Annotated in this window: 54 protein-coding genes and 1 riboswitch (1 of these 55 running past the window's edge); of the genes, 32 read left to right on the top strand and 22 right to left on the bottom strand. The window is 61.5% G+C overall.

Going from position 1 to position 55,664, the window contains the following annotated elements; all coding sequences use genetic code 11:
- A protein-coding gene (gene smc / locus ACP15V_RS14895; RefSeq protein ID WP_424944512.1) for a chromosome segregation protein SMC crosses the window boundary here: on the bottom strand, positions 1-280 show its beginning. It extends 3,176 nt beyond the left edge of the window; the window shows 280 of its 3,456 coding nt (coding positions 1-280); its start codon is at positions 278-280; the stop codon falls past the left edge of the window.
- A 201-nt stretch (positions 281-481) separates the two neighbouring features.
- Positions 482-698, top strand: a riboswitch (cobalamin riboswitch).
- A gap of 36 nt (positions 699-734) precedes the next feature.
- Here smc and cobW point away from each other — a divergent pair.
- Positions 735-1,823, top strand: coding sequence for a cobalamin biosynthesis protein CobW (gene cobW, locus ACP15V_RS14890; protein WP_424944511.1), 1,089 nt, complete (start codon positions 735-737; stop codon positions 1,821-1,823).
- Entirely contained in the window at positions 1,820-2,284 is a 465-nt protein-coding gene (locus ACP15V_RS14885; protein WP_424944510.1) for a GNAT family N-acetyltransferase, read from the top strand. The genes cobW and ACP15V_RS14885 overlap by 4 nt, the downstream gene beginning before the upstream one ends.
- Before the next feature lie 6 nt (positions 2,285-2,290).
- On the opposite strand, the gene ACP15V_RS14880 is transcribed toward ACP15V_RS14885, so the two are convergent.
- Positions 2,291-2,467 carry a hypothetical protein gene (locus tag ACP15V_RS14880; protein ID WP_424944509.1) on the bottom strand — a complete coding sequence of 59 codons (177 nt, stop codon included), beginning with the start codon at positions 2,465-2,467 and terminating at the stop codon, positions 2,291-2,293.
- A 68-nt stretch (positions 2,468-2,535) separates the two neighbouring features.
- Between ACP15V_RS14880 and cobN the strand changes: the two genes are divergently transcribed.
- Positions 2,536-6,237, top strand: a complete 3,702-nt coding sequence (gene cobN, locus ACP15V_RS14875) for a cobaltochelatase subunit CobN (RefSeq protein WP_424944508.1) — start codon at positions 2,536-2,538, stop codon at positions 6,235-6,237.
- Positions 6,234-6,689 carry a GNAT family N-acetyltransferase gene (locus ACP15V_RS14870; protein ID WP_424944507.1) on the top strand — a complete coding sequence of 152 codons (456 nt, stop codon included), beginning with the start codon at positions 6,234-6,236 and terminating at the stop codon, positions 6,687-6,689. The genes cobN and ACP15V_RS14870 overlap by 4 nt, the downstream gene beginning before the upstream one ends.
- Positions 6,690-6,864: 175 nt before the next feature.
- Here ACP15V_RS14870 and ACP15V_RS14865 read toward each other — a convergent pair whose 3' ends face one another.
- Positions 6,865-7,203, bottom strand: coding sequence for a hypothetical protein (locus ACP15V_RS14865; protein WP_424944506.1), 339 nt, complete (start codon positions 7,201-7,203; stop codon positions 6,865-6,867).
- A gap of 299 nt (positions 7,204-7,502) precedes the next feature.
- Between ACP15V_RS14865 and ACP15V_RS14860 the strand changes: the two genes are divergently transcribed.
- The 4 genes from ACP15V_RS14860 (at position 7,503) to ACP15V_RS14845 (ending at position 10,287) form a co-directional block, all read left to right on the top strand.
- Complete coding sequence (locus tag ACP15V_RS14860; protein WP_424944505.1) at positions 7,503-8,708, top strand: TsoY family (seleno)protein; 1,206 nt, start codon at positions 7,503-7,505, stop codon at positions 8,706-8,708.
- Positions 8,709-8,825: 117 nt separating this feature from the next.
- The gene (locus tag ACP15V_RS14855) at positions 8,826-9,266 is read left to right on the top strand and encodes a GFA family protein (RefSeq protein ID WP_424944504.1); all 441 of its coding nucleotides are present in this window, start codon (positions 8,826-8,828) and stop codon (positions 9,264-9,266) included.
- Positions 9,267-9,275: 9 nt separating this feature from the next.
- Complete coding sequence (cobO, locus tag ACP15V_RS14850; RefSeq protein WP_424944503.1) at positions 9,276-9,905, top strand: cob(I)yrinic acid a,c-diamide adenosyltransferase; 630 nt, start codon at positions 9,276-9,278, stop codon at positions 9,903-9,905.
- A 52-nt stretch (positions 9,906-9,957) separates the two neighbouring features.
- Entirely contained in the window at positions 9,958-10,287 is a 330-nt protein-coding gene (locus ACP15V_RS14845; protein WP_424944502.1) for a YciI family protein, read from the top strand.
- A 156-nt stretch (positions 10,288-10,443) separates the two neighbouring features.
- Here ACP15V_RS14845 and ACP15V_RS14840 read toward each other — a convergent pair whose 3' ends face one another.
- Both ACP15V_RS14840 and ACP15V_RS14835 read right to left on the bottom strand, forming a co-directional pair.
- On the bottom strand, positions 10,444-10,974 hold the full coding sequence (locus tag ACP15V_RS14840; protein ID WP_424944501.1) for an NADPH-dependent FMN reductase: 531 nt from the start codon (positions 10,972-10,974) through the stop codon (positions 10,444-10,446).
- 75 nt (positions 10,975-11,049) lie between these two features.
- The gene (locus tag ACP15V_RS14835; RefSeq protein ID WP_424944500.1) at positions 11,050-11,451 is read right to left on the bottom strand and encodes a VOC family protein; all 402 of its coding nucleotides are present in this window, start codon (positions 11,449-11,451) and stop codon (positions 11,050-11,052) included.
- A gap of 45 nt (positions 11,452-11,496) precedes the next feature.
- Here ACP15V_RS14835 and ACP15V_RS14830 point away from each other — a divergent pair, with 45 nt between their 5' ends.
- The gene (locus tag ACP15V_RS14830; RefSeq protein ID WP_424944499.1) at positions 11,497-12,327 is read left to right on the top strand and encodes an FAS1-like dehydratase domain-containing protein; all 831 of its coding nucleotides are present in this window, start codon (positions 11,497-11,499) and stop codon (positions 12,325-12,327) included.
- 12 nt (positions 12,328-12,339) lie between these two features.
- Here ACP15V_RS14830 and ACP15V_RS14825 read toward each other — a convergent pair whose 3' ends face one another.
- Positions 12,340-13,380 carry an NAD(P)/FAD-dependent oxidoreductase gene (locus ACP15V_RS14825; protein ID WP_424944498.1) on the bottom strand — a complete coding sequence of 347 codons (1,041 nt, stop codon included), beginning with the start codon at positions 13,378-13,380 and terminating at the stop codon, positions 12,340-12,342.
- Positions 13,381-13,432: 52 nt separating this feature from the next.
- Here ACP15V_RS14825 and mnmD point away from each other — a divergent pair, with 52 nt between their 5' ends.
- Together mnmD and ACP15V_RS14815 are read left to right on the top strand one after the other, a co-directional pair.
- Positions 13,433-14,110 carry a tRNA (5-methylaminomethyl-2-thiouridine)(34)-methyltransferase MnmD gene (gene mnmD / locus ACP15V_RS14820; RefSeq protein ID WP_424944497.1) on the top strand — a complete coding sequence of 226 codons (678 nt, stop codon included), beginning with the start codon at positions 13,433-13,435 and terminating at the stop codon, positions 14,108-14,110.
- A gap of 46 nt (positions 14,111-14,156) precedes the next feature.
- On the top strand, positions 14,157-15,017 hold the full coding sequence (locus ACP15V_RS14815) for a DMT family transporter (RefSeq protein WP_424944496.1): 861 nt from the start codon (positions 14,157-14,159) through the stop codon (positions 15,015-15,017).
- A 140-nt stretch (positions 15,018-15,157) separates the two neighbouring features.
- Here the strand turns inward: ACP15V_RS14815 and ACP15V_RS14810 are convergent, their stop codons facing one another.
- Positions 15,158-17,089 carry a lytic transglycosylase domain-containing protein gene (locus ACP15V_RS14810; RefSeq protein ID WP_424944495.1) on the bottom strand — a complete coding sequence of 644 codons (1,932 nt, stop codon included), beginning with the start codon at positions 17,087-17,089 and terminating at the stop codon, positions 15,158-15,160.
- Positions 17,090-17,262: 173 nt separating this feature from the next.
- Between ACP15V_RS14810 and dapA the strand changes: the two genes are divergently transcribed.
- The 3 genes from dapA (at position 17,263) to smpB (ending at position 19,273) form a co-directional block, all read left to right on the top strand.
- Positions 17,263-18,138 (top strand): 4-hydroxy-tetrahydrodipicolinate synthase, encoded by an 876-nt coding sequence (gene dapA / locus ACP15V_RS14805; RefSeq protein WP_424944494.1) that lies wholly within the window; start codon positions 17,263-17,265, stop codon positions 18,136-18,138.
- 137 nt (positions 18,139-18,275) lie between these two features.
- Entirely contained in the window at positions 18,276-18,755 is a 480-nt protein-coding gene (tsaA, locus tag ACP15V_RS14800) for a tRNA (N6-threonylcarbamoyladenosine(37)-N6)-methyltransferase TrmO (RefSeq protein WP_424944493.1), read from the top strand.
- Positions 18,756-18,787: 32 nt separating this feature from the next.
- Positions 18,788-19,273 (top strand): SsrA-binding protein SmpB, encoded by a 486-nt coding sequence (gene smpB / locus ACP15V_RS14795; protein ID WP_424944492.1) that lies wholly within the window; start codon positions 18,788-18,790, stop codon positions 19,271-19,273.
- Between the two features lie 177 nt (positions 19,274-19,450).
- Here the strand turns inward: smpB and ACP15V_RS14790 are convergent, their stop codons facing one another.
- Complete coding sequence (locus ACP15V_RS14790) at positions 19,451-20,518, bottom strand: helix-turn-helix domain-containing protein (protein ID WP_424944491.1); 1,068 nt, start codon at positions 20,516-20,518, stop codon at positions 19,451-19,453.
- An 81-nt stretch (positions 20,519-20,599) separates the two neighbouring features.
- Here ACP15V_RS14790 and ACP15V_RS14785 point away from each other — a divergent pair, with 81 nt between their 5' ends.
- Positions 20,600-21,613 (top strand): alpha/beta hydrolase family protein, encoded by a 1,014-nt coding sequence (locus ACP15V_RS14785; RefSeq protein WP_424944490.1) that lies wholly within the window; start codon positions 20,600-20,602, stop codon positions 21,611-21,613.
- A gap of 228 nt (positions 21,614-21,841) precedes the next feature.
- On the opposite strand, the gene ACP15V_RS14780 is transcribed toward ACP15V_RS14785, so the two are convergent.
- From ACP15V_RS14780 to ACP15V_RS14770, 3 genes are all read right to left on the bottom strand, one after another.
- Complete coding sequence (locus ACP15V_RS14780; RefSeq protein WP_424944489.1) at positions 21,842-23,641, bottom strand: bifunctional molybdopterin-guanine dinucleotide biosynthesis adaptor protein MobB/molybdopterin molybdotransferase MoeA; 1,800 nt, start codon at positions 23,639-23,641, stop codon at positions 21,842-21,844.
- A gap of 1 nt (position 23,642) precedes the next feature.
- A complete protein-coding gene (mobA, locus tag ACP15V_RS14775) occupies positions 23,643-24,275 on the bottom strand; it encodes a molybdenum cofactor guanylyltransferase MobA (protein ID WP_424944488.1) in 633 nt (210 codons plus the stop codon).
- A gap of 82 nt (positions 24,276-24,357) precedes the next feature.
- A complete protein-coding gene (locus ACP15V_RS14770; RefSeq protein ID WP_424944487.1) occupies positions 24,358-25,239 on the bottom strand; it encodes a formate dehydrogenase accessory sulfurtransferase FdhD in 882 nt (293 codons plus the stop codon).
- Between the two features lie 85 nt (positions 25,240-25,324).
- Between ACP15V_RS14770 and ACP15V_RS14765 the strand changes: the two genes are divergently transcribed.
- Positions 25,325-26,053: an AzlC family ABC transporter permease gene (locus ACP15V_RS14765; RefSeq protein WP_424944486.1), complete on the top strand. Its 729-nt coding sequence runs from the start codon at positions 25,325-25,327 to the stop codon at positions 26,051-26,053.
- On the top strand, positions 26,050-26,379 hold the full coding sequence (locus tag ACP15V_RS14760) for an AzlD domain-containing protein (protein WP_424944485.1): 330 nt from the start codon (positions 26,050-26,052) through the stop codon (positions 26,377-26,379). The genes ACP15V_RS14765 and ACP15V_RS14760 overlap by 4 nt, the downstream gene beginning before the upstream one ends.
- Positions 26,380-26,388: 9 nt before the next feature.
- Here the strand turns inward: ACP15V_RS14760 and ACP15V_RS14755 are convergent, their stop codons facing one another.
- From ACP15V_RS14755 to ACP15V_RS14745, 3 genes are all read right to left on the bottom strand, one after another.
- Positions 26,389-27,324 carry a LysR substrate-binding domain-containing protein gene (locus tag ACP15V_RS14755; RefSeq protein ID WP_424944484.1) on the bottom strand — a complete coding sequence of 312 codons (936 nt, stop codon included), beginning with the start codon at positions 27,322-27,324 and terminating at the stop codon, positions 26,389-26,391.
- 346 nt (positions 27,325-27,670) lie between these two features.
- The gene (locus ACP15V_RS14750; protein ID WP_424944483.1) at positions 27,671-28,291 is read right to left on the bottom strand and encodes a hypothetical protein; all 621 of its coding nucleotides are present in this window, start codon (positions 28,289-28,291) and stop codon (positions 27,671-27,673) included.
- Positions 28,292-28,325: 34 nt separating this feature from the next.
- A complete protein-coding gene (locus ACP15V_RS14745; RefSeq protein WP_424944482.1) occupies positions 28,326-28,460 on the bottom strand; it encodes an aa3-type cytochrome c oxidase subunit IV in 135 nt (44 codons plus the stop codon).
- Positions 28,461-28,662: 202 nt separating this feature from the next.
- Here ACP15V_RS14745 and ACP15V_RS14740 point away from each other — a divergent pair, with 202 nt between their 5' ends.
- Complete coding sequence (locus tag ACP15V_RS14740; RefSeq protein ID WP_424944481.1) at positions 28,663-29,622, top strand: NAD(P)-dependent oxidoreductase; 960 nt, start codon at positions 28,663-28,665, stop codon at positions 29,620-29,622.
- Positions 29,623-29,685: 63 nt separating this feature from the next.
- A complete protein-coding gene (gene chrA, locus ACP15V_RS14735) occupies positions 29,686-30,960 on the top strand; it encodes a chromate efflux transporter (protein WP_424944480.1) in 1,275 nt (424 codons plus the stop codon).
- A gap of 3 nt (positions 30,961-30,963) precedes the next feature.
- Here chrA and ACP15V_RS14730 read toward each other — a convergent pair whose 3' ends face one another.
- Entirely contained in the window at positions 30,964-31,437 is a 474-nt protein-coding gene (locus ACP15V_RS14730; RefSeq protein WP_424944479.1) for a DUF6173 family protein, read from the bottom strand.
- Positions 31,438-31,596: 159 nt separating this feature from the next.
- On the opposite strand from ACP15V_RS14730, the gene ACP15V_RS14725 reads away from it, so the two are divergent.
- Positions 31,597-32,133: a GNAT family N-acetyltransferase gene (locus ACP15V_RS14725; protein WP_424944478.1), complete on the top strand. Its 537-nt coding sequence runs from the start codon at positions 31,597-31,599 to the stop codon at positions 32,131-32,133.
- 15 nt (positions 32,134-32,148) lie between these two features.
- On the opposite strand, the gene ACP15V_RS14720 is transcribed toward ACP15V_RS14725, so the two are convergent.
- Both ACP15V_RS14720 and ACP15V_RS14715 read right to left on the bottom strand, forming a co-directional pair.
- On the bottom strand, positions 32,149-33,180 hold the full coding sequence (locus tag ACP15V_RS14720; RefSeq protein ID WP_424944477.1) for an MBL fold metallo-hydrolase: 1,032 nt from the start codon (positions 33,178-33,180) through the stop codon (positions 32,149-32,151).
- Positions 33,177-34,898 (bottom strand): acyl-CoA dehydrogenase, encoded by a 1,722-nt coding sequence (locus ACP15V_RS14715; protein WP_424944476.1) that lies wholly within the window; start codon positions 34,896-34,898, stop codon positions 33,177-33,179. The genes ACP15V_RS14720 and ACP15V_RS14715 overlap by 4 nt, the downstream gene beginning before the upstream one ends.
- 94 nt (positions 34,899-34,992) lie before the next feature.
- Here ACP15V_RS14715 and ACP15V_RS14710 point away from each other — a divergent pair, with 94 nt between their 5' ends.
- A complete protein-coding gene (locus ACP15V_RS14710; RefSeq protein ID WP_424944475.1) occupies positions 34,993-35,949 on the top strand; it encodes an L-threonylcarbamoyladenylate synthase in 957 nt (318 codons plus the stop codon).
- A gap of 126 nt (positions 35,950-36,075) precedes the next feature.
- On the opposite strand, the gene ACP15V_RS14705 is transcribed toward ACP15V_RS14710, so the two are convergent.
- On the bottom strand, positions 36,076-36,642 hold the full coding sequence (locus ACP15V_RS14705) for a YqgE/AlgH family protein (protein WP_424944474.1): 567 nt from the start codon (positions 36,640-36,642) through the stop codon (positions 36,076-36,078).
- A 130-nt stretch (positions 36,643-36,772) separates the two neighbouring features.
- Here ACP15V_RS14705 and ACP15V_RS14700 point away from each other — a divergent pair, with 130 nt between their 5' ends.
- The 4 genes from ACP15V_RS14700 (at position 36,773) to ACP15V_RS14685 (ending at position 41,483) form a co-directional block, all read left to right on the top strand.
- Positions 36,773-37,606: a protein-disulfide reductase DsbD domain-containing protein gene (locus ACP15V_RS14700; protein WP_424944473.1), complete on the top strand. Its 834-nt coding sequence runs from the start codon at positions 36,773-36,775 to the stop codon at positions 37,604-37,606.
- Between the two features lie 365 nt (positions 37,607-37,971).
- Entirely contained in the window at positions 37,972-38,703 is a 732-nt protein-coding gene (locus tag ACP15V_RS14695; RefSeq protein WP_424944579.1) for a TVP38/TMEM64 family protein, read from the top strand.
- Between the two features lie 2 nt (positions 38,704-38,705).
- The gene (locus ACP15V_RS14690; protein ID WP_424944472.1) at positions 38,706-40,073 is read left to right on the top strand and encodes a dihydrolipoyl dehydrogenase family protein; all 1,368 of its coding nucleotides are present in this window, start codon (positions 38,706-38,708) and stop codon (positions 40,071-40,073) included.
- A 21-nt stretch (positions 40,074-40,094) separates the two neighbouring features.
- Positions 40,095-41,483: a sensor histidine kinase gene (locus ACP15V_RS14685; RefSeq protein WP_424944471.1), complete on the top strand. Its 1,389-nt coding sequence runs from the start codon at positions 40,095-40,097 to the stop codon at positions 41,481-41,483.
- A gap of 22 nt (positions 41,484-41,505) precedes the next feature.
- Here the strand turns inward: ACP15V_RS14685 and ACP15V_RS14680 are convergent, their stop codons facing one another.
- The 4 genes from ACP15V_RS14680 to ACP15V_RS14665 all read right to left on the bottom strand — a co-directional run bounded on the left by ACP15V_RS14680 (position 41,506) and on the right by ACP15V_RS14665 (position 48,628).
- On the bottom strand, positions 41,506-42,768 hold the full coding sequence (locus ACP15V_RS14680; protein WP_424944470.1) for an ATP-grasp domain-containing protein: 1,263 nt from the start codon (positions 42,766-42,768) through the stop codon (positions 41,506-41,508).
- Positions 42,769-42,866: 98 nt separating this feature from the next.
- On the bottom strand, positions 42,867-43,676 hold the full coding sequence (locus ACP15V_RS14675) for an alpha/beta fold hydrolase (protein WP_424944469.1): 810 nt from the start codon (positions 43,674-43,676) through the stop codon (positions 42,867-42,869).
- Between the two features lie 63 nt (positions 43,677-43,739).
- A complete protein-coding gene (locus ACP15V_RS14670; RefSeq protein WP_424944468.1) occupies positions 43,740-46,952 on the bottom strand; it encodes a reductive dehalogenase in 3,213 nt (1,070 codons plus the stop codon).
- The gene (locus ACP15V_RS14665; protein WP_424944467.1) at positions 46,949-48,628 is read right to left on the bottom strand and encodes a sulfatase-like hydrolase/transferase; all 1,680 of its coding nucleotides are present in this window, start codon (positions 48,626-48,628) and stop codon (positions 46,949-46,951) included. The genes ACP15V_RS14670 and ACP15V_RS14665 overlap by 4 nt, the downstream gene beginning before the upstream one ends.
- A gap of 318 nt (positions 48,629-48,946) precedes the next feature.
- Between ACP15V_RS14665 and ACP15V_RS14660 the strand changes: the two genes are divergently transcribed.
- The 7 genes from ACP15V_RS14660 to cobM are packed head-to-tail and all read left to right on the top strand — an operon-like array spanning position 48,947 to position 55,651.
- Positions 48,947-49,201 carry a DUF6732 family protein gene (locus ACP15V_RS14660; protein ID WP_424944466.1) on the top strand — a complete coding sequence of 85 codons (255 nt, stop codon included), beginning with the start codon at positions 48,947-48,949 and terminating at the stop codon, positions 49,199-49,201.
- 5 nt (positions 49,202-49,206) lie between these two features.
- A complete protein-coding gene (locus ACP15V_RS14655) occupies positions 49,207-50,514 on the top strand; it encodes a sirohydrochlorin chelatase (RefSeq protein WP_424944465.1) in 1,308 nt (435 codons plus the stop codon).
- Positions 50,515-50,516: 2 nt separating this feature from the next.
- Positions 50,517-51,164 carry a precorrin-8X methylmutase gene (locus ACP15V_RS14650; RefSeq protein ID WP_424944464.1) on the top strand — a complete coding sequence of 216 codons (648 nt, stop codon included), beginning with the start codon at positions 50,517-50,519 and terminating at the stop codon, positions 51,162-51,164.
- Between the two features lie 11 nt (positions 51,165-51,175).
- Positions 51,176-52,375 (top strand): precorrin-6y C5,15-methyltransferase (decarboxylating) subunit CbiE, encoded by a 1,200-nt coding sequence (cbiE, locus tag ACP15V_RS14645; protein ID WP_424944578.1) that lies wholly within the window; start codon positions 51,176-51,178, stop codon positions 52,373-52,375.
- The gene (cobI, locus tag ACP15V_RS14640; RefSeq protein ID WP_424944463.1) at positions 52,372-53,073 is read left to right on the top strand and encodes a precorrin-2 C(20)-methyltransferase; all 702 of its coding nucleotides are present in this window, start codon (positions 52,372-52,374) and stop codon (positions 53,071-53,073) included. Before cbiE ends, cobI begins: the two co-directional genes overlap by 4 nt.
- On the top strand, positions 53,064-54,863 hold the full coding sequence (cobJ, locus tag ACP15V_RS14635) for a precorrin-3B C(17)-methyltransferase (protein WP_424944462.1): 1,800 nt from the start codon (positions 53,064-53,066) through the stop codon (positions 54,861-54,863). The genes cobI and cobJ overlap by 10 nt, the downstream gene beginning before the upstream one ends.
- Positions 54,860-55,651: a precorrin-4 C(11)-methyltransferase gene (gene cobM / locus ACP15V_RS14630; RefSeq protein ID WP_424944461.1), complete on the top strand. Its 792-nt coding sequence runs from the start codon at positions 54,860-54,862 to the stop codon at positions 55,649-55,651. Before cobJ ends, cobM begins: the two co-directional genes overlap by 4 nt.
- Positions 55,652-55,664: the final 13 nt, after the last annotated feature.

Genomic DNA, 55,664 nt, shown 5'->3' with positions numbered 1-55,664 from the left:
CCGAGGGGGCAAGCCGTTCGGAGTTGTCCAGAAGCAGGGAAACTTCGGCGAAATTGCGGGCGGGGCGGGTGGCGGCCCCGGCAAAGATCACGTCTTCCATGCCACCGCCGCGCATCGCGGTTGGGCGGTTTTCGCCCATCACCCAGCGAAGTGCTTCCAACAGGTTCGACTTGCCGCATCCGTTTGGTCCAACCACGCCTGTCAGCCCGTCAGCGATCACCAGATCGGTCGGGTCAACAAAGCTTTTGAAGCCATTCAGACGAAGTTTTGAAAACCGCAAGCGGCCTGCCTCTTTTTGATTCTCCGGTGAAACAAGTGTTCGCGAGCGATCTGACCCTGTCAATAACGATGCCCGAAATGTGGAGAATCCGGGCGGGTTATCCACAAGATATTGGTGGTTGTACCGGGTTTGGTGTGGAAATTCTGCCGTTTGTGCCCCGGCGCGCGTCGCAATCCATCTTGACGATATTGCCCCCCGCGCGGCAGAACGGGCGGATATGGTTCCCCGCGCGCACCTGATGCAAACGGGGAGAAAAGGGAATGCCGTGCGGGCGACCCAAGTCGGGGTCCAATGCGGCAGCCGCCCCCGCGACTGTAAGCGGAGCGCAGGCGTTCAAGTGCCACTGGCGACAAGCTGGGAAGGCGACGCCGAGCCGAGATCCGCAAGCCAGGAGACCTGCCATATGTGCCTTTTAATGACCCGTCGGGGAGGACGGGCAACGGAGTAGACAAAAATGCTGAGTAAAATCCCCGCCACGGTTGTGACCGGTTTCCTGGGCGCAGGGAAAACCACCCTGATCCGCCATATGCTCGACAACGCAAATGGCAAACGCATTGCGCTGATCATCAATGAATTTGGCGATCTGGGCGTGGATGGTGACATTCTGAAAGGTTGCGGGGATGAGACCTGCACCGAGGATGATATCATGGAGCTGTCGAACGGTTGCATCTGCTGCACCGTGGCCGAAGATTTCATTCCAACGCTGGAAAAACTGTTGGATCGCGAAACCCCGCCCGATCACATCGTCATTGAAACGTCCGGTCTGGCCCTGCCGCAACCCCTGGTGCGCGCGTTCCAATGGCCCGAGATTTCGACCCGCGTGACCGTGGATGGCGTTGTGACCGTGGTTGACGGCAAGGCCGTGTCCGACGGGCAGTTTGCGTCAAACCTGGATGCGGTCGAAGCGCAGCGCAAGATGGATGAAAACCTCGATCACGAAACGCCCCTGTCGGAGCTGTTCAAGGACCAGGTGACCTGCGCCGATATGATTGTGGTGAACAAATCCGACCTGCTGGGCGAGGATGAGGCCGATGCGCTGGTCGGCAAACTGCAGGGTGACAGCCGCGACGGCGTGCAGGTGGTGCGCTCGACCATGGGCGCGCTGCCGGTTGAGGTCTTGTTGGGGCAGGGCATGGGCGCCGAAGATGACATGGACGCCCGCCTGTCGCTGCACGAAAAAGGTCACCATGATCACGACCACGATCATGATCACGATGACGACCGCCACCACGAAGATCATCACCACCACGACCATGACCACGACGCGTTCGAAAGCTTTGTGGTGACGCGCGGCGAAGTGGCGGACCCGAAGGCCTTTGCCGAGAAGGTCGCCGATGTGATCCGGTCGAACAACATTCTGCGTCTGAAGGGGTTTGCCGCCGTCGAAGGCAAACCGATGCGCCTGACCCTGCAGGCGGTTGGGCCCCGCGTCGACACCTACTTCGACCAACCGTTCGGGGCCGCAAAACGCGAAACCCGCCTTGTTGTGATTGGCCAGTCGGGCCTGAACCGTGCCGCGATCGAAGAGGCGCTTTCGGCGTGACGACCGAAATTACCCTCCGAATTGAACCGGGCGATCCGCACCATCCAGAAGCGACGGCGCTGCTTAAGGCAAGCCATGCGCTGATGGAGGAGCTGTTCCCGCCGGAGGACAATTTCTTTCTGGAGATCGACGATCTGTGCGGGCCCGAGATTTCGTTCTTCGTCGCTCGTGAGGGCGCACGGATCCTGGGCACTGGCGCGGTGGCGGACAAGGGTGATTACGGCGAGGTGAAATCCATGTTCGTCGCGCCTGACGCCCGTGGCAAAGGGGTGGGCGAGGCGCTGTTGTCACAGCTCGAAGCGACCGCGCGCGCCAAGGGCCACAAGGCGTTGAAGCTTGAGACCGGCAATGTGCTGCACGCGGCCCATCGCCTGTACGAACGCGCAGGTTTCACCCGTTGCGGTGCGTTTGGCGACTACCCCGAGGCGAACAGCTCGATCTTCATGGAAAAACCGCTCTGAGGGCGATCAGCCATCCTTTTTGGTCGCACCCTGCGCCTTGGCTGCCGCTTTCATCCGGGCCAGAAGATCAGCCTTCTGGTCTTTGCGCTGATAGGGGTTTTTCTCGCTGCCACGTTCGTTATGTTCGCGGTGGCGGGGCGCACCCTTGGCGGATTTGGGCGCTCCGGCGGCTTTGTAATCCATGGCTGAACCTTTCTGATTTTCGGGTGTCTTGCCCGATCACGTGACATCATACAAGCAAGAGGCGGATCATGCATCTTCTCGCAGCGACACCGGGCGCAATTGATGACGGCAAAGAGGCCGTGGATCTGGGGCAGACGCCCGCCGATCTGGTGGTGATTTCCGCCGCCGACACCGAATTGGCCGGCCTGTCCGAAGCGCGATCCTCGATGGAGGCCCCGCCCAGCTTGCGCCTTGGCAATATGATGCACCTCACGCATCCCATGTCGGTCGATCTGCACATTGATGACTGCGCGTCCAAGTCCCGTCTGGTGATTGTCCGTGTGCTGGGCGGCGTGGGGTATTGGAAATACGGGGCCGAGCAGTATTCGGCGCGGCTGCGCGAGGCGGGGGTGCCGCTGGTGCTTTTGCCCGGCGACGACAAACCGGATGCCGAACTGCGTGCGCTGTCCACCGTGTCGGATGAGGATTACGATGCGCTTTGGGCCTATCTCGTGGAAGGCGGGCCGGAAAACTGCACGCTGTTTCTCGACTATGCCAAGGCGATGTTGGAGGACGGGGAAAAGCCCGAAGCCGCCAAGCCGCTGTTGCGTGCGGGGGTCTATTGGCCCGGTGCCGGCGTGTCGGACCTGTCGGCGGCGCAGGCCGCGTGGCGCGACGGCGCGCCTGTCGTGCCCATCGTCTTTTATCGCGCCTTGGTGCAGGGCGCGGGGCTCAACCCGATCAATCGACTGGTGAAATCCATTTTGCGGCAGGGGCTTAACCCGTTGCCGGTGTTTGTGGCCTCGCTGAAAGACCCAGTGTCGGTGGCGACGCTGGAAAGCTTGTTCACCCAGGCCGCGCCGGATGTGATCCTGAACTGCACGTCCTTCGCGGTGGGATCGCCCCATCAGGACGAGGCGCATAAGAACACCAACCCGCTCGCCGCGTCCTTCTGCAATGACGCGCCGATCTTTCAGGTGGTGCTCGCGGCGTCCGGAGAGGCGGCGTGGGAAGAAGGCCTGTCTGGCCTGTCCGCCCGTGACATCGCCATGAACGTGGCGCTGCCCGAAGTGGACGGCCGCATCCTGTCGCGGGCGATCAGCTTCAAGGGTGAGGCGTTTTTTGACGAGGCGACCGAATGCCCCATTGCCACCTACCGGGCGCGCGGGGATCGGGTGCAGTTCGTGGCCGAGCTTGCCGCCAGCTGGGCGCGTTTGCGCCGGGCCAAGGCGGGCGAGCGCAAAGTGGCGCTGATCATGGCGAACTATCCGAACAAGGACGGGCGGCTGGCCAATGGCGTCGGCTTGGACACCCCCGCCGCCGTGGTGCACACGCTGAAGCTTTTGACAAACGATGGTTATCGGGTCACAGATGACCCCGCCGACAGCGATGCGCTGATGCAGGCCGTGATGGCGGGGCCAACCAATTGGCTGGTGGACCGGGCCGAGCGCACAGGCGGCGTGACCCTGTCGATGGCCGACTATCAGATCAGCTATGGGCAACTGCCCTGGGCGTTGCGTGACGCGATCGAAACCCGTTGGGGCAAGCCGGAGCAAGATCCGTTTTTCACCCCCGGTTCCGTGGATTGCGGGCATTTTTCTCTGTCCGTGCTGGAATACGGCAATGTCGTGGTCGGGGTGCAGCCCGCGCGCGGCTATAACATCGACCCGACCGAAACCTATCACTCCCCCGATCTGGTCCCGCCGCACAACTACCTCGCCTTTTATTTCTGGCTGCGCCATCAGCATCGGGCGCACGCCATTGTGCATATGGGCAAACACGGCAACCTCGAATGGCTGCCGGGCAAATCGGTGGCCCTGTCGGAAAATTGCTGGCCCGAAGCCATTCTTGGTCCCGTCCCCCATGTCTATCCGTTCATCGTCAATGACCCCGGCGAAGGCACCCAGGCAAAGCGCCGGGCGCAGGCGGTGATCATCGACCATCTGACCCCACCGCTCACCCGCGCCGAAAGCTATGGCCCGCTGCGCGATCTTGAGGCGCTGGTGGATGAATATTACGAGGCGGCGGGTGTCGACCCGCGCCGGATCGACCATCTGAAGCGGGAGATCCTGTCGCTGACCACGGTGGCGGGGCTTGACAAGGATGCGGGCCTGACTGGCGAGGACGAAGAAAGCGATCTGGCCAAGCTCGACGCCTATCTCTGTGAGCTGAAAGAGGCGCAGATCCGTGACGGGTTGCATGTGTTTGGCCAGTCACCCGAGGGGCGGTTGGAACGTGACCTTGTGCAGGCGCTGGTTCGGGTGCCGCGCGGGCAGGGAGATGGCGGAGATCAGTCTCTAACAAGGGCGATTTCAGCCGATTTCGGGTTTTCCTTCGATCCGTTGGATTGTGACATGGCGGCGAAATGGGAGGGCGATTTTCCCGACGCGTTGGGCAAGCCGTGGCGCTCCAACGGCGACGCCGTAGAGCGGTTGGAGGAGTTTTCGGCGCGCTTGATAGACGGCGAAGTGGACGCCCCCGGCGTGGCCACCCAGGCCGTTCTCGACGAGATCAAATCCCGCGTTCTGCCCGCCGTGCGCGCCTGTGGTCCGGCCGAAGGGGAGGGGTTTCTCACCGCCCTCAGGGGGCAGTTCGTCGCCCCTGCGCCGTCCGGCGCCCCCACGCGGGGCCGTCTGGACACGCTTCCCACCGGGCGCAATTTCTTCTCGGTCGACAGCCGCGCGGTGCCGACGCCCACGGCCTGGGCGCTTGGTTGGAAATCGGCTAGCCTGCTGATTGACAAACATTTGCAAACCCATGGCGATTGGCCGCGCAGCATGCTGGTCACCGCCTGGGGCACGGCGAATATGCGCACCGGCGGCGATGACATCGCGCAGGCGATGGCGCTGATGGGGGTCAAGCCGAAATGGGACAGCGCGAACCGACGCGTGACCGGGTTCGAGGTGATCCCGGTGACCGCGTTGGGCCGTCCGCGTGTGGATGTAACCCTGCGCGTGTCGGGCTTTTTCCGCGATGCTTTCCCGCAGTTGATTGCGCTCTATGACAGCGCCGCGCGCGCCGTGCAGCAGATGGAGGAACCTGATGACATGAATCCCGCCGCAGCGCGGGTGCGGGCGGGCGAAAGCGTGCATCGGGTTTATGGATCAAAACCCGGCGCCTATGGGGCAGGGCTTCAGGCGATGATCGACGAGCGGCTTTGGGCCGACAAGGCAGATCTGGCTGAGGCTTACCTGGAATGGGGTGGCTATGCCTATGGCGCGGCCACCGAAGGCGAACGGGACCGCGAAGGGTTTGAACAGCGCCTCAGCCAAACCGAAGCGATTGTGCAAAACCAGGACAACCGCGAACATGACCTGTTGGACAGCGACGATTATTACCAATTCGAAGGCGGGGCCGCGGCGGCGGTTTCGACATTGCAAGGGCAGGACCGGGTGATTTATCACAACGACCATTCGCGCCCGGAACGCCCGGTCATCCGCACGCTGGAGGATGAGATTGGCCGGGTGGTACGTTCACGCGTGGTGAACCCGAAATGGATCGAGGGGGTGAAGCGGCACGGTTATAAAGGCGCCTTCGAAATTGCCGCCACCGTGGATTACATGTTTGCCTTCGCCGCCACCACCGGCGCCGTGCGCAGCCACCATTTTGACCTCGTTCATGCCGCCTTCATCGAAGATGATGACACGCGGGAGTTCATCGAAGAACACAACGCCCCCGCGCTGCAAGAGATCCTCGATCGCCTGAAAGAAGCGATGGATCGCGGGCTCTGGCAACCGCGTTCCAACTCAGCTCGCGCGTCATTGCAAGAGCTTGGGAATACGCCCGAATGACCGCCCGCCGCGCCACGGTTGACGATGCGCCGTGGGTGCTGGCGCTGATCCAACGCGCATTCGCCGCACATGATGGGCGCATTGATCCGCCAAGCTCGATGCATCGAATGTCAGTGGCGGATGTCGAAACCCAGATCGCAGAGCATGAGGTCTGGGGGATTGGACAGGCGGCCTGCCTCTTCGCGACCCCACAAGACGACGCGCTCTACCTCAGTAAACTCGCCGTACACCCCGAAAAACGCGGCCGGGGGTATGCCCGCCTGCTGCTGGACCACGCAGCGAAACGCGCCCGGGCGCAGGGGAAATCCTGTTTGCGTCTGCAAACCCGCATCGAATTGGTGGAAAATCACGCCGCCTTCCGGGCTTTGGGCTTCAATCAGGTCGGGACCACCCGCCACCCGGGCCATGATCGCACCACCTCTCTCATCTTTGAAAAAACGCTGATCGATTAAGGCAGCCTGACGAAGGCAACCCGACGGCACCTGCCCCTGTATTTTCTGGTCAGAAATATCCCGGGGTGAGCCGCAAAGCGGCGAGGGGCAGCGCCCCTTTCAGGCTCACAACGTGAGCTGCCGACAGCGGGCCGAAGCGTAAGTTGAGGCCCCCGTCGCCCCGCCCAAACTGCCCTTACTGCGGGCGCCCGCCAATCGGCGTGCACTCAACATTTTCCACTACGACCCTGTCATCGGAATGGGTCCAGCGGTCATGGATCTCGCAATCGAAATCCACAAGCAGGGGCGGCGTGGCGGGGGGCAGGTCGCGGCCACAGTTCAGTTGCGCGCGTTGAATGCCTTGATCGCCGCTGAGGGTCCCATCGCGGATCGGACATCCCGTCGCCATTTCGATCGCGATCTTGGCGCGGCGCAGGACCGAGGATTTGCTGGGCAGGGCTTCGGCATTGATCCGATAACTTTCCACCCAATCCTCGCGTCGATGGATTTTGAACCGCGCACCTTCTACTTCCATGTCGTACCTCCAGGTGTCGGCCGTTCGAAAATGTGGGCTGGGGCTGTCGCAGGCAGAGAGCGCGGCAAAAGCGACGAAGATAGGCAGCGATATGGACGTGATATTTGGCATGTTGAAATGCACCTTAGGGCAACCTGGCAGGAGGGGCTTGAAGCGGACCATGACCAGATTGCGCAATCTTGGTTAAGGGATGGTTAACCCGCCCTTTTCTTTTGCGACAGCTTGTCTCTTGTCAATCGCGCAAGCTTCACATATACATATTCGTAAAAATGAATATGAAAGCGAAAAGGATTCGCGCCATGCAACTCTCGCGCCCTGCAGACACCTACAACCCGCTCTATTTCCTCGCCTCGGTTGGGGCGGGGGGGCTGTCCGTCACCTTCTTCATGTACCTGATGTTCTGGGTGCCGCACCCGGGTCGCCCGGTGCCGATCTTCGAAGACCTGTTTGCGGTTATGCAATCGGGATCAATGGGGCTGAAACTCGCCGTCGTTGTCGCCTGGGTTGGCATTGCCGCGATGGTATTTCTGAACCTGAAATACCTTGTCTGGAACCTGAAGCAGTTTTCGGCCTTCAAGCAGACCGACGCCTATCAAACCCTGAAAAATTCCAACGCTGAAACCACCATTCTGGCGATGCCTTTGGCGCTGGCCATGTCGGTCAACGGCATGTTCGTGGCTGGGTTGGTGTTTGTGCCGGGCCTGTGGGTCATCGTGGAATACCTGTTCCCACTGGCGATGCTGGCCTTCCTTGCCATTGGCGTCCTCGCCCTTCGCATCATCGGCGATTTCCTGGGACGTGTGCTGACCAAAGGCGGCGTGTTTGATGTGACCGCCCATAACAGCTTTGCCCAGATGCTGCCTGCCTTTGCCCTGTCGATGGTGGCCGTCGGGTTTGCCGCCCCCGCCGCGATGAGCCACACCACCGCCGTCGTTGCCATTTCGCTGGTGGGGTCGACCTTCTTTGGCACCGCTGCCATCGTTTATGCGCTGGTCGCGCTGGTCACGGCCTTCAACTCGATGCTGCATTACGGCACGTCGAAGGAAAGCGCACCGACGCTGATGATCGTGATCCCGATCCTGACCGTGCTGGGCATCATGTTCATGCGCCAGACCCACGGGTTGCATGAAACTTTCGAGGTGCATTCCTCCGCCGCCGAATCCATGGTGTTCCTGGCCCGTCTGGTCACGATCCAGATCCTGTTCGCCGCCCTTGGTCTGGTGGTGCTGGCCCGCCAAGGGTATTGGAAAAGCTTTGTCTTCGGATCCGACACCTCGCCCGGGTCCTACGCGCTGGTCTGCCCCGGAGTGGCCCTGTCTGTGCTGACCCATTTCCTGCTCAATGCCGGCATGGTCAAGGCGGGTGTGGTCGACAAGTTCTCGCTGATCTACTGGGCGGTGAGTGCCATCGCAATTGCCCTGCAATTTGCCATGGTGGCGCTGGTGGTGCGGTTGAACAAACAGCATTTCGGGCGTGGCGCAGCCATCGTGCAACCTGCGGAATAAATCCAGATTGCAGCTTTCAGACGGGCGTCCAATGGGCGCCCGTTTTTACGTCACACCGCGCTTGCATCCCCCGCATCAAACCGCGACAGTGAGGGGCGAAGGATCAACGAGTTAAACATGCCATACCCCGAACCCAGTGAGACCGGCGAACACACGGGCGAACACACAGGCCATTGCCTCTGTGGGCGGGTGGAATTTGCCTATCACGGCACGCCCTTTCTGCAAGTTATCTGCCATTGCGACAGTTGCCGTCGCGCCTCGGGTGCGGCCACGGTGGGGTTTCTGGGGCTGAAAAATGATCAATGGCACTGGACGGGCGAAGCCCCCGCCAGTTTCGAAAGCTCGCCCGGCGTGAACCGATATTTCTGCCCGATCTGCGGCAGCGCTATCGGTTTTCAGGGCGATCACTACCCGGGCCAGTTTTATGCCCATGCCGCCGCCCTTTCGGATCCGTCGCATTTCACCCCGACAGCCCATGTGCATCATGATGAAATCCTGCCATGGGCCCGCCCCAATGACGACCTGCCCCGCCACCTGACCACCGCAGACCTGCTGTAAGGAAAAGACATGACCGACAAACCCGCCAAGCCCCCCGTTGACCCCGAACGCCACGCGATGAAAATGGCCAAGAAAAAGGCCGCACGTGACAAGATCATGGCCACCAAGACCGACAAAAAGGGCCTGGTGATTGTGCATACCGGCAAGGGCAAGGGCAAAAGCTCGGCCGCGTTTGGGATGATTTTCCGTTGCATTGCCCATGACATGAAATGCGCCGTGGTGCAGTTCATCAAGGGCGGCATGGATTGCGGCGAGCGCGATCTGATCAACGCCAGGTTTGGCGATATCTGCGAGTTCTACACCATGGGTGAAGGCTTTACCTGGGAAACCCAGGACAAGACGCGCGACACCGAAATGGCGCAGGCCGCGTGGGAGAAATCCAAGGAACTGATCCGCGACCCCGCCAATAAAATGGTGCTTTTGGATGAAATCAACATCGCAATCCGCTATGGTTATGTGGATGCAGCAGATGTGGTGGCGTTCCTTGAGACGGAAAAACCCGAGATGACCCATGTGGTCCTGACCGGGCGCAATGCCGCGGAAGAGCTCATTGAACTGGCGGATCTCGTGACCGAAATGGAGCTGGTGAAACACCCGTTCCGGTCGGGCATCAAGGCACAGATCGGGGTGGAATTCTGATCCCGAACCTGACTTTGGTCGATCCGCCCTATTTTGATTATGGGAGGATATTATGCCGAGATTTTACATGGCCTATCACGTGACCCGCGATGTCGAGGACCCCGCGGAACAGGCCGACCATCAGGCACGTTACCAGGCCTGGAGTGAAAAACACGCAGGTGCTCTGGTGGTGCCTGCGCAACCGCTTGGGCCACAATGGACCGTATCGTCGGCCGGGATCCACGAAGGGTTCGAAGGGTCGATGATGGGGTTTTCGGTGCTGGATGCGCCTGATTATGATGCCGCCATCGCAATCGCCAAAGAATGTCCATTCTGCGACATTGGCAACCTGCAAGTGGCGGAAATGATGATCATGCCCGGCACCGCGCCCGAGCAGGGCTGATCGCACCGGCACAGCGCAAAGGAAACGGGGCGGCGTCAGATCCGCCCCCTTTTTCTTGCTCAAAATACCTCCGCCGGAGGCACAGGCTCACAACGTGAGCCATCCCCAAGCCTGTCGACCGAAGGTCGTAATGGCGCGGGAGGCCCCCGCCTCTGTTCAGATCGCGTCGCGCAGCTTGGTCATCAGGCTGGTCAGGTTCGCCTCGTAACGTTCGCTGATCAACTGGCCTTCTTCGTCAAACTCCTTGCCGCTGCCGGCCACCGCAATTTCCGGGCCGATCACCAGGCGGGGCTGGAACGGGGTCATGGCGGCCACCAAAGACGCCTGTGCGCGTTCTCCGCCCGCCCGGCCCGCAGCGGCAGACATCAGGGCCACCGGTTTGCCTTCCCAAGGTTGCGGCCGCACCCGGCTGACCCAATCCAGCGCGTTCTTCAACACCCCTGTCAGCATCTTGTTGTATTCGGGGGTGGAAATGATCACCGCATCTGCTGCTTTGATCTGATTGACCAGGGTCATGACCGGGGCGGGGATCCCCTCGGCCTCTTCCAGATCGCCGTCATAAAGGGGAAGGTTCAGGTCGGCTTCGATGAACTCACACTCCCCAAACACCCGTGCTGCATTTCGCAACAACATCCGGTTGGTGGATCCTTTGCGCAGCGCGCCCGACAGTCCCAGCAAATGTACCATGGCAATCATCCCTCCTGTTCGCTGATCCGAACATGGCCACTTGGCGGGCAGGGTTCAAGACAGAGGGGGGGTGGCCTAATCATCCAGCGGATTCGATATTTCGATCAGGTTCCCGTCCGGGTCGCGCAGGTAAATCGACCGGATCGGCCCGGTTGCCCCCGTGCGCCGCACCGGCCCTTCCTCGATGGGGACCTCCAGAGCATCGAGATGCGGCTGCCATTCCTCCAGCCCGCGATCCGACAGGAAACACAAATCCGCCGTGCCAGGGCCGGGCTGCGCCGCTTTTGGGTCATAAGGCCCATCCGCCGGATGCAGATTGATCTTCTGCGCCCCGAAACACAGCGCCCACCTAGTGCTGCCATCCGCCGGGCAAAAGGACACCGCCCGCATCCCCATCACGTCCTCATAAAACCGGATCGTGGCTTGCAGGTCGCGCACCGTCAGGACAAGGTGGTCAAGCATGGACACTGTGGGCATGGGCGTCTCCGTCTCTGACCGCAGGCTGACAGGAGGGCAGAACGTATGCAAGACCCGACAGATGTCACGCCGGGAAACACGTTGGACGACGCACCGCATATACTGCGTGATGTGATGGATCCGGCCCGTGCGGCGGCGTTTTTCGCCGCCCTTGATCTTGGTCCCGCCCCTACCTCTGATGACCCCCTGCCGCCCTTCTTGCACCAGATTTATTTCTGGGACGCGCAGCCCCCTGCGAAGTTGGGCCGCGACGGGCATCCGCGTGTTGGCGGTCTGATCCCCGACATGGGTCTGCCCCGCCGCATGTGGGCGGGGGGGCGGCTGGCCTTTCACGCGCCGCTTCTGGCCGGGATCCCCGCCGAGAAACACAGTTTCGTCGAAGACACGCAGCATAAAGACGGCCGCACCGGCCCGCTTGGCTTTGTCACTTTGCGCCATGAGATCTGGCAGGACCACACGCTGAAGGTGACCGAATGGCAGGATCTGGTCTATCGGGAAGACCCGTCGCCCGATACGCCCCTCCCGACGCCACAACCCGCCCCGGTGGACGAAGAAACATCTGAGACGTGGCAGTTTCCCTCAACCCTGCTCTTTCGCTACTCCGCGCTGACTTTCAATGGCCACCGCATCCATTACGATCTGGATTATGCGCGCGATGTGGAAGGCTATGACGGGTTGGTGGTGCATGGGCCGTTGCTGGCGCAGCTTTTGATGCTCAAGGCAACGCGAGAGCTGGGCCCGCTGGCCGGGTTCCGCTTCCGCGCCATGTCTCCAGTTCTGCACAGCCAAGAGGCCACGCTGTGCCGCAAGGGGCAGGTCTTATGGGTGCGTGGCCATGACGGGCGGTTGTGTATGCTGGCCGAAGCGGAGCTTTAGGCGGGTGGCGCTTCAAAGGCTCGCCTCAACGCGGAACCGGTCCGGCACAGTGTCCGCCCCATCCAGCACCAGATCCGCCATGACCTCGGCCACTTTCGGGGCCATGCCAAAGCCGATCTTGAAGCCGCCATTTGCAATGAACTCGCCTTCGCGCCCCGGCCATTCCCCCAACATCGGTGCGCGAGATTTGGCGCGGGGGCGCAGGCCAGCCCAGCGTTCAATCACCGGGGCCGCGCGCAAGACGGGCATGACCTCACCGGCCTGACGCAGGATGTCCTCCAGCTGCTCGTCGGTCTGATCGGGGGACGTGTAGTCGCGTTCGGACGTGGACCCCACCGCCACCGTGCCATTGTCATGCGGCACAATCAGAACCGGCCCGGCTGCAATCTGCGCCATGCCACGGGCATCGAGCCCCAGCACAGCGGCCTGACCTTTCACCCCATTGCCCACCTGCTTTTCGCACTCCGCTGACAGGGCTCGCAATCCGGCCAGGCCGGTGGCCCAGATCACTTTCCCTTCTTTCGGTGCCTCGCCGATCACCACCTCTCCGCCCAACGCGCGAATGGCGCCCGCCAGCGCGTTACAGGCTGACCGTGGGTGAATGCGCGCGCTGAGCGTGTCGTGGATCACCAACCCGGTTTCCGTGCGCGGTGACCAATCGCCATCGGGGGCGTCCATCACCTCCCACACCGCTTTGCCCTGCCAGCAGTCCCGCGCAGTTCCTGCGCGTTCACGGGCCAGTTCCAACGCGCGCTCGGTGTCAATCGGTTGCAACCGTCCAACCCGGCCATAGCCGGTGGGCAGGCCCGAAAGCTCTGTCGCGCGTCCCCAGAACCCTTCGGCCATGATCAGGCTTTGAAACTGAAACTCCTTGATGTCGTTCCAGTTCTCCGGCGCGTGCGGCGCAAGCATCCCAACCACGCCGCCGGAACACCCCGCCGCAATACCGGTGCGCTCGACCACCCGGACCTTCGCGCCACGCAACGCGCAGGCAAACGCCACGCCCAGGCCAAACACACCGGCCCCCATCACGGTCACATCTACTGTTGCCAAAGCGGTGATCCTTCCCCATTTTCGCGGCACGTTCCCCCTCATAGGCGATCCGATGACACAGGACCAGACAGCAGATCTCACGTGGAAAGACGGGGCCATCCCCGTCGCGACCCGGTTTGACGACCCGTATTTCAGCCTGGAAAACGGGTTGGCGGAAACGCGGCATGTGTTTTTGGCGGGCAATGACCTGCCCGCGCGGTTTCGGCCCGGGTTCCATGTGGCGGAACTGGGGTTTGGCACCGGCCTCAATATGCTCGCAACCCTATTGGCGTGGCAGGCGGCGGACGCCCCGGAGGGCGTGCAGTTCACCTCGTTTGAAGCCTATCCGATGGCGGTGGAGGATGTGGCCCGGTCGCTGGAAGCGTTCCCCGACGCGCGTGCCGTGGCCGATCCGTTTTTAGCGGCCTGGGCCGAGGGGCAACGGGTGTTTGACGTGCATGGCCTGCGGGTCGAGGTGATCGAAGGCGACGCGCGCGACAGGCTCGCCACTTGGGAGGGAAAAGCGGATGCCTGGTTCCTCGACGGGTTTTCCCCCGCCAAGAACCCGGAACTGTGGGGCGAAGACCTGATGAAAGAGGTGGCCCGCCACACCGCCCCCAATGGCACGTTTGCGACATATACTGCCGCAGGTTTTGTGCGCCGCGCTCTAGACGCGGGCGGGTTTGACGTGGAACGTGTGCCAGGGTTTGGGCGCAAACGGCATATGAGCCGGGGTGTGCTGCGTCCCTGACCAAAGGCAACCAGAGATCGCGGCAACCAGACAAGGCGGGCAAGACATGGAACAAAACACCCGTTTGGGCATCTGGCTGATGATCGCCACCACCTTTGTCTTTGCCATGCAGGACGGGATCTCGCGCCATTTGGCGGGGGAGTACAATGTCTGGATGGTGGTGATGATCCGTTATTGGTTCTTTGCCGCGTTTGTGGTCTGGCTGACACGCCGGGCGGGCAGCCTGCGCCGCGCGCTGAAGCCCGCGAAACCGGTGCTGCAGGTCTTCCGGGGCGCGCTTTTGGCGCTGGAGATTTGCGTGACCGTGTTGGCCTTTACGCTGCTGGGGCTGGTGGAAAGCCACGCCGTCTTCGCCTGTTACCCGCTTTTGGTGGCGGCGCTTTCTGGGCCTGTTCTTGGCGAACGCGTGGGCTGGCGGCGCTGGGTGGCGATCGGTGTGGGGTTCATCGGGATCCTGATCATCCTGAAACCGGGTTTTGGGGTCTTTGCCCCCGCCGCCATCGTGCCCTTGATCGGGGCCGGGATGTTCGCGCTTTACGGGCTTTTGACCCGCTACGCCGCGCGGTTTGACAGCACACAGACCAGTTTCTTCTGGACCGGGATCACCGGGGCTGCGGTGATGACCGCGATTGGAAGCTGGTTTTGGGAGCCGATGAACCGCAGCGATTGGATCTGGATGGGGGTGTTGTGCCTGACCGGGGTGCTGGGGCATTGGCTGTTGATCAAATGCTACGAGGTCGCCGAAGCGAGCGCGGTGCAGCCCTTTGCCTATCTGCAACTGGTTTTTGTTTCGATCTTGGGTGTGGTCGTGTTTGGCGAAGTGATTGAACCCAATGTGGTCATCGGCGCCATTGTGGTTGTGGCGGCAGGCGTCTTTACCCTTCAACGCGCCCGCAAGACCGGGTAGGGGGCTTCGCTTCGCTTGGGAAGTGGCTTTGCCCGTAGAACCCCAAGACACCTCAATCAAGCAAAAGTAGGCGAGGCATCCCACTCATTTTCTGGTCAAAAATATCCCGGGGTGAGAGCGAAGCTCGAGGGGCAGCGCCCCTATCGCTTCAGCTCTTTCGACAGGCGCATGGGTTGAGTTTTGCCGGTCAGGCGGGCGCGATAGACGGGTAGGCTTTCGGTCACGCGCATCACGTAATTGCGGGTTTCGCGAAAGGGGATGTGTTCGATCCAGTCGATGATGTCAGTTGACGCCGCGCGAGGATCCCCAAACCGTTCTGACCAGCTGCGGGATCGGCCGGGCCCTGCGTTATAGCCGACCGCGATCAGCACCGGGTTGCCGTCAAAATCCTCGATCAGTTTCGCGAGATATTCCGACCCGAGCCTTGTGTTATAGGCCGGGTCTTCGGTGAGGCGAGCCTTGGAATATGAAATCTCCAACCGCTTTGCCATATCCTTCGCGGTGCCGGGCATGAGTTGCATCAAGCCGCGCGCGCCCACGCCCGAGACCACCACCGGGTCAAACTCGCTTTCGCGCCGGGCAATCGCCAGTTCCAGCGCACGCGGAACGCGTGGATTGCCACGGCCGATGTCTGGGGTCGGAAAGTAGGGACGGTGCAGCACCCAGCCTTGGCGTGCAGAATATTTCGCCAGCATCACCCGCAGGTGTGGTTCCTGCATCTTCTCGGCCCAGCCGGCAAGATGGCCAATTTCGTCGCGGGTCAGGCTTTCGGCCAGGTGCACGGTGAATCGTTCGGTCCAGTAAAGCTCGCCGGCCGCCTGCAACAGGCGGGCGGCCTGCATGACCGAGCTGTTCCAAAACCCCTGTTGGGCAAAATCGCGGTGGCGTTCGCGCCCGGTGAGGTCAGGGTCCATGCGGATGCCGGCCCGTTCGGCGGCCAGTTGGCCGTAGAAACTTGTCTGGTATTTGGCGCCAAAGGCATAGGCGTCTTTGGCTTCGGCGTCCTGCCCCAATGCGTCATGGGCACGGCCAATCCAGTATCCGGCGCGACCCAGAGAAATCGGCGTGAACACGCCGCTGCGGAAACGTTTGAAATGGGCCAGCGCGGTGGCCGGGTCGTTCAGCTTGCGCAGGGCGATATAGCCGGACAGCCATTCCAGATCATTGTGATTGTTGCCCTCGGCCAGCTGGTGTTGCGACGCCAGTTGATAGGCCAGCTTGTCCTTGCCATCGCGCATCGCCCAACGGGCCAGCACCCGGCGCCAACTGCCCCAGCGGTCAGGTTGTCCCAGCATCGCCAGTGACTTCGAGCGCTCCAACAGCAGGTCAGCTGCATCCTGATTGCGGCCTTTCCCCGCGCGCCACAGGAACCGCTCATAGGTAAGGCCCGGATCGTCCGCCAGTTCGGTTGGGATCGCTTCGATCAGGGCATCAACGCCGCCTTTTCCTCGGCGCAGCGCGATGCGCGCGCGGGCCAGGGCAGCCTGCCCCGAAGACAGAAGCGGCAACATACGTTCCGCATCCTTGCTGTTGCCACGCCACAGCATGTCATCGGTGCGCTTCCAGTGGTGATCTTTCAGGGTCTGACCATGGCGGGCCACGAAGGCCTCGTGTTCGTCCTGATCCATGGATAGGGTGGTCCAGGCAGAAATGAGCACCTCCGTCACGTCTGGCCGCCCCACCACCTTCAGGGCTTCGGCATATCGCAGCGCACCGCGCCCGGTTTGCGGGGGCTGTGCGGCGAAGAAATCAAGCACGGGTTGCGGGGGGCCGCCCCGCGGGATGTTGCGTTCGGTTTGTCGGCGCAAGAGCTTCAATCCCGGCCAGTCATAGCGCCGGGTCAGAAAGGCGCGGGCGTCGTCGAAGCTGCCTTCACCTTGTCGCAGTTGATACCAGGTGATGATATCGACTGCGATCTCACCCGCGTCACGTGCCTTGATATGGGCATCTTGCCACTTATCCGCGCGGGCCGCGGCAATTGCGGCCTTTAGGGCCTCGGTTTTTCCGGCGTCGGGGGTGACGGTTTCGGCCTGAATCGGTGACAGGCCCAGCCAAATAAACCCGGCCAACATCATCATTATGTGGTAAAATCGCGCAATCATGCCCAAAACCTAACCTTGGCCCGTATCAGATCAACACACATTCTTGGCATTTCGCCAGAACCCGGCTAGTTTCCGCCGCGTTTGCGGGGCGATTCATGTGACGGTCCCCGCCGGATTTGACGACAACAACAAAGGAGCGTGTCATGTTCAAAGGAAGTCTTCCTGCCCTGGTCACGCCGTTCAAGGACGGCGCAGTGGATTTTGACGCGCTCAAACGTCTGGTCAACTGGCAGATCGACGAAGGATCCAACGGGCTGGTGCCGGTGGGCACCACGGGCGAAAGCCCCACGTTGTCCCACGAAGAGCATGAGGCCGTGATCGAGGTGACGGTTGAGGCCGCCGCGGGCCGTGTGCCGGTGATTGCCGGTGCCGGGTCAAACAACACCGTTGAAACCCTGCGCTTCATGGAACATGCCGAGCGTGTGGGTGCGGCGGCTGGTCTGGTGGTGACGCCTTATTACAACAAGCCGACCCAGCGCGGGCTGATCCATCACTTCCGCACCGTGGCGGATGCGGTGGACCTGCCGATCGTGATCTACAATATCCCGGGGCGCTCGGTGGTCGATATGACCCCGGCCACCATGGGCGAGCTGGCCAAGCACAAAAACATCATCGGCGTGAAAGACGCCACCGGCGATCTGGCCCGCGTCTCCGCCCAGCGGATCACCTGCGGCAAAGATTTTGTCCAACTGTCGGGCGAAGACGCCACGGCCCACGGGTTCAACGCGCAAGGCGGGCAGGGGTGCATTTCCGTGACCGCCAACGTCGCCCCGCGCCTGTGTGCCGAGATGCAGGCCGCGACGCTGGATGGTGATTTTGGTCGGGCGCTGGAAATTGCCGACAAGCTGATGCCGCTGCATCAGGCGATCTTCATGGAGCCGGGCACCTGCGGGGCAAAATATGCGCTGTCGAAACTGGGCCTGTGCTCGGACGAAGTGCGCTCGCCGCTGGTGGGGCTGATGGATGAGACCAAATCCGCGCTGGACGCCGCGATGCGCCACGCGGGCCTGATCAACTGACCTGGTGAAGATACTGCGAAAAGGCGCTCCAACCGGGGCGCCTTTTTTTGTTTGGGGATGTGACCTAAGGCCAACCGTCGCCTGTTCCTCGCCCGCGTCTCATGCCAATGTGCAGGGAAAATTTTAGGAGAGCCCCCATGTCCGATATCCGCGACGGAGAAATTGCCCTGCCGTTTGACCCGGCAGATGAGCCCGGCCCCTCGGTGGCCTTCATTGGCCGCGTGCGCAGCCCGTGGGAAAAGGGTACGGCGCCGGGCAATATCTCTGGCGCGCGCGAGCGGGGTGGGGCGTTCGCCATTGAGCTGGACCCGCGCTACCTGCAGGGGCTGACGGGGCTGGAGGTCGGGCGCGACATTGTCGTGATGTATTGGATGGATCGCGGGCGGCGAGATTTGATTGTGCAAAACCCGCGCCACACCGATGGGACGCGCGGCGTGTTTTCCCTGCGCTCGCCGGTGCGGCCCAACCCGATTGCCTTGGCCACGGTCAGGATTACGTCTATCGAAGGCGCGCGGATTGGTATTGATGCAATTGACTGTTTCGATGGCACCCCGGTGGTGGATATCAAACCGTGGATTGCCAGCATTGATCAGCCACAGGACGGGCCCGAGGGCTAGACACTGCGCGCGCCAGCGCCTACATCCGCTTTATGGCTAAGAAAAAACCTGTAAAAGAAGATGGCAACTACAAGGTGATCGCTGAAAACCGCCGCGCGCGGTATGATTATGCGATCGAGGATGACATCGAATGCGGGATTGTCCTGCAAGGGTCCGAGGTGAAATCCCTCAGGACCGGTGGGTCAAACATTGCCGAAAGCTATGCGGCTGTTGAGGAAGGCGAGCTTTACCTGACCAACGCCTATATCGCGCCTTACAAACAGGCCATCACCTGGGGGCACCAAGAGCGGCGCAAGCGCAAGCTTCTGGCGTCGAAGCGCGAGATTGCCCGGATGTGGAAAGCCACCCAGCGCGAGGGGATGACCCTTGTGCCGATGGTCATGTATTTCAATCACAAGGGCCTGGTGAAGGTGAAAATCGGCATCGCCAAGGGTAAGAAAGCCCATGACAAACGCGCCACCGAAGCCAAGCGCGATTGGGGCCGCCAAAAACAACGCCTGCTGCGCCACGGCGAGTGATGGCTGTATCTTCTGCGGAAGACACGGATTTGAGGTGCGGTTGACCCAGGCCACGATTTGGCCCGTCTTGACCGATGCTGCGCTTCGCAAGAATGACTGCATTGGTGAGGTGCAGCCAAAAACGTGACAGATTCTCAGTCAGGTTTGCCAAGGGTTTGTATCCGGCCTGGCACCACCCTAAAGCGCGTTTTTCCTGGTCTCGATTGAGGTTACATTTGGGGACGGTTGCACCGCTTTCGGCCATTTGCTTGGGGCAACACCTGTCTCTCGCAGGAACTCCCGATTGAAATTGGATTTCGTGTTGAAGCCGCTTTCCAGCATCGCCTCGGTCACGCTCATGCCATTCTCGATCTGTTCGCAGGCATGACGGATGCGCCAGGAATTGATGTACCGGGATACATTTCTTCCGGTCGAGCGATTGACCGCCATGGACAGCCGCTTTTCTGGCAGGTGCAAACGGCGGGCAAGCCGTGCAAGCGTCAGATTGGGATCAAGGTGCATCGGCTCTCGCTTCAGGAAATCTTCCAGTTTCGCGATAATCTTGACATCTTCCTGACTGGTTTGCGGCGCGGGAGCAGGAGCAACCCGCCCCTCATCGCCTTCGGTGCCGGATGCAGAGGGGCTGCCGCTGAGCATTCCGACCAGGAGCAGCACAAGCGACGAGGACGCCGTGATCATCCAGCCGGTCCACCCTGCGTTCCCGGTGGCAAATGCCACGGCAATCAGAACATCGCTGACAGCCGAGGCTATCAGGGCCCATCCGAGGACCTGCCAAATCACTGCCGGAATATGCCCGGCATCCAAACGCGCCAGTGGCATATCAGATGCACCGCGCAACTGAAAAAGGATCGCGCACCCATAGCCTGCAAAAACAAGCGGTATGATGACATCGGTCGTTTCGGGCGCAAAAATCCGGCAGAATAGCGTGAACGCCGGAGCCGCAAGGTGGACAGCCATCGCACGCAGGGACAGACGGCTGACCAGCGCATCCTGAAACGTGACCCACGCCAGTGACGGAACGAGTGTGGCGCTGACCGGTAAGACAGGTCGCAGCCATTCAACGCCATACCCCCCAACAAATGTGACAAGCGAGGACTGCACAGCGCAGGCGACAAGGAACGTCACAAGGAGCGGCCGCCCCCTGGACAGGAAGGTGCGTATGGCAAGATAGCCAAGAACAAGGGCGACGAAGGCAGGGATCGGAAGCATGGGCATAGCGCGAGTATCGTCCGAAAACCGGATCATGACGACCTGAATCCCGAAAAAAGGACGCGAGGACGTCCGTTTTCTCGCATCCGTTGGGCAGCGTTCAAAACGGAGGTTCCCATGAAACGTCTTGCTCTTCTCTCAATTCTTGCGCTGTCCCATGTTGCACCTGCAGCGGCGGACATGCTTCCGGGCTATGACCGGTTCGACCTGATGGCTGATCACCGGGCCCGGCCCGTCGCTGCCTCGATCTGGTATCCAGCGGCGAACCCGACTTACCGGGCCCCGGTAGGGGATGGTCCGATCTTCGATCCCACCTTCGCCTTCGTTGGTCCTGCCGTTGCCGAGGGAGAGCACCCGCTTGTGCTGCTGTCGCATGGATCAGGGGGCAATTCAGATAGTCTCGGCTGGCTGACCAGCGGACTTGTGGCGCGGGGCGCCATCGTGCTGGCCGTCAATCACCCCGGATCCACCAGCGGGGACAGCTCTCCTCGCCGGTCCGTCGATCTTGAAGCGCGGGCGAATGATCTGTCAGCCGCGCTCGACATGCTGCTTTCGGACCCTGCTTTCGCGCCCTTCATCGATCAGGATCAAATCGGCGCCATCGGTTTTTCCTTGGGTGGTACGACCGCGCTTGGCCTTGCCGGTGTTCGCTTCGATGGCTCGGTTCAGGATGCGAACTGTACAACGGGACCCGATGCCGCTGACTGCGTGTTCTTCCGGCTCGGGGGGGTGCGGTTTGCAGACCATCCCGGATACGCGGCGGATACGCGGGATCCGCGTATCACAAAGGCCGTGGTCGTTGACCCTGGGTTCGGAGGCTCCGTCGTCCCCGATAGCCTTGAAAACGCGCTTGCTGGAATGACGCTCATCAACCTTGGCGATACAGATCGTTTAGCCGCAGCCGATGTTGGGCCGGACGGAAACAACCTCGCAAACCGGCTGCTTGATGCGACTTACATCGAGATTGCCCCAGCCAAACATTTCACTTTTTTGGGCACATGTAAGCCGCGTGCAGCGGAACTTCTTCAAGAGGAAGGTGATGATCCGATCTGCACCGATCCCGAAGGGGCAGACCGGGCCGCTGTTCACGGCCAACTCATTGACGCCATTGCTACAGGCTTAGGCCTCTAGCCCAATCGGCTTCCTGTCCATTGGGTACGTTTGCGGCCTCCGGTTTCAACGCCTGGAGGTCGCGCGGCGCGGCCAAAATGCAACCGTTTCTGTCGCAAACGAAAACGACCTTTTTTACCCCCTCATTTCCTGAAGAAGCCATTGGCATAGCCGCAGCGAAATGGCACGCTATCCGCATAGTCGTAGCAAAGACCATTTCTCAAGCGCGCAATGCCAAAGGGGTGAGGTTTAAACCAACCCAAACCCCGCATAAGGCAGGAAGCGCACCGGATCGCCAGGGGTGATGTCTTGCGCCTCATCGGGCAGTTCCACAAGGCCTGTGGCCCAGGCCAGCCCCGAAATGCGGCCCGATCCTTCGGATTTGAACGCTTCCACCCGGCCATCCTCTCCAATGCGGGCGCGCAGGTATTCGCGGCGGCCTGCTTTTTTCTTTTTCGAAAACGCGGCGGGCAGGGTCATGGGTGTGGGGTCCAGCCAATCGCCCCCGGCCAGTACCGAAAAGGCCGGGCGGGCGAAGATCAGCGTGGTGACAAGGGCCGCGACCGGGTTTCCGGGCAGGCCAAAGACGGGCGTGGCATGACCCGTTTTGTTGGGCCATTGTGCCAGCGCCAGCGGCCGCCCCGGTTTGATCGCAATGCGCCAATGATGCAGTGACCCGTTGTCCTTGAGCAGGGCCGAGACGTGATCCTCGTCCCCCGCCGACGCCCCGCCGGAGGTCAGGATCACATCGGCCTTCTTGGCCCCTTCATCAAAGGCCGCGCGCAACGCGTTGCGATCATCGGCCACATGGCCCAGATCAACGGGCGTATAGCCCCAGGTTTCTGCCAACGTCAGCAGCATCGGTCGATTGGCATCAAAGGTGCGCGCCACGTCCATCGTGCTGCCCGGTGCGGCAAGCTCGTCCCCGGTCGACAGCACGCCGACACGGAGCATTTTGCGGGTTTCAACCTCGGCCAGCCCCAAGGCAGACAACAGCGCGATATCCGGTGCGCGCAGCTTGTGGCCCATCGGCAGCGCCAGTTCTCCGGCATCCACATCCTCGCCTGCCGCGCGGGCATTGGCGCCGGGCTTGGGGGCAGAAGGGAAGCTGACAGTGCCGTCGCCCAGCGTCACATCTTCTTGCAGCACAACGGTATCTACCCCGTCGGGCAACAGCGCGCCGGTCAGGATGCGGATTGCGTGACCCGCGGGCACAGAGCCCTGATACGGCCCGCCCGCAGCGGCCCGCCCGTCCAGAAGGGGCAGGGTGATCGGGGTGCCTGCGGGAAGGCCTGCATGGGCAAATCCATAGCCATCCACAGCGGAATTGGCCCCCGGAGGATTGGCCCGCATCGCCATATGGTCTCGGGCCAGAATACGACCGCGCGCCTGATCGGTGGGGACGGTTTCTACGCCTGTCACCGGGGAAAGGCGATCTCGCAACGTGGTCAGCGCCTCGTCCACCGGGGTCCAATGCACGCCGGGGGGCAGGGCGAAACAGTCGTTTTTCAGGCCCGTGGTTTTCCCAATGGTTTGCGGTGTCGGACGTGGGGTGATACCGGTCTCTTCAGCGATGAAGTCGGCAATCGCCATGGTGTCATCCAGATCAAACAGCGGGCAGGGCAGGTTGGTGGGTGTGTGGTCGGCGGCCACGGCGCGCACGGTTGTGTTTTCGCGCGCGATCAACGGCTGGCCGGTCTCAGTGCGGCAGGCTTCGATCTTGGGATGGCCCGCCGATTTGAACCCTTCGACCAGCACAAGATCGCAAGGCTGCAGGCGTTTCAAAAGCGCGTCGAGATCAGGTTTGGGGGTGTCCCTAAGCTCGTGCAGCTGGGCAATGCGGGTGTCGCTGACCAGCAAAACCTCTTGCGCGCCCGCGATGCGGTGGCGATGGGTGTCCGTTCCGGGCTGTTCCAGATCCACGCCGTGATGGGTGTGTTTGATGGTCGAGACCACCAGCCCGCGCGCGGTGAACTCTGCCACCAGCCGCTCCACCAACCCGGTTTTGCCGGAGTTCTTCCAGCCGGTGATGCCAAAGATGCGGGCCATATCAGCGGGCTCCTTTCAGAAGCGTTTCGGCGGTTGCCAGATCGTCCGGTGTGTTGACGTTGAAAAACGGATCAAACGGGTCCGGGGCATAGGGGGCCAGGGCCGCGCCGTGTTGGTCCGTCCACAGCACCACCTTGCGCAACCCGCCCGTCAACGCCGTGCGCAGATCCTCGCGCAGGGCGACCGGCCAGAGGCCAAAGGTGGGCTGGCGCATCGCGCTCCGGTCCGGGTCATGGGTGGCGGCCAGCGCGATGGGGGAGCCCTCGGCTTCGGAGGCGCAGGTAAGGCGGGACGCCAGATCGGTTGGGAAAAACGGCGTGTCGGCGGCGGCGGTCAGGATATGGGTTGCACCCTCGCCTGCGGCCCAGTCCATCCCCGCGAGCACGCCTGCAAGCGGGCCCGCGAAGCCGTCGATGCTGTCGGGCAGGATGGGCAGGCCGGTATCGGCAAAGCGGGCGGCGTCGCCATTGGCGTTCAGCGCCATGCGGTCCACCTGCGGGGCCAGACGATGGATCACATGATCCAGAAGCGTTGAGCCGCCCAGGGTCAGCCGTCCTTTGTCCAATTGCTGATCCTCACTGCCGCCCATCCGGGTGGCCAACCCGCCTGCCAGGATCACACCGTAGAGTTTCATGAGGTGGCCTTTCGGCTGGGGGGCGGAAAATTGCAATTTTCCGAGGCATTTTCTTCGAAGAAAATGGGTGTGCGGTGCGGGGTCATGTGCTTCCCTTCCGGCGGTGTTTCTTTTCGTCCGGGGCGGCGTGGGCTGGGTCCATGTCGCGGATCAATCGGTCGGCGCCGGAGAGGCAAGTGAACCGCTGGCCGCGCATCCGGCCGATCAGGGTCAGGCCGATCTCTTGTGCAATCTCGACCCCCCAGGCGGTGAAGCCAGAGCGGGACACCAGGGCGGGGATGCCCATCTGTGCGGTCTTGATCACCATCTCGGAGGTCAAGCGTCCGGTGGTATACAGGATCTTGTCCGCGCCCGCGACGCCCTCCGCCCGCATCCAGCCCGCCACTTTGTCGACCGCATTATGCCGTCCGACATCCTCCATGTAGACCAGTGGTCGGTCTTCCTGACACAACACGGTGCCGTGGATGGCGCCCGCTTCCAGATACAGCGATGGGGTGCGGTTGATCTTGTTGGCGAGCGTATAAAGCCAGGAGGTGCGCAGTTCGGTCTTGGGCAGGGTCAGCCCCTCCAACCCCTCCATCATGTCGCCAAAGACCGTGCCCACCGCGCAGCCCGAGGTGCGGGTTTTGCGCGCCAGCTTGTCCTCGAAATCGGTTTCCATCGCGGTGCGCACCACGACGATGTCCAGATCCTCGTCATACTCGACGCCGGTGACTTGATCGTCGTCGCGCAACATCCCCTGATTGCGCAAAAACCCCATCGCCAAGTAATCGGGATAATCGCCAATGGTCATGGCAGTCACAATTTCGCGGCTGTTGAGAAAGATGGTCAGTGGGCGTTCTTCTACCACATTGGCGGTGACCTCATTCCCATGCTCATCCTGCCCGATCACCGCGCGGGTCAGGCGGGCGGCAGTGGGATCCGGGGCGATAATGTAATCCTTGGTCGGGTCAATTTGTGACATATTGCGTCCTTGCAAAGCCCGCGGAAAGGTGCCGGGGCCATTCTTGCTCTTGCCCCTCAGAGGGTTATCGGCAATTTAGGGGCTGATGAGCAAACCTGTCACCCCCAAAACCGCCTTTCTGCGCGGAGCGCGCGACGCGCTGCCCTTCATCCTTGTGGTGGGGCCATTTGCGCTGCTCTTTGGTGTGGTCGGGGCCGAGGCCGGGTTGAACCTGGCCGAGATCATGGGGTTTTCCGTTCTGGTCATCGCGGGGGCGTCGCAGTTTGCCGCCCTGCAGGTGATGAGCGAAAACGCCCCGACGCTGATTGTCATCCTCACGGCACTTGCGGTCAACCTGCGTATGGCGATGTATTCCGCATCCCTGACACCTTATCTTGGCAAGGCCCCCATGTGGAAACGCGGGCTGGTGGCGTATTTCATGGTGGATCAGGCCTATACGCTGTCGCAGATCAAGTTCGAGATGGAGCCTGAATTGTCCGGCTCTGCGCGGTTTGCCTATTACCTTGGGACCGTAGTGCCAATTGCGCCGTTTTGGTACGTGCTGACCTATGTTGGGGCGGTGGCCGGAACGCAAATCCCGCCGGAATTTGCGCTGGATTTTGCCCTGCCGATCACCTTTATCGCGATGATCGCCCCGGCGCTGCGCACGCTTGCGCATATCGCGGCGGCCGTGACCTCGATCATCGTGGCGCTTCTGATGGCCTGGATGCCCTATGGCACGGGACTTCTGGTGGCGGCGACGCTTGCGATGATTGTTGGTGCGCAGGTTGAATTGTGGATGGCGCGGCGGGCAGATCGGGGGGCGCAAGCATGAGCTATTCGCACCTGTCAATTTGGGTGATCATCATCGGCATGGCCATTGGCAGCTTCCTGATCCGGTTCAGTTTTCTGGGTCTGATTGGCGACCGCCCGATGCCCGATTGGGTGCTGCGGCATTTGCGCTATACACCCGTGGCGGTGCTGCCGGGCCTGGTGGCGCCATTGGTCTTTTGGCCCGAAGCCACCGGCGGCACGACCGACCCGGCGCGACTTGCGGCCGCCTTGGTCACGCTGAGTGTCGGGTATTTCGGTAAAAACGTCCTTGCGGCGATCCTGTGCGGGGCGGCCACGCTTTACGGGATGATCTACCTGCTGGGATAACGTGGCCCGTTAGACATCGGGCGGACCGCTTTTGGGCGGAATACCCTCGCATGTGTTCAGCTCTTTCATCGCGGCTTCAATCCATCTGCGAAACACCTGGATCTTGCGCGCGTTGCGCCGATGGTCAGGGTAGACCAGCCAATAGGCGTTGTCATCTGATCCCACCAAATCAAAGGGTTGCACCAACTCGCCGCTGCTCAGGGCGTTTGCGAAAAAGGCCGGGGTGAGAATGGCGACCCCTTTCCCGGCAATTGCGGCCTGCCCCTCGACCACTTGTGATCCGAATTTGCCAATGGGGGTGATGGGTTTTGCCTGCCCGGTCACCCCCGCCTCAGACAGCCAGACATCCCACCACGGATCGGTTGGGTCCAGAATGGGCAGCTTCAGGATGTCGGATGGTGTTTTGAGCGGTGCTGCGCCATTGAGCAGGTTGGGGCTGAGCAGGGGGGTGAAGCAATGCCTTAAAAGCAGATGCTGGCGCACCCCTTCCCACCCGCCTTTGCCAGCGCGGATGGCCATGTCGAACCCGCCATTTTCCAGATCCACAATCTGCTCACTGATCTCCATGCGCACCGAAATTTCTGGATGGGCCTGTTGAAAATCCGCAAGGCGCAGCCCCAGGATGTTCACCGCAAAAGTGGGCAAGACGCTGATCGACAGGGTTTCCTGCGTCTGGCCTTGTGCCTTGGAATAGGCATCTGCCAGCAGATCCAGAGCGCGGGAGGTATCGGGCAAGAAGCCTGCGCCGATTTCAGAAAGTGTGACCCCCCGGACCTGTCGATGAAAGAGCGGTGCGCCGATCCGGTCTTCCAATAGTTTGATCTGATAACTCACTGCGGCCTGTGTCATGCCCAACTCGCTCGCTGCGAGGGTGAAGTTTTGATGACGGGCGGCGGCTTCAAACACACGCACCGCAGCCAGCGGGGGAAGATTGCGTTTGGGCATCCATCAAAACTCCTTATGCCTTGGTGTGCGACATTGATTGGTCAACACTTGGAAAATGCTCCATCTACACAGTCTAAACACGCGTTAGGAGGCTGAGATGGATGTTATAATGAAAACCACGACAAAGCCACATGATGGCGTGTCATATAAACCCCTTATCGCGAGGCTCTCTGGGCGCATGCGTAAATGGCGCAGCCGCCGACGGGATGCGGATGATCTGCCAGATCATCTCAGAAGAGATATTGGTTTAAGCGATCCCCATTGCAGGCGGCGTGAATTTAACCACAAACCGACGTATTGGCTGCCATAGACAGGTGCCGCAGACGCCGTTTGTCCTTGGTCAGGATCAGGTGTCAGGCAGGGCGTCCAAAGGCAGGCCGGTCGCCAGGATCTGATTGTTCATATGCGGATCATCGTCATAGTAGGTTTCTTCCACGACGCCGGGTTTGGCCGCCAAATAGCTGCTGAGCGCCTTGGGATTCCACTTGTCCGGCGCGTCTTCAAATCCGGGTAAGCGGCGCAGGATGGCCGCAATGGATTTGGCGCAATGGGCCTTGGGCACCGCACCGTTTTGTTCGACCAGTCGGATCGCCAGTTCGGCCACCTGCGGGCTGACCACGATCTCTTGCCGGATCACGCGATAGGTGATGCGGGCGTGGTAGTCGATGTAGAAATCCACGACACCCGGCGTGATGCCGTAATGCACATCGTGGCGTTCGGGAATACGGGCATGACCCCAGGTGCCGGCGGGATCAAACAGGACCCGTTCATGTCCGTTGATCATCAGCGCCGAATGCGCGCCAGACCCGCTGCGGTTCGAGATCACGGTGAAAAGGGTCAGTTTGGTGGGACCTTCGGCGCGATAAGCGGCCTTTGTGACCGCCGCATCACTGGCCCAGATATTATCGGCCCCGCCGCAGGCCGTCAGCCCCCCGGTCAGTGCCAGCGCCAGCAGAATACGCCGCATGTCTACCCCCCACCAAATTACATGTTAGGTGGGCTTATGCGCCCACGATGGCAAGGAACACCAGAAACAGGATGATTGCAATCGAAGACCGGACGCAGACTTTGATAAAACCATCATATGTCTTTTCCTGCGCGCTTGTGTCCATCGAGCCCATTTCATGTTCAGCCATTTTGCATGTCCCTGTTCTTTTGAATCACGTGTTAAGTTTCCGATTAACGGATTTTGATGGGGCTGTCACCTGTCGAGGGGGCTTGCCGGCGTGTGAAAAAGAAAAAACCGCGTGTCGCAAACAGAACAGTTGAAACCCTGCGTACTTGCCAAGCTCTGAAGCGAAGCACTGGCAAAAGCCGCGGGAAAACATGGAGCGTCACATGAAAATCGGATTTATTGGGTTGGGCAATGTGGGCGGCAAGCTCTCTGGATCGCTGCTGCGCAGTGGCGTGGATCTGATGGTTCACGACCTGAAGGCGGATCTTGTGGCGGGAAAAGTGGGCGATGGGGCCAAAGCCGCCGAAAGCCCGGCCCGGATGATGCGCGATTGCGATGCGGTGATCACCTGCTTGCCGTCCCCTGCCGCGTCCGATGCGGTGATGCGCGAGATGTTGCCAGAGGTGCGTCCCGGCAAGATCTGGATGGAGATGTCCACCACCGATGAGGCCGAGGTGAAACGGCTGGGGGCCAAGGTGATGGATGCCGGGGGCGCCGCGGTGGATTGCCCGGTCTCGGGCGGGTGTCACCGGGCAGATACCGGCAATATCTCGATCTTTGCGGGTTGTGATCGCGCGACCTTTGACCGGGTCTTTCCCCTTCTCACCATCATGGGACGGCGCGTTTTGCACACCGGGGATCTGGGCACGGCGTCTGTTCTGAAAGTGCTGACCAACTACCTTGCCACCGTGCATTTGGTGGCAAACGCCGAGGCCCTGGTCACCGCCAAGGCGGCGGGCATGGATCTGAACACGGCTTACGAGGCGATCAGGATCAGTTCGGGCAACTCCTTTTCCCATGAGACCGAAAGCCAGGTGATCCTGAACGGATCGCGCGACATTTCCTTCACCATGGATCTGGTGAAAAAGGACATTGGCCTGTTTCAGGAGATTGCCGAACGCCATGATGTGCCGCTGGACATCAGCCCGCTGCTGATCAGGATCTTTGACGATGGCATCGCGCGGTATGGCGACCGCGAGCTGTCGCCCAATATCATCAAACGTCTGGAAGAGGCTACCGGTTTGGACATCCGCGCGCCGGGGTTCCCGCCGGAAATGGTGGATGATGAACCGGAGGAGCCGGGGTATGAGGTGGTGCCAACGGGTCGCGCAGCAGCTGAATGACATCCAATTGACAATCAGGCCCGGTATTGCGAGGCGTGTGGACAAACAAAGCCGGACCCAGATATGACCACCGCCGCCGCCTCCCCCGTATCGCTTTCGACACTATTTCACGCGTTTTTGCGCATCGGTATCCTGTCCTTTGGCGGCCCCGCCGCGCAGATTGCGCTGATGCACAGGGTGCTGGTCGAGGAGGAAGGCTGGCTGTCAGAAGCGCAATATCTCAATGCGCTGAGCTTTTGCATGCTCTTGCCCGGCCCCGAGGCGATGCAGTTGGCCACCTATTCCGGTTGGCGGCTGCGTGGAGTGGTCGGCGGGCTGATCGCAGGGTTGCTGTTTGTCCTGCCCGGCGCCGCGGTGATCTTTGTACTGGCGGCTCTTTACGTCAGCTACGGCGAGTTGCCGCTGGTGGCCCTGCTGTTTCTCGGCGTGAAATCGGCGGTGTTGATCATTGTGCTTGAAGCGCTGTTGAAGGTCGCCAAACGCGCGCTTCATGGGCTGGATCGCTGGGTCCTCGCGGGGCTGGCTTTTGTAGGCATTTTCTTTCTGTCGCTGCCTTTCCCGCTGATTGTGATCGGGGCGGGGATCTATGGCGCAGTGACGGCCTCTGGCCTGGTGGCAGAAAGCGACCTGCCACGCCACAAAACCCGCAACACACTCGCCACCATTGCGATCTGGCTGGTGATCTGGCTGGTGCCGCTGGCCGCGCTGGATCTGTTTGCGGGCCAGACCATCCTGCCGCAGATCGGCGCCTTCTTCTCAAAACTCGCGGTGGTGACGTTCGGTGGCGCTTACGCGGTGCTGGCCTATATGGCGCAGGATGTGGTCACCGGGTTTGGCTGGCTGACGGCGGATGAGATGCTCGATAGTCTGGGTCTGGCGGAAACCACGCCGGGGCCGCTGATCCTGGTCACGCAATTCGTGGGCTTTATCGCGGGCTTTCGCGAGGCGGGGTTCGGTATGGCCATTGCCGCCGCCAGTGTCACACTTTGGGTCACCTTCGTGCCCTGTTTCCTGTGGATTTTTGCGGGCGCGCCCTATATCGACCGCATCGCCGAGCAGCCCCGCCTGAAAGGGGCCTTGTCCGCGATCACCGCCGCCGTGGTGGGGGTAATCCTGAACCTCTCGGTCTGGTTCGGCCTCAATGTTCTGTTCCAAGAGGTCACACGGACCGATTGGGGAATGCTCACCCTTTGGACGCCCGACATTGCCAGCCTCGACGGACGCGCGCTGACGCTGACGGTGCTCTGCGGCATATTGCTCTTGCGGTTGAAGCTAAGCCTTGGTTGGGTGCTTGGTCTTGCGGCTGCAGGGGCTGTTTTATTGGGGCAGATTGGGTGAAGATCACCCCTCCGCCGCCGCATCCTCTGCCTGATCTTCTTCCAACTCAGCCGCCAGACGGAACCCGATCCGCTTGGGGGCTTCGGCCTCGACCGCGACAGGCAGGGCGCGCAGCATGACCGACAGCTGGCTGACATGCTGGATCAACTGGGTGCGCGAGCCGGTTTCGTCCGAGCCATAGAAGGTGATCACGTCGGGGTCAAAAAACCCGATGCCTTCGATGCGCAACACGCCTGCGTCACCGCCGGTGAACCCCATCGCCACCTCATGTTCATTGTCCAGCTGTTCCTCGAAATTCTTGATGTAAAGGATCAGCCGTTCATAAGCCCATTGTGCCGGGGATTTCTGTTCGACCGGGGTTTCCGCGACCTTTTTGGGCAGCGGCTGGTCCTCAACCACCACCGGGGCGTTTTCAGAACATTTCGCGGCGTGTTTCTTGGGCTGAAAACTCGGTTGAACATTGGGGGCTTTGGTCATGATCCTCACTCATTCCTTCACAAAAGGCGTTGCACGGGTCCCTTTGTGCCACAGCGTTTTACCGCCGTCACGTCGCGATTTTGTGATGGGGTTTGTGTGGGGTCGCCAGCAGGCGTAGAATATGGTTAATCGCTGGGGGAGCAGAGGAGAGGGCAGCGTATGCGCCTTGCGGAATTTCACACGACACGATTGGCGGTGCGCCATTGGGCTGATGATCTGGCCGACCCGTCTGATCGGGCATGGGTTGAACGCGGTGTCAAGGCGTTGCTGACGCCCAAAGTTCTATCGCCCCTGCCACCCTCGATGCAGTTGGATGACACCCCGGCGGCTCTGTCGCACTGGATTGATCACCGGGCCGAAGAAAGTGATGTTTACCTGATCTCGATCCGCGCACCAGAGACAGGCAGCGGGCGGTTGATCGGGTTGATGATCCTGGTGGATCTGTCCGGCGATGATGAGCTGGCGCAGATGCATCTGGGGTATCTCTTGGCCGAACAGGATTGGGGGCAGGGCTATGCCACTGAAATGCTCACCGGGTTGGTGGATGTGTTGCACGAACTTGCCCCCCTGTCGGTTGTTGCAGGTGTCGGCCATGACAACCCGGCCTCGGCCCATGTATTGGAAAAGGCCGGGTTCAGGAACAACCCGGCCCTGTCCTGCGACGAGACAGATATGTTCGTTCAGGTGTTTGCCTGAGAGGCCAGCCGCTGATCAGACCTTCTGCCACAGCCACGCGCCATCGTCACGGCGGCTGCGGGTCACGCGGCCGTCATGCAGCAGGTGGTTCAAATGGCCCACCGCCTCGACCAGCGCCAACCCATATTCGCCCGCCCCGATTTTGCGTTTGAACAGCGGCGGGAAACATTCGCCTGCCACATGGGGTATTTCCAAAAACGCTTCCAAACGGTCCAGAGCGTGATGGTGGTTCTGGATCAATTGCTTCATCCGCGTGGGCAGGCCGGTGAAGGGCAGCTTGTGCCCGGGCAGCACCAGCTGCGTGTCGGTGGCGTGAGCGGACAGGCGTTCGCAGGCCTCCAACCAATCGCCCACCGGGTCGGCTTCGGGTTCGGTGGCATAGACGCCAAGGTTCGGGCTGATCGTCGCGAGGAGCTGATCCCCGCCGATCACCAATTCGCCATCGGTCGACCACAGCGTCGCGTGTTCCGGTGCGTGGCCATTGCCGATATGCACCCCCCAGTCACGCCCGCCAAAATGGATCTGTGACCCTTCTTTGATGCGCTTAAAGCCCAGCGGCATGTCGGCCACGATGTCGGCATAGTTGAACGGGCGCTCAGATTTGCGCTGTTCCAGCACCTCCGGGTCCATGCCTGCCGCCTGCCAATAGGCGATGGTCTCATCGACCGGCACCATCTGTTCATCGAGCAGCAACATGCGCGAAAACAGCCATGCCGTGCGGGTGGTGACCAGTTCCGCCCCCATATCGCGCTGGAACCAGCCCGCAAGCCCCACGTGATCCGGGTGGTGATGGGTGACAATCACGCGCACCACGGGTTTCCCGCCCAGGGGCCCTGCCAGCAGGTTTTCCCAGATCCGCCGCGTCTTTCCGGTGTCAAACCCGGTGTCGACAATGGTCCAGCCTTCGGGGTCCTCAAAGGCGAAGACATTCACGTGATCCAGTGCCATGGGCAGCGGCAGGCGCATCCACAGCACGCCTTTTGCCACCTCCACCGCCTCACCTTCGCCGGGGATGTCCGGGAAGGGGAAGGTCAGTGGCGCGCTCATGAAGCGAGGTCATCCGGGGTAAGCGCGTAAAGACCGGCGGCCCCCGCGCGGGCCTGGGCAAATTGCGCCACATGCTCCGGCAGCAGGCGGTTGATGTGGAACCGGGCGAGTTCGGTGCGCGGACCCTTGCCGCCTTCGGCAATCGCGGCCTTCAGGTGGTAATGCGCGCCCAGCACGCGGGCAAAGCCCATCAGGAAGGGCACGGCGCCCGCAAACCGGTCTTGCATATCGGTCTGCTCCACCTGCCATTCGACAGTTTCGCGCAGGTCTTCGGCGGCCGACCAAACGGCCTCGGACATGTTCGGGAACTCAGCCCGCGCGCCTTCGGCCTGCGCTTCGATTTCATCAAGCAGACGGAATGCAGCCTCGCCGCCGTCCATCATTTTGCGGCCCACAAGGTCCATCGCCTGAATGCCATTGGTGCCTTCGTAAATCGCGGTCACGCGCACGTCGCGCAGATATTGCGCCGCCCCGGTTTCTTCGATGAAGCCCATGCCGCCATGCACTTGAATGCCCATGTTCGACACGTTGATCCCGGTTTCCGTACCATAGGCCTTGACGATCGGGGTCAGCAGCGCGGCGCGCGCTTTCCATTCCGCGTCACCCGTGGCCCGCCCCATATCAATCGCTTTCGCCAGCGACATGGCCATGGCGCGGGCGGCAAAGAGTTCCGCTTTCATCTGGGTCAGCATCCGGCGCACATCGGCAAAATCGACAATGGTGCCGTTGCCATCCTCGCCCAGCGGCGTGCGGCCCTGCTTGCGTTCCATCGCATAATCCAGCGCCTGCTGGAACGCGCCTTCCCCCGCACCATAACCCTGAACACCCACCCCCATACGGGCATTGTTCATCATGGTGAACATCGCGGCCATGCCTTTATGCGGTTCGCCAACCATCCACCCCTTGGCGCCTTCAAAGCTCATCACAGCGGTCGGGCTGCCATGCAGGCCCATCTTGTGTTCCAGGCTGACCACGCGCAGCGCGTTGCGCTCGCCGGGATTGCCATCCGCATCCGGGATCAGCTTCGGCACCAGAAACAGAGAAATCCCCTTGGTGCCAGCGGCCCCATCCGGCAGACGTGCCAGCACCAGGTGGCAGACGTTTTCAGTGATGTCATTGTCACCCCAGGAAATGAAAATCTTCTGGCCGGTGACCGAATAGGTGCCATCGCCATTGTCCTCGGCCTTCGACGACAAAGCGCCCACATCCGACCCGGCCTGCGGTTCGGTCAGGTTCATCGTGCCCGCCCATTCGCCGGTGATCAGCTTGGGCAGGTAGAGGTTCTTGAGGTCGTCCGAGGCATGATGCTCCAACGCTTCGATCTGGCCCTGCGTCATCAGCGGGCACAGCTGCAGCGACAGGCAAGCGGCCGACATCATGTCATTCACGGCGGTTTGCAGGGTCAGCGGCAGGCCCATGCCGCCATATTCCGGATCCGCCGCCATGCCGATCCAGCCGCCCTCGGCAATCGCCTTATACCCTTCGTCAAACCCGGGTGAGGTGCGCACCACGCCGTTTTCCAGCCGGGCGGGCGTCAGGTCGCCATTGCGGTTGAGAGGTGCCAAAACCTCTTCACACATCTTGGCCGCCTCGGTCAGAACGGCCTGCGCCATGTCGGCGGGGGCTTCGGCAAACAGCTCCGTTTCCGCGATCTGGTCGTACCCGATCACGTGATCAAACAGAAACTGGAAATCTTCGGTGGTGGCGCGATAGGGCATTGTCCGTCCTTTTCGGGCTGGTAAGTAAGGGCCTGAGCAATCCATACTGAACGTGACCCACGTGCAAAAGAGGGCAAAAGGAAAACGCAGCGTCATGAAAGCGGCAATCGAAACAGAGCTTCTGGCGGGGGATGCGCCCGGGATCGCCCGCGCGGCAGAGCTGTTGCGCGCCGGGGGGCTGGTATCTTTTCCCACCGAAACCGTCTATGGGCTGGGCGGGGATGCCACCAATGATCGTGCCGTGGCCCGGATATACGAGGCCAAGGGCCGGCCCAGTTTCAACCCGCTGATAGTGCATTTGCCCTCCATTGATGCCGTGTCGGACTATGCGGTTCTCGACGGGGTGGCGCGTGATCTGGCCATGGCGTTCTGGCCTGGTCCGCTGACTTTGGTATTGCCTCTAAAGCCGAACAGTCCGCTGTCGCATCTCGTTTCCGCAGGCCTGCCCACCGTGGCGATCCGGGTGCCGGAACATCCCCTGGCGCAGAAGCTGCTGGAGAAAACAGGCCGCCCTGTGGCCGCGCCCTCGGCCAACCCGTCAGGCCGGATCAGCCCCTCAACCGCGCAACATGTGATGGATGGGCTGGCGGGCAAAATCGACGCGGTGCTGGATGGCGGACCCTGCGCCGTGGGGCTGGAAAGCACCATCGTCGGCCTTACCCCCACCCCCGCGCTATTGCGCCCCGGTGGCCTGCCGGCCGAGGCGCTGGAACAGGCGATCCGCCAACCGCTTGCCCGCCGCGAAGACGCCGCCGACATCACCGCGCCCGGCCAGCTTATGTCGCATTACGCACCCAACGCCAAGATGCGGTTGAACGCCATTGAGAGCCGCCCCGGCGAGCGGCTGCTGGGGTTCGGTCCTGTTGAGGCAGATCTCAACCTCTCGCCCTCCGAAGACCTTGTTGAGGCGGCGGCCAACCTCTTTGCGATGCTGCACAAACTCGACGCTGCAGGGGATGCCCCAATTGCGGTCTCGCCCATCCCCGATCATGGTCTGGGCCGTGCCATAAATGACCGCCTGCGCCGCGCCGCAGCCCCCCGCGACAGCTGATCTCCAGCAACTTTCTTTTTCTTGTCATAAATACCTCGGGGGAGGCGAAGCCGGGGGCAGAGCCCCCCAGGCTCACGACGTGAGCCACCGAAAGCGCCGAGCACCCGCGAGGCCTCGGTCTTCCGATCAGGCGTGGCCACCCTCGGCAGATAATAACAACGGATCAATGCCCAGCTTCGCCAAAGCCGTCGTCCATTTCCTGTCGTGATCGGCGGAAAATACAATTGCGCGGTCCGCCTCGACGGTCAGCCAGGCGTTCTGTTGCAATTCGCCTTCCAACTGCCCCGCAGCCCAGCCAGCATATCCCAAAGCGGCAAGCGCCTGTTTTGGCCCCGTGCCCTTGGCGATATCTTCCAGAATGTCCTTGGTGGCGGTCAGTGAAAACACATCATCCACATGCAGGGTGGTCTCATTGCCCACATAGTCTTCGGAATGCAGGATGAACCCGCGCCCACCTTCGACCGGCCCGCCGAAAAACACCAGCTGGTCCAGGGTCAGGTCCGACCCTTCAATCTCCAGATGCGCCAACAGATCATCCAGTTTCACGTCATCGGAGGGTTTGTTGATGATGATCCCCATCGCCCCATCTTCCGAGTGGGCACAGATGTAGATCACGGATTTGTCAAAGCGCGGATCGCCGATGCCGGGCATCGCGATCAGGAGTTTGCCGCTGAGATCTGTCTGTTTGTTCATGATACCAAGAGTGGCCTCGTGGACCGGAAATGGCAAGGGGACGATCCGGCTGAGCGGTTTAGCGGGCGGTAACATCACATCCCCTATTTGTGATTTCCCTTTATGCGGTAGGTGCTTATGTATGGGGCAAATGAAACGCAAGATTGCATATCTGGCCACATGCCTGGCCCTGCTGGCCGGTATGGTCGGCGCCCCCGCGCAGGCGGGATCCGGCATGCCGCCCGCCCCCGAAGACATCGCCCGGATCGAGCTTTTGCCCGGCTGGCGCACGACCGACGGCGCCCATATGGCCGCCCTGCGCATCCGTCTTGCGGACGGGTGGAAAACCTATTGGCGCGCCCCGGGGGACAGCGGCATTCCACCCAGCCTTGATCTGCGCGAGTCGCAAAACATCAAGTCGGTTCAGTTTCATTGGCCCGTGCCGGACGTCTTTATCGAAAACGGCGTGCGGACCATTGGCTATAAAGATGAACTGGTTTTGCCCCTCACCGTGACACCCAAACAGGCCGGTGCGCCGATGATTTTGCAAGGGGCGCTTCAGTTCGGGGTGTGTCTGGATATCTGTATGCCGATGCAGGCGGATCTCGCATCCGCCCTGCCGGTTTCGGATGATGGCCCTGACCGGGCGATCAAGCGTGCGTTGCGTCAGCGGCCTGATACCTCGAAAGAGGCCGGGGTGACACGCGCAGTGTGCAAGGTTGAACCCCTCAAGGACGGGTTGCGCATCAATGCCGAAATCCACATGCCGCGGCTTGGCCCGGATGAAGTGGTTGTGATGGAAACCGCGGATCCCTCTGTCTGGGTCGCCGAGGTTGACAGCGAACGGAAGGGGGGGCGTATTGTCGCGCAGACCGATGTGGTGCCGACCAGCGGCAAACCTTTCCTGCTCAACCGGTCCGACATTCGCATCACGGTTCTGGGTGCCGGGCGCGGGGTGGATATTCAAGGCTGCACCGGAAGCTAACCTGCAAGTTAACCTGCAAGTTAACCTGCGGCCTTGCCGGTCATAAGGCAGTGACAGTTTGTCCCTGTATTTCGTCCCTGTATTTTGGGTGTTGCGCCCCCCATATCGCGCTCCTCTCAGGATGACCCAAAGCAATTCCCCTACGGATTTGTGAAAGAATTTGTAACGTTACGGGTGAATTCGGCGCTGAATTCTCACCTGTGATCAAGCAAGCGTGATTTCCTGTTTCGGTCGCTAGGCAAGCGCGGCCCCAGCCCTCATGTTGCCTTCAACAGGATGCACCGGCCGGTTGGCCTGCACAAAAGGAATGGCTTATGAGTTTGACTGAAGGCACAGCACGGGATGCTGCAAAAGGGACCAAAGAGATGACGGAGACGCCGGGCCATCCGCTGATGAAACGCCTGCCACTGATTGCCATTCTGGTGGTGGCCGTGGTGGGAGCCTTCACCCTGCGCGATTACCTGAGCTTTGAGACACTGGCCGACAATCGTGAGGCGCTGATTGCGTTTCGCGACGCCAATTACCTGTTTGCGGTGGTGGTCTTCGTGGCGGCCTATGTGGGGATCGTCGGCTTTTCGCTGCCGGGGGCAACGATCGCCACGCTGACCGGTGGGTTCCTGTTCAGCACGTTTCCGGGGGTCCTGTTCAACGTGACCGGCGCCACCCTGGGCGCTGTCGTGATCTTTCTGGCCGCGCGCTGGGGGTTGGGCGAAAAGCTCGTCGCCAAGATGGACGCCTCGGATGGGACAGTGAAACAGATCAAGGAGGGGATCGACGACAATCAATGGTCGGTGCTGTTTTTGATCCGCCTGGTGCCCGCCGTGCCGTTTTTCGTCGCCAACCTGATCCCGGCGCTGGTCGGCGTGCCGCTGTATCGGTTCGTGGTCTCGACCTTCCTGGGCATCATCCCCGGCGCGCTGGTCTATACTTCGGTCGGTGCGGGTCTGGGCGAGGTGTTCGCCCGTGGCGAAACCCCGGACCTTGGCATCATTTTCGAACCCCACATCCTGTTGCCCATTCTTGGCCTCGTGGCCTTGGCCGCCTTGCCGATGGTGCTGAAGGCCCTGAAACTCAAACCCTTGAAAAAAGGACAATAAGAATGAACCGCATCAAGACGGATATTTGCGTGATCGGGGCCGGGTCCGGCGGGCTGAGTGTCGCCGCGGGGGCGGTGCAGATGGGGGCCTCGGTTGTTCTTTTGGAAGGGCACAAGATGGGGGGCGACTGTTTGAACTACGGCTGCGTGCCCTCAAAGGCGCTGCTGCACGCGGGGCACAGCGGGATGGGCTGGGACGTGGCCCATGACCATGTGCGCGAAACGATTGCCACGATTGCCCCCCACGACAGTGTCGAACGGTTCGAGGGGTTGGGCGTCAAGGTCATCCGCGACTTCGGCAAGTTCATTTCCCGCAACGAAGTGCAGGCGGGGGATACGATCATCCAGGCGCGCCGCTTTGTGATTGCCACGGGGTCAGCCCCCTTCGTGCCGCCGATCCCGGGGCTGGATCAGGTGCCGCATCTGACCAATGAACAGATCTTTGACCTCGACAACAAACCCGACCACCTGCTGATCATCGGCGGCGGTCCCATCGGCCTTGAAATGGCGCAGGCGCATCGGCGGCTGGGGTGTGAGGTGACTGTGATCGAAGGGGCCAAAGCGCTGGGCAAGGATGACCCGGAAATGGCCGCACAGGTGCTGACCGCGCTGCGTGACGAGGGGATCGCCATCGAAGAAGAGGCGCTGGCCGCCGAGGTGCGCGGGCGCGACGGCGCCATCGAGGTCGAGGTCAAGGACGGGCGCGTCTTCAAGGGGTCACACCTGTTGGTTGCCGTGGGGCGCTCGCCCAACATCCGCAACCTGGGCCTGGAACATGCCGGGGTGGAAACCAATCGCGCGGGCGTGGTGGTGGATGACGGGTTGCGCACAACAAACCGCAAGATCTATGCCATCGGCGATGTTGCTGGCGGCCTGCAGTTCACCCATGTGGCGGGCTATCACGCCGGGATCATCATCCGATCAATGCTGTTTGGCCTGCCGTCCAAGGCGCACACACAGCACATTCCCTGGGCCACGTACACCCGCCCGGAACTGGCGCAGGTGGGCCTGACCGAGGCACAGGCGAAGGATCAGCATGGCGACCGGGTCGAGGTCGCGCGCTTTGACTTTGCTGGCAACGACCGTGCGATTGCCACCGGGCAGGCCAAGGGGCTGATCAAGGTGATGGTGGTCAAGGGGCGCCCGGTCGGCGTGTCCATCGTGGGTCCGGGGGCGGGGGAAATGATCACGCTCTGGTCGCTCGCGCTGGCCAATAAACTGAAGATGAGCCAGATCGCGGGGATGATCGCGCCTTACCCGACCATGGCCGAAGTGTCGAAACGTGCCGCAGGGGCCTATTTCTCGCCCCGGCTTTTTGATAACCCTACAGTCAAACGGGTGGTTGGATTTGTGCAACGCTGGCTGCCCTGAGGTGTAAATAAGGTGGCCCCCGTGTTGAACTCCCTCTCCGGCCGTTTCCTGATCCTGACGGTGACGTTTGTCATGTTGGCCGAGGTATTGATCTTCGTGCCTTCTGTGGCGCGGTTTCGCGAGGATTACTTGCTGACCCGGCTGGAACGGGCGCAAATCGCATCGCTGGTGCTGTTGGCCGATGACATGATCGACCCGGCGCTGGAAGAAGAGCTGCTGGAAAATGCCGATGTGTTCAACGTGGTGCTTAGACGGGATGAGATGCGGGAACTGGTGCTGTCGTCGCCGCCGCCCTGGCCGGTGAACCAGAGCTTCGATCTGCGCAGACAAACGCCCTTTGATTTGATGCGTGACGCAATTGCCCGCCTGGTGGACCCCGATCCCAAGGTGATCCGGGTGATCGGCCAGCCCGTGCGCATGGGGGGCGAGCTGATTGAGGTGACCATGATCACCACGGATCTGCGCGCGGCGATGATTGATTATGGCAAGAATATCGCCCTTCTGTCGGCGGTGATTTCGGCGATCACCGCAAGCCTGCTGTTCCTTGCCGTGCGCTTTTTGATGGTGCGCCCGATCCGCGAGGTGGTGGGGAACATGAAGGCCTATGCGCAATCCCCCGAGGACACGCGCCGGATCATGCGGCCGCATACCGGGCTGCGGGAATTGCACGAGGCCGAAGTGGCGTTGCAATCCCTGCAGACCGAACTGACGCATTCCCTGAAGCAAAAAGAGCGGCTGGCGCAGCTGGGCGGGGCGGTGGCGCGCATTTCCCATGACCTGCGCAATATCCTGACCACGGCGCAACTCTTTGCCGACCGGATGGAGATGAGCCAGGACCCGATGGTGAAACGGGTGGGGCCGAAACTGATGAACTCCATTTCCCGCGCGGTCAGCCTGTGTGAAAACACGCTGGCCTTCGGGAAGGCCGAAGAACCCGACCCGCGGATGGAGCGGATTGAACTGGCCGGTCTGGTGGATGACATCTTTGCCAGCGAACGGCTGGCCTCTGGCGATCACGACCTCAGCTTCGCCGAGGATGTGCCAGCGGGTCTGATGCTGCGCGCAGATCCTGAACAGCTTTACCGCGTGCTCTCCAACCTTGTGCGCAATGCGCGGCAAGCGATTGTTGCATCGGGCAAGGAAGGAGAGATTGCCCTGAGCGCCCGTGATGAAGGGGATCACTGGGTGATCCAAGTGCGTGATACCGGACCCGGCCTGCCCCTTTCCACGCGCGAGGCCTTGTTTCAACCCTTCGCCGGATCCAACCGCAAGGGGGGATCAGGGTTGGGGCTGGCCATTTCAGCAGAGCTGATCCGGGGGCATGGGGGGGCGTTGACGCTCGACACGTCCGACGAGAGCGGCACCAGTTTCAAGATCACCTTGCCGAAAGAAATTGAAGGGCAGGTTTGACGCGGCCCCTCAACCGATATTGCTAGGCACAAATCCGGGGCGCGGGACCGGCCGTCTTGCCCCATTGCCATGCGTCGCTGCCATCCCCGGGGTGGCAATGGCGCAGCAACATCTCTTCGAAACCTGAAAAGATCCGGTGCATATGCCTGCGCTTGTAAGGAAAGATCGTTTCCGGATCCATGTCATGCACGATCAGCGCATTGTCGGCCTCAAACACCACCAGGTTGCCCTCCGGATCTTCGGCGCAATCGATGCCAAAATAATCCAGATCAATCCCATCGGTAAGCGCGCGAAGCTGGTTTTGATGTCGGGCAGCAAACCCTTGATCAAACCCATCCATAAACGCCTCTTCCTCGCGCCGTTTGATGACAGATCGGTGCATGTCTGCGTTCAGATACCAAAGGTCCCATTGATCGGCGATGGCCATGTGGCAGGGATAGGCTTTGCCATCGATGAACACCACGCGGTACTTGCGAAAACTGCCATCATGGGGGGAGGCGTAATCGACATACTCCGACAGGAAAAACACCTGTTCCTTCCGTCGCTTCAGGTAAGATACAAGCTTTTCTCGGTGGTGAATGCGGGCCAGGCCATCCCCGGCATGTGATCCGCAGGGGCGGATGATGATCGGATAATGTCCAACGCGGCTCAGCAATGTGTCATCAGTGCCGGTGGCCAGCGCAGAGGTCAGGTCGTGACGCGTGAGGCGACGGGTGCGGGGAAACCGCAACCCATCGACATAGGCAAACATCTGCGCCAACTGGTCACGATCCAAAGCAACCGTGCTTTCAGGCCGGTTGAGAACCTCAGTGCCGGTGAGCAATGAAAGCGCACGCACCGTGTCATAAAACCCGTGCGCCCGGGCGGAATCGGCCGGGGCGGCACAAAACGCGACGTCATGTTCCGGCAGCGCTTTGGGGTGGCCGCCGTCCAGATCCGGATAATAGGTGATGATATCAAAGGCTGAGTTTTGCAGCAGAAATTCAATCGGCGTATTGGCCCCCATATGCCCGGCCTCGGCAAACACCAAAAGCCTGTGTTTCGCGGGGTGTCGGCTTTCGGTGCGATACACCCGATGGCGGGCCAGAGCCTTGGCCTGCCAGACCAGCCCCTGATCGCGATTTCCACAAAGCTGTTCAATCACCGAGAGGTCCATCAGGGCGGCTTCGCTGTTTTCCTCCCGCAGGCATCGTTGCAAAAGTTCGGTGTGAAGCGGGTGCAGGTCGACCCCGTCAAAGGCCAGTTTGGTCAGGCTGGCAAGGCCGATACGTGATTGCGGTTCCATTCTGGCTCCTGTCTGTTTCACAGGCAGGATGGCGGGGTTTTATTAAAAAACCGTGGGCATTTGACGAATTTGACAGAGCGTTTCGGGGATCGACGTGATCAGGCTGCCAGAAACTCCTCAACCAGACTGATGAAGTGCTTCGGCTGTTCCATGTTGACCAGATGGGCGCAGCCCGGCACGCAGGTGCCTTTAGCGTCTGGGATGTGCTCAACCAGCATGGTGCAACGCGCCTGAATATGCGGAAAGTCGCGGTCTCCCCAAATCACCAATGTGGGGATGTGGATCTGGTCAAGACGATCCATTGCGCTGGGTGGGTCTTGTTCCTGTGGCAGTTCTTCGTGGCGCAATGCAACGCCGTTCATGTCAAGAAACAGATCGCGCAGCGGGCCAGAGACCCGCCCGTTTTCGCTTGTGGGGCCATCCAGCCAAAGATGCGCCTCGGCGGCGTTGATGGCGTCAAGATCATCCTGGTCTTCCGCGACGTCCAATGCGTCCAACGCAGGTTGGGCTGCAGGAGGGAACGTATCAGGTATTGGCGCACCGGACAGGGCCGGGGCCACCAAGATCAAGGCGCTGACACGGTCGGGGTGGTGCAACGCGAAATCCACCGCAATCCGCCCGCCTTGCGAACAGCCAACCAGAATGGCGGGGCCCGTCCCCATGTGATCCAGAACCGTTTTCAGATCATCCATGTGGCGGAACGGTTCATTCGGGGAAACCGTCTGCCCAAACTCGCGCCGATCATAGGCCAGAACGTGATATCGCTGCGCAAAATGCGCCAGTTCGTGCGCCCACATCCGGTGATCCGCCACGCCGGCGTGCAGAAACACCATCGGGGGGCCGTCGCCATCGGTGAGGGTGAAAAGTTTGGCGCCGCCGCTGCGAATGATCTGCTGAGAGAGGGGCATATGCGTTCCTTGTGTGCTCTGCGCAGTCTACGCCTGCCCGCCCCATTCACCAAACTCTCGATCTTACAGATCGATCTCAACCACGCCTTCCGCCTCTTTGGCCCGGCTTTGACACAGGATCATCGCACCTTTGCGCTGGGCGTTGGACAGGACAAAATCGCGGTGTTCGACCTCGCCGGAAATCACCCCGCATTTGCACACGCCACAAATCCCGTCGGAACATTTCACATCCACATGCACGCCGTTGGCATTCAATACATCCGCTGCGGTCTGATCCTCGGGGACGGCCAACTCCCGCCCATCCTTGAGCTTCAGGGTGAAGGGGTGGTTCTCATAGTCGGGCTGTTCGGGGACGGTGAAATACTCCAAATGCCGCGCCGCTTCCGGGAAGCCCTGTTTTTCGGCCGCGCGCATCACCGCATCCATATAAAACTCGGACCCGCAGCAATAGACGTGGTGCCCCGGTTCATAACCCGCCAGAACCGCATTGAAATCTGCCCGCGTACCTTCATCCGAGAAATGCAGATGCACGCGATCGGCCCAGGGCATTGCGGCAAGATCATCGAGGTATCCCGCATCCGCCCGGCGTGAACAGGAGTAATGCAGCGCAAAATCCCGCCCCAACGCGTGCAAACGGTGGGCAAAGGCGATCATTGGGGTGATGCCGATCCCGCCGCCCATCAGCAAGGTCTTGGTGGCTGTTTCATCCAGTTCAAAATGGTTGATCGGGTTTGAGATGAACACCTTGCGCCCTGGCTCAAAGATCCGATGCAATAGCGCCGATCCCCCGCGCCCCGCGTCTTCGCGCAACACACCGATCTGGAACTGGCTGCGGTCGGCAGGATCCCCGGACAGGGAATACTGGCGCAGGAATTCAGGGCTGACCAACACGTCCAGATGCGCGCCCGCGGTCCATACGGGCAGGGGGGATCCGTCGAACGAGGTGAACTCATATTTCGTCACGGAATCGGTCATTTCCTCAACGTTAGAGACTAATACTTGCCTGACGGGCGCGTCACCGTCGATGGTGAAACGGTGCAGCATCGACAGATCACCCGCCGCTTTGCGGGTGCGATACTCGGCGGCGGATATCAGCGCGTCATAGGCGGCGATCCCAGCCTCGCGGTCCATCGGAAACGGATAAGGGTAGGGCGGCGGCGACAGGTCGGCAGGATAGGCGGCAAGGGTCTGGTCTTCGGGTTTGAGGTCGATTTCACGGTTCAACCCGCGTCGGTTCACCGGGGTTTCGGTTGGGTGATAGCCACCATCCTCGGCCAGTTCCAAATCCCACCACCAGGTTTTGACCGGATTGATCTCGCCATGGCCCACCGCGTCATCCAGTTTTGCCAGCGCGGGGGCCGCTGCCGGGAACCGCGAGGCGGCCCAGCGGAACGGGGCCTGGGCAAACAGCCCTTCCAGGTTCCATGGACAGGTCTTCATACAGCGCCCGCACATCGCGCCCCCCGGATTGGTCACCCGGTAGGTGGTGCATTTCTGTGCGTCGGACTTCCAGATCTCATACCCGTTGAACATCTTTTTCGGCCCGGCGGTGATCGCGCCTGAGGGGCATTCGCGTGCGCATTTGTTGCAGGCTTCGCAAAAGGCCTGCAGGCCGAAATCGATCGGTTTGTCGTGCCCCATCGGCATATCGGTGGTGACCACACCGGATTTCAGGCGTGGGCCAAGATAGGGGTTGAGGATCACATCGCCAATGCGGCTGACCTCGCCCAGTCCGGCGAGCAGCAAAAGCGGCGGTTGCAGCACGGTTCCGTCCATTACGGTGTGCGCTTTGGCGGAATATCCGAGATTGCGGATCTGCTGGGCAATCACCCCACCAATGAGCGCAAAGCGCAGATAGGCGCGCATGGATTGGCTGACCGCGATCCAGTCATCACCCGACGCGCCCTCCATCGTTTCAAAGCCCTGGTCGATCACCATCGAAATGGCGCTGTCATGGGTGGGGTGAATCTCGGCCCCCGTCGCGTCGTGGGAATACCAGCACCAGTCCGGGCAGCGGGATGTGCCAGCCGCGTCGGCCCCCAGAAAGTAACTCGCTGCGCGCAGATTGTCGGCATTGCGGGCGGCATCACGAGGTCGCGTGCCCTGCGCCGTGGCGCCATCCTGAAGCGGCACAAAGGCCCCCAACAGGCGGCGCTGGGCAAAGCTTGGCCCCGATTTGCGCACGTAATGCCCACCCTTAGAGGCCTCTTGCAGATGTTTGCCCATGTCACCGAACTGGCTGCGGGCGAACATATCGGACCGTTTTGGCACCCGCGGCACGTTTGCTTCGTCGATATAGGTGGTGGGGTCGTCGACCCGTTTCAGCCGTTCAAACGGATGCGGCCCCATGTGATAGTCACGGCGCGCATACGGATCGCGGGTGAGGGCCGATTTCACATGGCCCTTGCCCGGCCCGGTGCCGCCCATCCACCATCCGGGGCCGGAGGTGGCGTGCCACGGCTGGTCGGTCATGGGGGCCAGCGGTGCGTCATGAGCGAGCTCCATATCCGTGGTCACCACGGCCACGCCGAAACGCTTGCCCAGCCACGGGGCGACCAGTTCGCCATTGTCTGCCACCGCCAGACCCGAGGTCACGGCCAGCTGGTTCAGATCCAGATCGGTCGACATCGGGCTGTGTGCCATCGCGTCAAACCCAAGCAGGCGGATGTAATTCGCGATCACCACGGCGGTTTCCGTGCCGCGCAGACAGGCGCGGTGGGTTTGCGCGTCCAAGATCCAGTCACTGCCGCGTTCGTCTGGGCGCGGATCGCGCAGGTGCTCGACCAGAAAAACGATCGCGTTGGGGTGATCCACCTTGCGCGGCGCGCGATCCATCGAGGCCTTGAGGTCCGCCATGATCACGTCGATCCCGGCGGCCAGCGTGCGGATTTCGCGGGTTTTCAGGGCATCAGAAAGACGGGGGATGTCGGGGTTGTGACGCGGTTCTGTGAGGCGCGCGCTGTCCGGCACAGGGCCGATCCCAACCATGGAGGTGTCGAGGTAATAGCCAAACGCTTTCAAATGGTTGGCGCGTTCTTGCGGGTCTTCGGGGATGCGGCCATGCGTGGGGTTCACCTCGCCGTCCCGGATCGCATCCATCATCGCCTGAAACTCGCCCATCGCATTCACGATACTGTCGGGCCGCTCTGGCCGGTGAAAGGACAGGGGGGCCATGGCGGGCACGGCAGAGAGCTCCGCCTGACCCGTGCGTTTCAGCCGTTCCAAGGGGTAAGGCCCCAGATGCACGGGCCGCTTCTTGTCAGAGAAAATCTTCATTCGATGTCCCCGTCCGCCGCGGCCACCGGCGTGGCTTTGCCCCGATAGGCGGCGGTGACCTCGTCGGGAATGTCTTCGTCGCCATAGACGCCGATCAGCACGCCAACCTGCGCGGACCCGCCTTTGCGTCGGGCGCGGATTTGGTCGTCACTGACCGTGGTGCGCTGCGACATGCGTCTGGCCCAGCGGTGCAGGTGGTCATACATCTGGGTGATGATGTCGGCATGATCCGCGCTTGCGCCAAGATCGGTCAGCTCCTGCGTGTCGCTTTCCAGATCAAACAGCATCGGACGGAAGCCACCCTCGGCGTGGATCAGCTTCCACCGCTCGGTGACCACCATGAACAGACGGCAATCGCGCGGCTCCAGCCCCAGCCGGTCGGCCATGGGTGAGGTGGAATAGTCATATTCGCTGATCGCAAAGTCGCGCCAGTCCACGTCCTCGCCGCGCAGGATCGGCACAAGTGAGCGGCCTTCGAGGATGTGATCCGCCACCTTGCCCCCCGCCATGTCCACAAAGGTGGCAGCTAGGTCGATCTGTTCGATCAGAAGGTCCGACACCGTGCCACGCGTGGCGTCGGCGTGGGCACGCGGGTCGGCAATGATCAGCGGAACGCGCACCGACGGATCGTGGAAGAAATCCTTCTCCCCCATCCAGTGATCGCCCATGTAGTCGCCATGATCGGAGGTGAGCACAATCACCGTATTTTCGGCCTGACCAGTATCCTCCAGATAATCCAGAATGCGCCCGAGATGATCGTCGCATTGCTTGATCAGCCCCATATAGGCGGGGATCACCACCTCGCGCACCTCGTCGCGCGAAAAGGCGGCGGAGAGTTTGCCCTGCAGATAGGCGTCATAGACTGGGTGGGCGGTTTTGCGTTCGGCGTCTGACCGGACCACGGGGGGAATGTCCTTGACCCCATACATGTCGTGATAAGGGGCGGGCACGATATAGGGCCAATGGGGTTTGATATAGGACAGATGTGCGCACCACGGGCCATCGCCCTTTTTACCTTCCATGAAGTCAATCGCGCGGTCGGTCAGCCAGGGGGTTTCACTGTCTTCTTCGCGGATATTGGCGGGCTTGTCGGCGTGCATCATCAAGAAGCCAGAGGCAATGTCGCCCGCACCATCCACCCCGGCATTGGCGTGGTCATGCCACGGGTTGTGATCGCTATAGCCCTTGTCGCGCAGATACTCGTTATAGGGCGAACGTTTCTGGTCATAAAACCCCTTCGGCCCTTCGGCCCACAGCCCGTCATCACGGATCCAGACATCAAAGCCGCATTCGCCGACACGGGTGCCAATCACCGAATCGGGCGCCAGCCCCAGTCGCGCCATCCCGTCCGCATCCGCCTTCATATGGGTCTTGCCGATCAGCCAGCACCCCATGCCCGCCGCGCGCAGATGATCACCCATGGTCATCTCGCCCACCTTCAGCGGGAAGTTGTTGAACGCCGCCCCGTGCGAAGACACATAACGCCCGGTATAGGTGCTCATCCGGCTCGACCCACAAACGGGCGACTGGCAATAGGCGCGATCAAACCGCACCCCCCGCGCCGCGACCCGGTCGAAATTGGGCGTATCCAAGGTCTTGTGCCCCGCGCAGCTGAGGTAATCAAAGCGCAGCTGATCATACATGATGAACAGGATGTTCGGTGCGGTGTTGGGCATGTTTCGCGCGCCTTTTTGTTGCAAGTGCGATGATATGAGCATGGCTTCCCGCACCTGGAAAGGGAAATTGGATCCAATTTGGGATTTTTTAACAGGTGAGGGAGTCGCAGGCGGCACAATGCGTGCCGCGTTTTTCATTGCGGGTCCCTGCGTTGCTGCCTATACCCGCAGGTGACGAAGCCCATAGGGCCAGAGAGGTTGGCTGTTCGGACATCGACCCAGATAGGGGATGAAAGACAGCGTCGTCGGTGATGGGCACGCGAAACCGTGTCGCATCCGGTGTCTTCCCTGTGCCCGCACCCCGTGAAAGGACACCCGATGTCGAAATCTTTTCTTTTGTCTGTTGCCGCAATTGGCCTGATGGCCGCCCCTGCCTTGGCCCATATCGGCCACGTTGGCGAAGTTGCGGGGCATGGTCACTGGGGGGCGATCATCTTCTTGGGCGGCGCGGTTGCCGTTGGTCTTTGGGCCGCCATCAAGGGCAAGAAAGACGCCGAGAAAGCAACGGCCGAAGGGGCCGAGGATGACACCGCCGAGGAAGAGACCGGCGAAGAAGAATTGGTAGGGGCCTGATTCAGATGACCACCCAGCGTGATGCGCAAGGCAAGAAAATCGGCGTAATGATCTGTGGCCATGGTTCGCGCAGCCAGGCCGCCGTGGACGAATTCAAAGTGCTGGCGGAAAAACTGCCTGCCCTTCTGCCCGACGACTGGATGGTCGATTACGGCTATCTGGAATTCGCCAACCCGGTCATTCGCGATGGCTTGGACAATCTGCGCGACGCGGGCTGCGATCGCATTCTGGCGGTGCCGGGGATGCTCTTTGCCGCGATGCATTCGAAAAACGACATTCCCACCGTGCTGAACACCTATGCCACAAAACATGGCATTGATGTCAGCTATGGGCGCGAGTTGGGCGTGGACCCCAAGATGGTCGCCGCCGCGGGCGCGCGCATTCGCGACGCTGTTGATGCCGCCAATGCCGAACAGGGCGAGGTGCCGCTGGAAGAAACCTGTCTGGTGGTGATCGGCCGCGGCGCATCTGACCCGGACGCCAACGCAAACGTGTCGAAAATCGCACGTCTGCTGCAGGAAGGCATGGGGTTCGGCTGGCTGGAAGTGGGCTATTCCGGCGTGACCTTCCCACTGGTGGAACCCTGCCTGACCCACACCGCCAAGCTGGGCTATAAGCGCGTCATCGTCTTCCCGTATTTCCTCTTTACCGGCATTCTGATCGACCGGATCTATGGCTTCACCGATCTGGTGGCGGAACGCCACCCAGAGATCCAGTTCGTCAAAGCGGGCTACCTGAATGACCACGAGAAGGTGCTGGAAACCTTTGCCGAGCGGATCACCGAACAGGTGGGCGTCATGCCACCGCCCAACTGCGGCACCTGTGGTTATCGCGACCAGATCCTTGCGCTGGACGATCCGAAAGTGGCATCCATTTCCGCCGAAACCCGTGCCAAGCACCCGGCGTTTTCCGACTCCCCGCCACCCACCTGCGTGATGTGCAAATACCGGGTCGAAGTGCTGGGATTTGAAAGCGAGCTGGGCGCGGTGCAGGAAAGCCACCACCACCATGTGGAAGGGCAGGGGGCCAATGCGCCCGGGGCCACCGTGGAAACTTGTGCGCTCTGTGATCATTTCTGCACCGGCGCCTGCCGGTTGGATATGGATCACCACCATCATCACCACGACCACGGGCATGACCACCACCACGGCCACAGCCATGCGCATGATCACGATCACGCACACGATCATTCTCATGACCACGGGCATCACCACCACCATGATCACCATCACGATCATGGGCATGATCACCACCACCCGGAATACCCCCATGCGAAACACCCGCACGGGCCGGAATCCGCGCGAGTGAAATAAACATGCGGCCTCCTTTGCACTACGAGCGTGACCCAATGGCGATCTATGCCGAAAGCTTCGCGACCCTGCGCCGCGAAGCCCGGCTGGATCGGTTCCCCGGCGGCATGGCGGCGCTTGCCACCCGCGTGATCCACGCCTGTGGCATGGTCGAAGTGGCGGATCGTTTGGCGTTTTCGCCGGGGGCCTATGAGGCCGGGCACGCGGCGCTGAAATCCGGCGCCCCGGTGTTTTGCGACTGTGAAATGGTTGGCGCGGGGATCATCCGCCGTTACCTGCCGGCGGAGAACGAGGTGATTGTCACCCTCAACGATCCGCGCACCCCGCTGCTTGCGAAAGAGATCGGCAACACAAGGTCTGCGGCTGCGGTCGAATTGTGGGCCGACAAGCTCGAAGGCGCTGTTGTGGCCGTGGGCAACGCGCCCACCGCGCTTTTCCACCTTCTGGAACTGATCGACGCGGGCGGGCCGAAACCCGCCGTGATCCTCGGGTTCCCAGTGGGATTCGTGGGCGCCGCAGAAAGCAAAGCCGAGCTGGCCGCCAACCCGCGCGGTTGCGACTTTGTCGCCCTGCGCGGTCGCCGTGGCGGATCGGCCATCGCCTCTGCTGCCGTGAATGCCCTCGCCGCGGGCCTGCCGGAGGAAAAGGCATGAGCCAACCCGACATCACCCCGCCCTGGTTGCACATCATCGGCATTGGTGAAGACGGGCTGGATGGTTTGACCCCGGCCACCCGCGCGGTGATTGAAGCCGCTGACGTGATCGTTGGGGGCAAACGCCACCACGAAATGCTGGATACAAAGGCCGAACGCCTCGCCTGGCCCTCGCCCTTTGATGCGCTGATTGGCGAATTGGAAAAACGCCGGGGTAAAGTGGTTGTTGTGCTGGCCTCGGGTGATCCACTCTGGTTCTCGGTTGGGGCCAAAATCGGCCGCCACCTGAACCCGGCTGAAATCACCTATCACCCGCAAATCGGCGCGTTCCAACTGGCCGCGGCCCGGATGGGCTGGTCAATGGCCGATCTGGAAACGCTGACCGTGCATGGCCGCCCGGTTGAGCAGATGATTGCCTTTATCCAACCGGATGCGCGGCTGTTGATCCTAACGACCGGGGCCGAGACGCCGGAACAGATTGCCAGGTTCCTGACCGAGCGCGGCTTTGGTCAATCCCGCCTGACCGTGCTGGCCCATATGGGGGGCGAAAAGGAAGAACGTTTTGACGGTCTGGCGGAAAGCTGGTCCCACGAGGTGCCCGCCTTCAACACGCTGGCGGTCGAATGCATTGCCGCGCCTGATGCCGCCCTGTTGCCGCGTGTGCCGGGATTGGCCGACAAGCTTTTTCAAAGCGACGGCACCATGACCAAGCAAGAGGTGCGCGCGATCACGCTGGCAAAGCTGATGCCGATGCGCGGTGCGCTGTTGTGGGACATTGGCACCGGCTGTGGGTCGGTCGCGGTGGAATGGATGCGCGGAGCGCGCTATGCCCGTGCAATCGGCATTGAACCGAAACCCGAACGCCGCGCCTTGGCCGCCGCGAACGCCTTGGCGCTCGGCGTGCCGCGACTGGAGTTGGTGGACGGCACCGTGCCCGCCGCCCTTCACGGGCTGGACGCGCCGGATGCCGTGTTCATCGGCGGGGGCCTGTCGGAAGAGGTGTTCGACGCCGCCTGGGCCGCGCTGCGCCCGCTGGGCCGTCTGGTCGCCAATGCCGTCACCATCGAAAGCGAAATGTGCCTGGCGGCGCTGCACGCCAAACATGGCGGGCAGTTGGTGAAGCTTTCGGTGGAACGCGCCGAAGCGCTCGGCCTGCTGTCTGGCTGGAAACCGCTGCGCCCCGTCACCCAATGGAGCCTGATTAAAAGATGAGTGGAACCCTTTACGGGATTGGCCTCGGCCCGGGGGATCCCGAGCTGATGACGCTGAAGGCCGCGCGCCTGATTGCGGCGGCGAAGGTCGTGGCCTATCCGGCGCTGGAATGCGGCAACAGTTTCGCGCGATCCATCGCGGCGGATCTGATCGCGAAGGACGCGGACGAAATCACCATCGCGGTGCCGATGACCGTGGAACGCGCCCCCGCGCAGGCTGCTTATGATGCCGGGGCTGCGCAGATTGCCGAACGCCTTGCCGCCGGGGAAGACGTTGTTGTGCTCTGCGAGGGTGACCCGTTTTTCTACGGCTCGTTCATGTATCTCTTTGCGCGGCTTTCCGATCGGTTTGACTGTGAAATCATCCCCGGCGTGACCTCGATCACCACGGTGGCCGCGCGGGCCAAACGCCCCTTGGTGGCGCGCAATGAACGGCTGACCGTGCTGCCCGGCCCGCTGGACGAAGCAGAACTTCGGTCGCGTATTGAAGGTGCGGAGTCGGTGGCGATCATGAAAGTTGGGCGCCACCTGCCGAAAATCCGCGCGGTGATTGCCGATCTCGGCCTCACGGACAAAGCCACTTATGTGGAGCGCGCCAGCCTGCCCGAAGAGGTGGTGTTGCCCCTGAAAGATGCCCCTGAAAAGGCCCCCTATTTCTCGATGATCCTGCTTGCGAAAGGAACCGATCCATGGCTGTGACGCCTGTCGTTATCTGCTTGAATGCCTCAGGCGAACCCCTGGCCCATAAGGTCGCTGCGCTTTTGGGCGCACAGGTGCATGGCCGCGAAGGTCGTGTGGACAAGGCCGACGCGTTTTTCCCAAATGCGCTGGATCACGTGCGGATGTTGTTCGCTGCGGGCACCCCGGTTGTGGGCGTTTGCGCCGCTGGCATCCTGATCCGCGCCGTGGCTCCGATCCTTGCGAATAAACTGGCGGAACCGCCGGTGGTGGCCGTGGCGGATGATGGATCTGCCGTGCTGCCGCTTTTGGGCGGGCATCGTGGCGCCAACCGTCTGGCCAGCCAGATCGCAAAAGAGATCGGCGCAACCGCTGCTGTGACCACAGCAGGTGACGTGTCGATGGGTGTGGCGCTGGATGAACCGCCCGTGGGGTATCGTCTGGCGAACCAGAAGGACGCGAAGGACGCCATGGCCGAACTTCTGTCCGGCGCGGGCGTGTCGATTGTGGGCGAGAACATCTTTGACATCGAAGATGCAGGTGGTTCGGTCGAACTGGTCGTCTCTGAGGCGCCGGTCGAGACCGGCCCGACCCGGCTGGCCTACCACCCGCAGCGTTTTGCGCTGGGCGTGGGCTGTGCCCGAAATGCGGACCCTGAAGAGCTGTGGCAGAACGTGTCTGAACAGCTGACCGCGGCCAATATCGCGCCCGAAGCGATTGCCTGTGTGACCTCGCTGGATCTGAAGGCGGACGAGCTTGCGATGACCCAACTGGCCCGCCGTTTGGGTGTACCGTTCCGCCTGTTCACCGCCGCTGATCTGGAAGCGCAAACCGCACGCCTCGCCAACCCGTCCGACGTGGTGTTTGACGAGGTTGGCTGTCATGGCGTGTCCGAAGGGGCCGCGCTGGCCGCTGCCGGTCCCGACGCCGAACTGGTCGTGCCGAAGGTCAAAACCGCCAACACCACCTGCGCCATTGCCCGCGCCCCCGAGCCGATCACCGAGATGCCGGGCCGGTCGCGCGGCAAGCTCTCGATCGTCTCGATCGGGCCGGGCCAGCACACATGGCGCACGCCCGAGGCCAGCCACCTGTTGCAGGAAGCTGAGGAACTGGTGGGGTACGGCCTTTATATCGACCTGATCGGGCCTTTGGCGGCGGGCAAAGCCCGCTCCGATTTCCCGTTGGGCGGCGAAGAAGACCGTTGCCGTTATGCATTGGAGCAGGCGGGCAAAGGCAAGAACGTGGCGCTGGTCTGTTCGGGCGATGCGGGCATCTATGCCATGGGTGCGCTGGTTTATGAACTCCTGGACCGCTCGGAAGACGAGAAGGGTGTCACCGATGCGGCGCGTCGGGTCGAAGTGGTGTCCACCCCCGGTGTGTCCGCCCTGCAAGGGGCCGCCGCCCGCGCAGGTGCGCCGCTGGGTCATGATTTCTGCGCGATTTCCCTGTCGGATCTGCTGACCCACCGCGAAGATATCGTGAAGCGCCTGCATGCTGCCGCCGAAGGGGATTTTGTGATCGCCTTCTACAACCCGGTGTCGATGAAACGCCGCACCCTGCTGGCCGAAGCACGAGATATCCTGCTCAAGCACCGCCCGGCGGACACGCCCGTCATGCTGGCCTCCAATCTGGGCCGCCCGACTGAGAACATTCGTTATCGTCGTCTGGACGAGCTGGAGGTCGATGAGGTCGACATGCTGACCGTCGTTCTGGTCGGATCAAGCAATTCGCGCCTTGCCCAATTGGGCGACGGCCCGCGTATGTTCACCCCGCGCGGCTATGCCCGCCGCATCGACGGAGATCTGTCATGACCGTTTATTTCATTGGCGCAGGCCCCGGTGACCCCGAATTGCTGACCCTGAAGGCGCAGCGTGTGATCGGCGAATGCCCGGTCTGCCTGTACGCGGGGTCGCTGGTGCCGCCGCAGGTGGTGGCCTGTGCGCCCGAAGGGGCCAAGGTCATGGACACCGCCCCCATGACGCTCGATGACACGCATGCTGAAATCCTTGCCGCCCACAAGCGCGGCGAAGATGTGGCGCGGGTGCATTCGGGTGATCCGTCTTTGTACGGTGCCATCGCCGAGCAAATCCGCCGCCTGAAAGCGGATGGGATCGACTATCAGGTCATCCCCGGCGTGCCCGCCTATGCCGCTGCCGCCGCCGCTCTGGGGCAGGAACTGACCATCCCCGAAATTGCCCAGTCGATTGTACTCACGCGGATGTCGATGCAGTCGACTTCGATGCCCGAAGGCGAGAGCCTTGAGAACTTTGCCAAGACCGGCGCCACGCTGGCCATTCACCTGGCCGTGCGCAATATGCGCGAGATCGAACGGGTGCTGACGCCGTATTATGGCGAAGATTGCCCGGTGGTCGTCGCCTACCGCGTTGGCTGGCCGGACGAGATGTTCATTCGCGGCACCATCGCCGACATCCGCAAAAAGGTGCGGGCCGAGAAAATCACCCGCACCGCGCTGATCCTCGTTGGTCCCGCGCTGGATCGTGGGCGCGACTTTAAGGACAGCGCGCTTTATGACCCGGCGGTGCCCCATGTGCTGCGCCCGGTTGTTGGCGTCGATCTGGTCGAGGACCACAATACGTGATCCAGCGGCGGGG

The organism is Aliiroseovarius crassostreae, assembly GCF_049803815.1.
GTDB lineage: Bacteria > Pseudomonadota > Alphaproteobacteria > Rhodobacterales > Rhodobacteraceae > Aliiroseovarius > Aliiroseovarius crassostreae_A.
Note: the sequence above shows the minus strand (reverse complement) of the source record. Positions and strands in the feature narration are given on the sequence as shown.

Bases quoted from the DNA above. Each gene is read 5' to 3' on its own strand.
- cobW (WP_424944511.1), top strand. From the start codon at position 735: ATGCTGAGTAAAATCCCCGCCACGGTTGTGACCGGTTTCCTGGGCGCA.
- ACP15V_RS14880 (WP_424944509.1), bottom strand. From the start codon at position 2,467: ATGGATTACAAAGCCGCCGGAGCGCCCAAATCCGCCAAGGGTGCGCCC.
- cobN (WP_424944508.1), top strand. From the start codon at position 2,536: ATGCATCTTCTCGCAGCGACACCGGGCGCAATTGATGACGGCAAAGAG.
- ACP15V_RS14870 (WP_424944507.1), top strand. From the start codon at position 6,234: ATGACCGCCCGCCGCGCCACGGTTGACGATGCGCCGTGGGTGCTGGCG.
- ACP15V_RS14865 (WP_424944506.1), bottom strand. From the start codon at position 7,203: ATGGAAGTAGAAGGTGCGCGGTTCAAAATCCATCGACGCGAGGATTGG.
- ACP15V_RS14860 (WP_424944505.1), top strand. From the start codon at position 7,503: ATGCAACTCTCGCGCCCTGCAGACACCTACAACCCGCTCTATTTCCTC.
- ACP15V_RS14855 (WP_424944504.1), top strand. From the start codon at position 8,826: ATGCCATACCCCGAACCCAGTGAGACCGGCGAACACACGGGCGAACAC.
- cobO (WP_424944503.1), top strand. From the start codon at position 9,276: ATGACCGACAAACCCGCCAAGCCCCCCGTTGACCCCGAACGCCACGCG.
- ACP15V_RS14845 (WP_424944502.1), top strand. From the start codon at position 9,958: ATGCCGAGATTTTACATGGCCTATCACGTGACCCGCGATGTCGAGGAC.
- ACP15V_RS14840 (WP_424944501.1), bottom strand. From the start codon at position 10,974: ATGGTACATTTGCTGGGACTGTCGGGCGCGCTGCGCAAAGGATCCACC.
- ACP15V_RS14835 (WP_424944500.1), bottom strand. From the start codon at position 11,451: ATGCCCACAGTGTCCATGCTTGACCACCTTGTCCTGACGGTGCGCGAC.
- ACP15V_RS14830 (WP_424944499.1), top strand. From the start codon at position 11,497: ATGCAAGACCCGACAGATGTCACGCCGGGAAACACGTTGGACGACGCA.
- mnmD (WP_424944497.1), top strand. From the start codon at position 13,433: ATGACACAGGACCAGACAGCAGATCTCACGTGGAAAGACGGGGCCATC.
- ACP15V_RS14815 (WP_424944496.1), top strand. From the start codon at position 14,157: ATGGAACAAAACACCCGTTTGGGCATCTGGCTGATGATCGCCACCACC.
- ACP15V_RS14810 (WP_424944495.1), bottom strand. From the start codon at position 17,089: ATGTTGGCCGGGTTTATTTGGCTGGGCCTGTCACCGATTCAGGCCGAA.
- dapA (WP_424944494.1), top strand. From the start codon at position 17,263: ATGTTCAAAGGAAGTCTTCCTGCCCTGGTCACGCCGTTCAAGGACGGC.
- tsaA (WP_424944493.1), top strand. From the start codon at position 18,276: ATGTCCGATATCCGCGACGGAGAAATTGCCCTGCCGTTTGACCCGGCA.
- smpB (WP_424944492.1), top strand. From the start codon at position 18,788: ATGGCTAAGAAAAAACCTGTAAAAGAAGATGGCAACTACAAGGTGATC.
- ACP15V_RS14790 (WP_424944491.1), bottom strand. From the start codon at position 20,518: ATGATCCGGTTTTCGGACGATACTCGCGCTATGCCCATGCTTCCGATC.
- ACP15V_RS14785 (WP_424944490.1), top strand. From the start codon at position 20,600: ATGAAACGTCTTGCTCTTCTCTCAATTCTTGCGCTGTCCCATGTTGCA.
- ACP15V_RS14780 (WP_424944489.1), bottom strand. From the start codon at position 23,641: ATGGCCCGCATCTTTGGCATCACCGGCTGGAAGAACTCCGGCAAAACC.
- mobA (WP_424944488.1), bottom strand. From the start codon at position 24,275: ATGAAACTCTACGGTGTGATCCTGGCAGGCGGGTTGGCCACCCGGATG.
- ACP15V_RS14770 (WP_424944487.1), bottom strand. From the start codon at position 25,239: ATGTCACAAATTGACCCGACCAAGGATTACATTATCGCCCCGGATCCC.
- ACP15V_RS14765 (WP_424944486.1), top strand. From the start codon at position 25,325: ATGAGCAAACCTGTCACCCCCAAAACCGCCTTTCTGCGCGGAGCGCGC.
- ACP15V_RS14760 (WP_424944485.1), top strand. From the start codon at position 26,050: ATGAGCTATTCGCACCTGTCAATTTGGGTGATCATCATCGGCATGGCC.
- ACP15V_RS14755 (WP_424944484.1), bottom strand. From the start codon at position 27,324: ATGCCCAAACGCAATCTTCCCCCGCTGGCTGCGGTGCGTGTGTTTGAA.
- ACP15V_RS14750 (WP_424944483.1), bottom strand. From the start codon at position 28,291: ATGCGGCGTATTCTGCTGGCGCTGGCACTGACCGGGGGGCTGACGGCC.
- ACP15V_RS14745 (WP_424944482.1), bottom strand. From the start codon at position 28,460: ATGGCTGAACATGAAATGGGCTCGATGGACACAAGCGCGCAGGAAAAG.
- ACP15V_RS14740 (WP_424944481.1), top strand. From the start codon at position 28,663: ATGAAAATCGGATTTATTGGGTTGGGCAATGTGGGCGGCAAGCTCTCT.
- chrA (WP_424944480.1), top strand. From the start codon at position 29,686: ATGACCACCGCCGCCGCCTCCCCCGTATCGCTTTCGACACTATTTCAC.
- ACP15V_RS14730 (WP_424944479.1), bottom strand. From the start codon at position 31,437: ATGACCAAAGCCCCCAATGTTCAACCGAGTTTTCAGCCCAAGAAACAC.
- ACP15V_RS14725 (WP_424944478.1), top strand. From the start codon at position 31,597: ATGCGCCTTGCGGAATTTCACACGACACGATTGGCGGTGCGCCATTGG.
- ACP15V_RS14720 (WP_424944477.1), bottom strand. From the start codon at position 33,180: ATGAGCGCGCCACTGACCTTCCCCTTCCCGGACATCCCCGGCGAAGGT.
- ACP15V_RS14715 (WP_424944476.1), bottom strand. From the start codon at position 34,898: ATGCCCTATCGCGCCACCACCGAAGATTTCCAGTTTCTGTTTGATCAC.
- ACP15V_RS14710 (WP_424944475.1), top strand. From the start codon at position 34,993: ATGAAAGCGGCAATCGAAACAGAGCTTCTGGCGGGGGATGCGCCCGGG.
- ACP15V_RS14705 (WP_424944474.1), bottom strand. From the start codon at position 36,642: ATGAACAAACAGACAGATCTCAGCGGCAAACTCCTGATCGCGATGCCC.
- ACP15V_RS14700 (WP_424944473.1), top strand. From the start codon at position 36,773: ATGAAACGCAAGATTGCATATCTGGCCACATGCCTGGCCCTGCTGGCC.
- ACP15V_RS14695 (WP_424944579.1), top strand. From the start codon at position 37,972: ATGACGGAGACGCCGGGCCATCCGCTGATGAAACGCCTGCCACTGATT.
- ACP15V_RS14690 (WP_424944472.1), top strand. From the start codon at position 38,706: ATGAACCGCATCAAGACGGATATTTGCGTGATCGGGGCCGGGTCCGGC.
- ACP15V_RS14680 (WP_424944470.1), bottom strand. From the start codon at position 42,768: ATGGAACCGCAATCACGTATCGGCCTTGCCAGCCTGACCAAACTGGCC.
- ACP15V_RS14675 (WP_424944469.1), bottom strand. From the start codon at position 43,676: ATGCCCCTCTCTCAGCAGATCATTCGCAGCGGCGGCGCCAAACTTTTC.
- ACP15V_RS14670 (WP_424944468.1), bottom strand. From the start codon at position 46,952: ATGAAGATTTTCTCTGACAAGAAGCGGCCCGTGCATCTGGGGCCTTAC.
- ACP15V_RS14665 (WP_424944467.1), bottom strand. From the start codon at position 48,628: ATGCCCAACACCGCACCGAACATCCTGTTCATCATGTATGATCAGCTG.
- ACP15V_RS14660 (WP_424944466.1), top strand. From the start codon at position 48,947: ATGTCGAAATCTTTTCTTTTGTCTGTTGCCGCAATTGGCCTGATGGCC.
- ACP15V_RS14655 (WP_424944465.1), top strand. From the start codon at position 49,207: ATGACCACCCAGCGTGATGCGCAAGGCAAGAAAATCGGCGTAATGATC.
- ACP15V_RS14650 (WP_424944464.1), top strand. From the start codon at position 50,517: ATGCGGCCTCCTTTGCACTACGAGCGTGACCCAATGGCGATCTATGCC.
- cobI (WP_424944463.1), top strand. From the start codon at position 52,372: ATGAGTGGAACCCTTTACGGGATTGGCCTCGGCCCGGGGGATCCCGAG.
- cobJ (WP_424944462.1), top strand. From the start codon at position 53,064: ATGGCTGTGACGCCTGTCGTTATCTGCTTGAATGCCTCAGGCGAACCC.
- cobM (WP_424944461.1), top strand. From the start codon at position 54,860: ATGACCGTTTATTTCATTGGCGCAGGCCCCGGTGACCCCGAATTGCTG.